This is a genomic window from Actinotalea endophytica (assembly GCF_025717005.1).
GTDB lineage: Bacteria > Actinomycetota > Actinomycetes > Actinomycetales > Cellulomonadaceae > Actinotalea.
In genome coordinates this window covers 1-56,660 of record NZ_JAOVZU010000003.1, presented here as the reverse complement: position 1 = coordinate 56,660, position 56,660 = coordinate 1, and the positions used below count along the sequence as shown (strand labels likewise).

The 56,660-nt window shown below is 73.3% G+C and carries 55 protein-coding genes, 1 tRNA gene and 1 other RNA gene (1 of these 57 running past the window's edge); 24 read left to right on the top strand and 33 right to left on the bottom strand.

Annotated elements, in window-relative coordinates:
* On the top strand, positions 1-100 hold the 3' end of the coding sequence (locus OEB99_RS05805; protein WP_263508949.1) for a hypothetical protein. The gene continues 578 nt to the left of window position 1, outside the view; the window shows 100 of its 678 coding nt (coding positions 579-678); its start codon lies off the left edge, out of view; its stop codon occupies positions 98-100.
* A 90-nt stretch (positions 101-190) separates the two neighbouring features.
* Here OEB99_RS05805 and aceE read toward each other — a convergent pair whose 3' ends face one another.
* Positions 191-2,914, bottom strand: coding sequence for a pyruvate dehydrogenase (acetyl-transferring), homodimeric type (gene aceE, locus OEB99_RS05800; protein WP_411910670.1), 2,724 nt, complete (start codon positions 2,912-2,914; stop codon positions 191-193).
* Positions 2,915-3,184: 270 nt separating this feature from the next.
* Here aceE and OEB99_RS05795 point away from each other — a divergent pair, with 270 nt between their 5' ends.
* The 8 genes from OEB99_RS05795 to OEB99_RS05760 all read left to right on the top strand — a co-directional run bounded on the left by OEB99_RS05795 (position 3,185) and on the right by OEB99_RS05760 (position 9,667).
* On the top strand, positions 3,185-3,598 hold the full coding sequence (locus OEB99_RS05795; RefSeq protein WP_263508946.1) for a DUF3052 domain-containing protein: 414 nt from the start codon (positions 3,185-3,187) through the stop codon (positions 3,596-3,598).
* Positions 3,599-3,657: 59 nt separating this feature from the next.
* Positions 3,658-3,731: transfer RNA gene (locus tag OEB99_RS05790), tRNA-Val, on the top strand.
* Positions 3,732-3,775: 44 nt separating this feature from the next.
* Positions 3,776-4,756 carry an aldo/keto reductase gene (locus OEB99_RS05785; RefSeq protein ID WP_263508945.1) on the top strand — a complete coding sequence of 327 codons (981 nt, stop codon included), beginning with the start codon at positions 3,776-3,778 and terminating at the stop codon, positions 4,754-4,756.
* Between the two features lie 46 nt (positions 4,757-4,802).
* Complete coding sequence (locus tag OEB99_RS05780; RefSeq protein WP_263508944.1) at positions 4,803-5,993, top strand: Nif3-like dinuclear metal center hexameric protein; 1,191 nt, start codon at positions 4,803-4,805, stop codon at positions 5,991-5,993.
* Positions 5,990-6,724: a zinc ribbon domain-containing protein gene (locus OEB99_RS05775; protein ID WP_263508942.1), complete on the top strand. Its 735-nt coding sequence runs from the start codon at positions 5,990-5,992 to the stop codon at positions 6,722-6,724. The genes OEB99_RS05780 and OEB99_RS05775 overlap by 4 nt, the downstream gene beginning before the upstream one ends.
* Positions 6,721-7,422, top strand: a complete 702-nt coding sequence (locus tag OEB99_RS05770) for a histidine phosphatase family protein (RefSeq protein ID WP_263508941.1) — start codon at positions 6,721-6,723, stop codon at positions 7,420-7,422. Before OEB99_RS05775 ends, OEB99_RS05770 begins: the two co-directional genes overlap by 4 nt.
* A gap of 25 nt (positions 7,423-7,447) precedes the next feature.
* An RNA gene (gene rnpB / locus OEB99_RS05765) (RNase P RNA component class A) lies at positions 7,448-7,826 on the top strand.
* A gap of 107 nt (positions 7,827-7,933) precedes the next feature.
* Positions 7,934-9,667 carry an RHS repeat-associated core domain-containing protein gene (locus OEB99_RS05760; RefSeq protein WP_263508938.1) on the top strand — a complete coding sequence of 578 codons (1,734 nt, stop codon included), beginning with the start codon at positions 7,934-7,936 and terminating at the stop codon, positions 9,665-9,667.
* A gap of 529 nt (positions 9,668-10,196) precedes the next feature.
* Here the strand turns inward: OEB99_RS05760 and OEB99_RS05755 are convergent.
* The 5 genes from OEB99_RS05755 to map form a co-directional block, all read right to left on the bottom strand.
* Positions 10,197-10,622, bottom strand: a complete 426-nt coding sequence (locus OEB99_RS05755; RefSeq protein WP_263508937.1) for a hypothetical protein — start codon at positions 10,620-10,622, stop codon at positions 10,197-10,199.
* Between the two features lie 277 nt (positions 10,623-10,899).
* Positions 10,900-11,586: a hypothetical protein gene (locus OEB99_RS05750; RefSeq protein WP_263508935.1), complete on the bottom strand. Its 687-nt coding sequence runs from the start codon at positions 11,584-11,586 to the stop codon at positions 10,900-10,902.
* A 45-nt stretch (positions 11,587-11,631) separates the two neighbouring features.
* Positions 11,632-12,627 (bottom strand): hypothetical protein, encoded by a 996-nt coding sequence (locus tag OEB99_RS05745; protein WP_263508934.1) that lies wholly within the window; start codon positions 12,625-12,627, stop codon positions 11,632-11,634.
* 370 nt (positions 12,628-12,997) lie between these two features.
* Positions 12,998-13,771, bottom strand: coding sequence for a polyphosphate--glucose phosphotransferase (gene ppgK, locus OEB99_RS05740; RefSeq protein ID WP_263508933.1), 774 nt, complete (start codon positions 13,769-13,771; stop codon positions 12,998-13,000).
* The gene (gene map, locus OEB99_RS05735; RefSeq protein WP_263509429.1) at positions 13,768-14,661 is read right to left on the bottom strand and encodes a type I methionyl aminopeptidase; all 894 of its coding nucleotides are present in this window, start codon (positions 14,659-14,661) and stop codon (positions 13,768-13,770) included. Before map ends, ppgK begins: the two co-directional genes overlap by 4 nt.
* Positions 14,662-14,704: 43 nt before the next feature.
* On the opposite strand from map, the gene OEB99_RS05730 reads away from it, so the two are divergent.
* A complete protein-coding gene (locus tag OEB99_RS05730; RefSeq protein ID WP_263508931.1) occupies positions 14,705-14,881 on the top strand; it encodes an SPOR domain-containing protein in 177 nt (58 codons plus the stop codon).
* Positions 14,882-14,943: 62 nt separating this feature from the next.
* On the opposite strand, the gene OEB99_RS05725 is transcribed toward OEB99_RS05730, so the two are convergent.
* Positions 14,944-15,984 carry an endonuclease/exonuclease/phosphatase family protein gene (locus OEB99_RS05725; RefSeq protein WP_263508930.1) on the bottom strand — a complete coding sequence of 347 codons (1,041 nt, stop codon included), beginning with the start codon at positions 15,982-15,984 and terminating at the stop codon, positions 14,944-14,946.
* A complete protein-coding gene (gene panB, locus OEB99_RS05720; protein WP_263508929.1) occupies positions 15,981-16,802 on the bottom strand; it encodes a 3-methyl-2-oxobutanoate hydroxymethyltransferase in 822 nt (273 codons plus the stop codon). Before panB ends, OEB99_RS05725 begins: the two co-directional genes overlap by 4 nt.
* 109 nt (positions 16,803-16,911) lie before the next feature.
* Here panB and glnA (OEB99_RS05715) point away from each other — a divergent pair, with 109 nt between their 5' ends.
* Both glnA (OEB99_RS05715) and OEB99_RS05710 read left to right on the top strand, forming a co-directional pair.
* Positions 16,912-18,249, top strand: coding sequence for a type I glutamate--ammonia ligase (glnA, locus tag OEB99_RS05715; protein ID WP_263508928.1), 1,338 nt, complete (start codon positions 16,912-16,914; stop codon positions 18,247-18,249).
* A gap of 7 nt (positions 18,250-18,256) precedes the next feature.
* Positions 18,257-21,286: a bifunctional [glutamine synthetase] adenylyltransferase/[glutamine synthetase]-adenylyl-L-tyrosine phosphorylase gene (locus OEB99_RS05710; RefSeq protein ID WP_263508927.1), complete on the top strand. Its 3,030-nt coding sequence runs from the start codon at positions 18,257-18,259 to the stop codon at positions 21,284-21,286.
* Positions 21,287-21,288: 2 nt separating this feature from the next.
* Here the strand turns inward: OEB99_RS05710 and OEB99_RS05705 are convergent, their stop codons facing one another.
* Both OEB99_RS05705 and ligD read right to left on the bottom strand, forming a co-directional pair.
* The gene (locus OEB99_RS05705; RefSeq protein WP_263508926.1) at positions 21,289-21,708 is read right to left on the bottom strand and encodes a CoA-binding protein; all 420 of its coding nucleotides are present in this window, start codon (positions 21,706-21,708) and stop codon (positions 21,289-21,291) included.
* 46 nt (positions 21,709-21,754) lie between these two features.
* Positions 21,755-22,642, bottom strand: a complete 888-nt coding sequence (gene ligD / locus OEB99_RS05700) for a non-homologous end-joining DNA ligase (protein ID WP_263508924.1) — start codon at positions 22,640-22,642, stop codon at positions 21,755-21,757.
* Positions 22,643-22,809: 167 nt separating this feature from the next.
* On the opposite strand from ligD, the gene ku reads away from it, so the two are divergent.
* Positions 22,810-23,667, top strand: coding sequence for a non-homologous end joining protein Ku (ku, locus tag OEB99_RS05695; protein WP_263508923.1), 858 nt, complete (start codon positions 22,810-22,812; stop codon positions 23,665-23,667).
* 3 nt (positions 23,668-23,670) lie between these two features.
* Complete coding sequence (locus OEB99_RS05690; protein WP_263508922.1) at positions 23,671-24,723, top strand: PHP domain-containing protein; 1,053 nt, start codon at positions 23,671-23,673, stop codon at positions 24,721-24,723.
* Positions 24,724-25,128: 405 nt separating this feature from the next.
* Here the strand turns inward: OEB99_RS05690 and OEB99_RS05685 are convergent, their stop codons facing one another.
* From OEB99_RS05685 to modA, 9 genes are all read right to left on the bottom strand, one after another.
* A complete protein-coding gene (locus tag OEB99_RS05685) occupies positions 25,129-28,218 on the bottom strand; it encodes an efflux RND transporter permease subunit (RefSeq protein WP_263508921.1) in 3,090 nt (1,029 codons plus the stop codon).
* A 94-nt stretch (positions 28,219-28,312) separates the two neighbouring features.
* Positions 28,313-29,455, bottom strand: coding sequence for a sensor histidine kinase (locus OEB99_RS05680; RefSeq protein WP_263508920.1), 1,143 nt, complete (start codon positions 29,453-29,455; stop codon positions 28,313-28,315).
* Positions 29,452-30,156 carry a response regulator transcription factor gene (locus OEB99_RS05675; RefSeq protein ID WP_263508919.1) on the bottom strand — a complete coding sequence of 235 codons (705 nt, stop codon included), beginning with the start codon at positions 30,154-30,156 and terminating at the stop codon, positions 29,452-29,454. Before OEB99_RS05675 ends, OEB99_RS05680 begins: the two co-directional genes overlap by 4 nt.
* A gap of 70 nt (positions 30,157-30,226) precedes the next feature.
* Positions 30,227-30,592: a hypothetical protein gene (locus OEB99_RS05670; protein WP_263508918.1), complete on the bottom strand. Its 366-nt coding sequence runs from the start codon at positions 30,590-30,592 to the stop codon at positions 30,227-30,229.
* A gap of 143 nt (positions 30,593-30,735) precedes the next feature.
* Complete coding sequence (locus tag OEB99_RS05665; protein ID WP_263508917.1) at positions 30,736-31,977, bottom strand: metal-dependent hydrolase family protein; 1,242 nt, start codon at positions 31,975-31,977, stop codon at positions 30,736-30,738.
* 82 nt (positions 31,978-32,059) lie between these two features.
* Positions 32,060-32,320: a hypothetical protein gene (locus tag OEB99_RS05660; protein WP_263508916.1), complete on the bottom strand. Its 261-nt coding sequence runs from the start codon at positions 32,318-32,320 to the stop codon at positions 32,060-32,062.
* A gap of 57 nt (positions 32,321-32,377) precedes the next feature.
* Positions 32,378-33,430 (bottom strand): sulfate/molybdate ABC transporter ATP-binding protein, encoded by a 1,053-nt coding sequence (locus OEB99_RS05655; RefSeq protein WP_263508914.1) that lies wholly within the window; start codon positions 33,428-33,430, stop codon positions 32,378-32,380.
* Entirely contained in the window at positions 33,427-34,218 is a 792-nt protein-coding gene (locus OEB99_RS05650; RefSeq protein WP_263508913.1) for an ABC transporter permease, read from the bottom strand. Before OEB99_RS05650 ends, OEB99_RS05655 begins: the two co-directional genes overlap by 4 nt.
* On the bottom strand, positions 34,215-34,961 hold the full coding sequence (modA, locus tag OEB99_RS05645) for a molybdate ABC transporter substrate-binding protein (protein ID WP_263508912.1): 747 nt from the start codon (positions 34,959-34,961) through the stop codon (positions 34,215-34,217). The genes OEB99_RS05650 and modA overlap by 4 nt, the downstream gene beginning before the upstream one ends.
* Before the next feature lie 102 nt (positions 34,962-35,063).
* Between modA and OEB99_RS05640 the strand changes: the two genes are divergently transcribed.
* The 4 genes from OEB99_RS05640 to OEB99_RS05625 are packed head-to-tail and all read left to right on the top strand — an operon-like array spanning position 35,064 to position 38,221.
* Positions 35,064-36,251: a ThiF family adenylyltransferase gene (locus OEB99_RS05640; protein WP_263508910.1), complete on the top strand. Its 1,188-nt coding sequence runs from the start codon at positions 35,064-35,066 to the stop codon at positions 36,249-36,251.
* A gap of 46 nt (positions 36,252-36,297) precedes the next feature.
* On the top strand, positions 36,298-37,509 hold the full coding sequence (locus OEB99_RS05635; protein WP_263508909.1) for a molybdopterin molybdotransferase MoeA: 1,212 nt from the start codon (positions 36,298-36,300) through the stop codon (positions 37,507-37,509).
* Entirely contained in the window at positions 37,506-37,985 is a 480-nt protein-coding gene (gene moaC / locus OEB99_RS05630) for a cyclic pyranopterin monophosphate synthase MoaC (protein WP_263508908.1), read from the top strand. Before OEB99_RS05635 ends, moaC begins: the two co-directional genes overlap by 4 nt.
* Complete coding sequence (locus OEB99_RS05625) at positions 37,982-38,221, top strand: MoaD/ThiS family protein (protein ID WP_263508907.1); 240 nt, start codon at positions 37,982-37,984, stop codon at positions 38,219-38,221. Before moaC ends, OEB99_RS05625 begins: the two co-directional genes overlap by 4 nt.
* On the opposite strand, the gene moaA is transcribed toward OEB99_RS05625, so the two are convergent.
* The 6 genes from moaA to OEB99_RS05595 form a co-directional block, all read right to left on the bottom strand.
* The gene (moaA, locus tag OEB99_RS05620) at positions 38,222-39,217 is read right to left on the bottom strand and encodes a GTP 3',8-cyclase MoaA (RefSeq protein ID WP_318011390.1); all 996 of its coding nucleotides are present in this window, start codon (positions 39,215-39,217) and stop codon (positions 38,222-38,224) included.
* Positions 39,214-39,633: a molybdenum cofactor biosynthesis protein MoaE gene (locus OEB99_RS05615; RefSeq protein WP_263508905.1), complete on the bottom strand. Its 420-nt coding sequence runs from the start codon at positions 39,631-39,633 to the stop codon at positions 39,214-39,216. The genes moaA and OEB99_RS05615 overlap by 4 nt, the downstream gene beginning before the upstream one ends.
* Entirely contained in the window at positions 39,630-40,088 is a 459-nt protein-coding gene (locus tag OEB99_RS05610) for a MogA/MoaB family molybdenum cofactor biosynthesis protein (RefSeq protein WP_263509428.1), read from the bottom strand. Before OEB99_RS05610 ends, OEB99_RS05615 begins: the two co-directional genes overlap by 4 nt.
* Positions 40,089-40,188: 100 nt before the next feature.
* Entirely contained in the window at positions 40,189-41,748 is a 1,560-nt protein-coding gene (locus OEB99_RS05605) for a molybdopterin-dependent oxidoreductase (RefSeq protein ID WP_263508904.1), read from the bottom strand.
* 122 nt (positions 41,749-41,870) lie between these two features.
* Positions 41,871-42,266 carry a hypothetical protein gene (locus tag OEB99_RS05600; RefSeq protein WP_263508903.1) on the bottom strand — a complete coding sequence of 132 codons (396 nt, stop codon included), beginning with the start codon at positions 42,264-42,266 and terminating at the stop codon, positions 41,871-41,873.
* Positions 42,263-43,105 (bottom strand): VanW family protein, encoded by an 843-nt coding sequence (locus OEB99_RS05595; protein ID WP_263508902.1) that lies wholly within the window; start codon positions 43,103-43,105, stop codon positions 42,263-42,265. Before OEB99_RS05595 ends, OEB99_RS05600 begins: the two co-directional genes overlap by 4 nt.
* A 257-nt stretch (positions 43,106-43,362) precedes the next feature.
* Between OEB99_RS05595 and OEB99_RS05590 the strand changes: the two genes are divergently transcribed.
* On the top strand, positions 43,363-44,658 hold the full coding sequence (locus tag OEB99_RS05590; protein WP_263508901.1) for a 1-acyl-sn-glycerol-3-phosphate acyltransferase: 1,296 nt from the start codon (positions 43,363-43,365) through the stop codon (positions 44,656-44,658).
* Positions 44,659-44,677: 19 nt separating this feature from the next.
* Complete coding sequence (locus OEB99_RS05585) at positions 44,678-44,992, top strand: hypothetical protein (protein WP_263508900.1); 315 nt, start codon at positions 44,678-44,680, stop codon at positions 44,990-44,992.
* Positions 44,993-45,019: 27 nt separating this feature from the next.
* Here OEB99_RS05585 and OEB99_RS05580 read toward each other — a convergent pair whose 3' ends face one another.
* From OEB99_RS05580 to OEB99_RS05570, 3 genes are all read right to left on the bottom strand, one after another.
* Entirely contained in the window at positions 45,020-45,607 is a 588-nt protein-coding gene (locus OEB99_RS05580; protein ID WP_263508899.1) for a hypothetical protein, read from the bottom strand.
* Between the two features lie 87 nt (positions 45,608-45,694).
* Complete coding sequence (locus OEB99_RS05575) at positions 45,695-46,480, bottom strand: SDR family oxidoreductase (RefSeq protein WP_263508898.1); 786 nt, start codon at positions 46,478-46,480, stop codon at positions 45,695-45,697.
* Between the two features lie 4 nt (positions 46,481-46,484).
* Positions 46,485-47,285, bottom strand: a complete 801-nt coding sequence (locus tag OEB99_RS05570; protein WP_263508897.1) for an alpha/beta hydrolase — start codon at positions 47,283-47,285, stop codon at positions 46,485-46,487.
* Between the two features lie 205 nt (positions 47,286-47,490).
* Between OEB99_RS05570 and OEB99_RS19720 the strand changes: the two genes are divergently transcribed.
* Positions 47,491-48,474 (top strand): LysR family transcriptional regulator, encoded by a 984-nt coding sequence (locus OEB99_RS19720; RefSeq protein WP_318011389.1) that lies wholly within the window; start codon positions 47,491-47,493, stop codon positions 48,472-48,474.
* A gap of 103 nt (positions 48,475-48,577) precedes the next feature.
* Here the strand turns inward: OEB99_RS19720 and glnA (OEB99_RS05560) are convergent, their stop codons facing one another.
* The gene (glnA, locus tag OEB99_RS05560; protein ID WP_263508896.1) at positions 48,578-50,002 is read right to left on the bottom strand and encodes a type I glutamate--ammonia ligase; all 1,425 of its coding nucleotides are present in this window, start codon (positions 50,000-50,002) and stop codon (positions 48,578-48,580) included.
* A 141-nt stretch (positions 50,003-50,143) separates the two neighbouring features.
* Here glnA (OEB99_RS05560) and OEB99_RS05555 point away from each other — a divergent pair, with 141 nt between their 5' ends.
* Positions 50,144-50,638 (top strand): RDD family protein, encoded by a 495-nt coding sequence (locus OEB99_RS05555; protein WP_263508895.1) that lies wholly within the window; start codon positions 50,144-50,146, stop codon positions 50,636-50,638.
* Positions 50,639-50,663: 25 nt separating this feature from the next.
* On the opposite strand, the gene OEB99_RS05550 is transcribed toward OEB99_RS05555, so the two are convergent.
* Genes OEB99_RS05550 through OEB99_RS05535 form a run of 4 tightly spaced genes read right to left on the bottom strand, consistent with a single transcriptional unit; the run spans position 50,664 to position 53,656 of the window.
* Entirely contained in the window at positions 50,664-51,365 is a 702-nt protein-coding gene (locus OEB99_RS05550; RefSeq protein WP_263508893.1) for a DUF4191 domain-containing protein, read from the bottom strand.
* Positions 51,366-51,417: 52 nt separating this feature from the next.
* Positions 51,418-52,419 (bottom strand): lipoyl synthase, encoded by a 1,002-nt coding sequence (lipA, locus tag OEB99_RS05545; protein ID WP_263508892.1) that lies wholly within the window; start codon positions 52,417-52,419, stop codon positions 51,418-51,420.
* A 9-nt stretch (positions 52,420-52,428) separates the two neighbouring features.
* On the bottom strand, positions 52,429-53,115 hold the full coding sequence (gene lipB / locus OEB99_RS05540) for a lipoyl(octanoyl) transferase LipB (RefSeq protein WP_263508891.1): 687 nt from the start codon (positions 53,113-53,115) through the stop codon (positions 52,429-52,431).
* Positions 53,108-53,656 (bottom strand): MarR family winged helix-turn-helix transcriptional regulator, encoded by a 549-nt coding sequence (locus OEB99_RS05535; RefSeq protein ID WP_263508890.1) that lies wholly within the window; start codon positions 53,654-53,656, stop codon positions 53,108-53,110. Before OEB99_RS05535 ends, lipB begins: the two co-directional genes overlap by 8 nt.
* 59 nt (positions 53,657-53,715) lie before the next feature.
* Here OEB99_RS05535 and OEB99_RS05530 point away from each other — a divergent pair, with 59 nt between their 5' ends.
* Complete coding sequence (locus OEB99_RS05530; protein ID WP_263508889.1) at positions 53,716-55,917, top strand: MMPL family transporter; 2,202 nt, start codon at positions 53,716-53,718, stop codon at positions 55,915-55,917.
* A gap of 93 nt (positions 55,918-56,010) precedes the next feature.
* A partial coding sequence (locus OEB99_RS05525; RefSeq protein ID WP_489667139.1) for a protein kinase family protein occupies positions 56,011-56,660 on the top strand: 650 nt, incomplete at its 3' end.

Here is a 56,660-nt window from a genome sequence, read left to right as displayed (position 1 = left end):
CCTCGAGGCGTTGCGTCTGCACCCCAACGAGGCCGCGGTGGCCGCGCTCCAGGACGAGCTCGGTCCCGCCGTCGAGCGCGCCGAGCGACGGGCCGAGTAGCCGCTCGCCCCCGGCCGTCGCACGCCGGGAGACAACGCCGCGGGGCGGCCACCCCGCAGGATGACCGCCCCGTCGGGGTCGTTCAGCGACTCACGCGTCGCCGCCGGCCGCGCCGGAGCGACCCGCCCGGACGTCGTGCAGCTCGTACTTCGCGATCGCCTGCGCCGGGACGTCGCCGCCGACCTCGCCGCGCGCGGCCAGCATCTCGAGCGTCCGGACCACCATCGAGGGCCCGTCGATCTTGAAGAAGCGACGCGCCGCGGCCCGCGTGTCGGAGAAGCCGAAGCCGTCGGCGCCGAGCACCTCGAAGTCGCCCGGGACCCACTTGCGCACCTGGTCGGCGACCAGGTGGTTGTAGTCCGAGGTCGCGACGAACGGACCCTGCGCGTCGCGCAGCTTCTGGGTCAGGTACGCCGTGCGGGACTCGGCCTCGGGGTGCAGGAAGTTGTGCTGGTCGGTCGCGACGCCGTCGCGGCGCAGCTCGTTCCAGGACGTCACCGACCACACGTCGGCCTGCACGCCCCAGTCGGCCGCGAGCAGCTCGGCGGCCTCCAGGGCCCACGGCACACCGACGCCCGAGGCGAGCAGCTGCGCCTTCGGGCCTTCGCCCTGGGCGCGGTGGACCCGGTGAAGGCCGCGCAGGATGCCCTCCACGTCCACGTCCGCGGGCTCGGCCGGCTGGAGCATCGGCTCGTTGTAGACCGTGAGGTAGTACATGACGTTCGGGTCGCGCCCGTCGTCGCCGTACATCCGGTTGAGCCCGTCGCGCACGATGTGCCGGATCTCGTAGCCGTAGGCCGGGTCGTAGTGGACGACGGCGGGGTTGGTCTGCGCGATCAGCGGGGAGTGCCCGTCGGCGTGCTGCAGGCCCTCGCCGGTCAGCGTGGTGCGGCCGGCGGTCGCGCCGACGATGAAGCCGCGGGTCATCTGGTCGCCGGCCGCCCAGAACTGGTCGCCGGTCCGCTGGAAGCCGAACATCGAGTAGAAGATGTAGAACGGCACCATCGGCTCGCCGTGCGTGGCGTAGGAGGTGCCGACGGCCTGGAACGCCGCGGCCGAGCCCGCCTCGTTGATGCCGGTGTGCAGCACCTGACCCTGCTGGGACTCCTTGTAGGAGAGCATCAGGTCCGCGTCGACCGAGACGTAGTTCTGGCCGAGCGTGTTGAAGATCTTCGCGGTGGGGAAGATCGAGTCCAGGCCGAACGTGCGGGCCTCGTCCGGGATGATCGGCACGATCCGGTGGCCGAACTCCTTGTCCTTCATCAGGTCCTTGAGGAGCCGGACGAAGGCCATGGTCGTGGCGACCGCCTGGTTCCCCGAGCCCTTCGCGAGCACGTCGTACGAGCTCGCCGGGGGCAGCGTGACGGCCTTCACGGGCACTCTCCGCTCGGGCACGAAGCCGCCGAGGACCTTGCGCCGGGCGAGCATGTACTGGATCTCGGGGGAGTCCATGCCCGGGTGGTAGTACGGCGCGTTGAACGGGTCGGCGAGCTGCTCGTCGCTGATCGGCAGGTGCAGGAAGTCGCGCAGCTGCTTGAGGTCGTCCTGCTTGAGCTTCTTCATCTGGTGGGTCGCGTTGCGGCCCGCGAACGACTCACCCAGGCCGTAGCCCTTCACCGTGTGCGCGAGCACGACGGTGGGCTGTCCGGTGTGCTCCACGGCCGCGGCGTACGCGGCGTACATCTTCCGGTAGTCGTGACCACCGCGCTTGAGCGCCCAGATCTCGTCGTCGGTCATCTTCTCCACGAGCGCCTTGGTGCGCGGGTCGCGCCCGAAGAAGTGCTCGCGGATGTAGGCGCCGTCGTTGGCCCGGAACGTCTGGTAGTCCCCGTCCAGGGTCTCGTTCATGATGTTGACCAGCGCGCGGTCCTTGTCGGCGTTGAGCAGCACGTCCCAGCCGCGCCCCCAGACCACCTTGATGACGTTCCAGCCGGCGCCACGGAAGTAGGCCTCGAGCTCCTGGATGATCTTCCCGTTGCCACGCACCGGGCCGTCCAGCCGCTGCAGGTTGGCGTTCACGACGAAGGTCAGGTTGTCCAGGCCCTGCTGCGCCGCGAGCTGCAGCATGCCGCGGCTCTCCGGCTCGTCCATCTCGCCATCGCCCAGGAAGGCCCAGACGCGCTGCTGAGAGGTGTCCTTGATGCCGCGCATCTGCAGGTACTTGTTGAACCACGCCTGGTAGACGGCGGACGCCGGGCCGAGACCCATCGACACCGTCGGGAACTCCCACAGGTCCGGCATCAGCCGCGGGTGCGGGTACGACGACAGCCCACCGTGCGGCGAGGAGACCTCCTGGCGGAACGAGTCGAGCTGGTCGGCGGTGAGCCGCCCCTCGAGGAAGGCCCGGGCGTACACACCCGGGGCGGCGTGGCCCTGGAAGTAGACGTGGTCACCACCGCCGGGGTGGTCCTTGCCGCGGAAGAAGTGGTTGAGACCGACCTCGTACAGCGTCGACACCGACGCATAGGACGAGATGTGGCCACCGACCGCGATGTCCGGGCGCTGCGCGCGGGTCACCATCACGGCGGCGTTCCAGCGGATCAGCCGGCGGTAGAGCCGCTCGGTCTGCTCGTCCCCGGGGAAGTAGGGCTCCTCGTGCACGCCGATCGTGTTGACGTACGGCGTGGTCAGCGAGGTCGGGATCGCGACGTTGCGCGTCCGCGCCTGCCGCAGCAGCGACAGCAGCACGTAGCGGGCTCGCGGACCACCCCGCTCGTCGATCAGGGAGTCGAGGGCCTCGAGCCACTCGTTGGTCTCTTCGGGATCGAAGTCCGGGACCTGGCTGAGCAGTCCATTGATCAGCGGCCCGGTCATCTCGTTCCTCGCCACCAGGGCACCTCACCTCTCATGCGTCCCGCGCGCTGCCGGTCGGCCCCGCGGTCTCTGTGCCCCGCGGGACGCGTTCGGCGCCCTCGCGGTCGTCCGACCATTCTCGTCATGCGGGCGGGTCGTGTCACACCGAACGCGTCGGCATGGACACAGCGTGGCACTTGCCAGGCCGACGGGGGATGCTGTGGGCTTGGCCCAGGAACGGTGCACCACCAGGGAGCGCCGCGGCCCGGAGACCGAGAGGAACGCGCACCCGTGGGAACGACCCCGCCGAACGGCGAGTCGCACAAGCAGCTGGGCTTCGAGCCCGGCCAGGTGGTCCAGGAGTTCGGCTACGGCGAGGACGTGGACGAGGAGGTGCGCGCGACCATCGCGGGCGCCACCGGCCAGGCCCTCGAGGACGAGGACTTCGACGAGGTCGTCGACGGCGTGGTGCTGTGGTGGCGCGACGACGACGGCGACCTGACCGACATGCTGCTGGACGTGCTCACGGCACTGGACGACGGCGGGCTGGTGTGGCTGTTCACGCCCAAGGCCGGCCGCCCGGGTGCCGTGCCGCACGCCGAGATCGAGGAGGCGGCCACCACGGCCGGCCTGCACGCGATGAGCACGGTTGCCGTCGGAGCGGAGTGGTCCGGCACGCGCCTGGGGACCCGCAAGGGCCGCTGACCTGGCCTGACCTGCTGGTCGGCACCGGTCGGCGTGGCCCGCGACGGTAGGCTCCGCACGGGCCTGTAGCTCAGTTGGTCAGAGCGCCGCGCTTACACCGCGGAGGTCGTCGGTTCGAGACCGGCCGGGCCCACCCGAGCCCTCGCGGGCAGCCCCGACGCGGGGTTGACTGGGGCGGTGCGCTACGCGACCGGCCCCGGCGACCCGACTCCTGTCCCGATCTCCGTGATCGGCCTCGGCACCTGGCAGTTCGGCTCGTCCGAGTGGGGCTACGGCGTGGACTACGAACGGCGCACCGCTGCGCTGGTGCATCGGGCGATCGACCTGGGCGTCACCCTGATCGACACGGCCGAGATCTACGGCCGTGGTCGCAGCGAGCACCTGGTCGGCGCGGCGATCGTTGAACGACGCGACGAGGTCGTCCTCGCCACCAAGATCTTCCCGGTGATGCCGATCGCGCCGGTCGTCGAGCAACGCGGTGTCGCGAGCGCGCAGCGTCTGGGTGTCCGGCGACTCGACCTCTACCAGGTCCACCAGCCGAACCCGCTGGTCGGGGACCACCGCACCATGCCCGGGATGCGCGCGCTGCAGGACGTCGGCCTGGTCGACCAGGTCGGCGTCAGCAACTACTCGCTCGAGCGGTGGAAGGCCGCCGAGGCGGCCCTCGGGCGGCCCGTGCTGTCCAACCAGGTCCAGTACTCGCTCGCCCAGCGGGCGCCCGAGGAGGACCTCCTGCCGTACGCCGTGGAACGCGGGCGGCTGGTGATCGCCTACAGCCCGCTCGCCCAGGGACTGCTCTCCGGCCGCTACTCCGCCCAGGACCCGCCCCCGGGACGGGTCCGCCGGATCAACCCGCTGTTCCTGCCGGAGAACCTCGAGCGTGCTGCGGCCCTGCTGGCCGTGCTGCGCGAGGTGGCGGACGCGCACCAGGTGACGATGTCGCAGGCCGCGCTCGCCTACCTGGTCGCCCACCCCGGCGTGGTCGCGATCCCGGGGGCGTCGAGCGAGGCTCAGGTGGAGGCGAACGCTGCGGCCGGCGACATCGTGCTCGCCCCGGACGAGGTCGGCGCGCTCGCCGACGCCGCGCGCGACTTCGTCCCGGTGCGCGGCGCACGGGCCATGGTCCCGTTGATCCGGGCCGGCCGGGCCCGTCGCTGAACCGGGCCGGGAGAGCGAGGGCTCGCCGATGGGTAGCGTTGCGGCCGTGAGCCCGACCCTCGCCGACGTCGTCGGCCTGCTCGAGTCCTGGTTCCCGCCCGCCACCGCGGAGTCGTGGGACGCGCCCGGGACGGTCTGCGGGGACCCGTCGGCCCCGGTGCGCAAGGTGATGCTCGCCGTCGACCCCACCGCGGCCGTGGTCGAGGAGGCACTCGACTGGGGTGCGGACCTGCTCTTCACCCACCACCCGCTGTTCCTGCGGCCGGTGCACTCGGTCGCCGCGACCACGTACAAGGGTGCGCTCGTGCACCGCCTCGTGCGCGGCGGCTGCGCGCTGCACGCGGCGCACACCAACGCGGACGCCGCCGAGGGCGGCGTGGCCGACGCGCTCGCGGACCTGATGGGTCTGGTCGGTACCCGCCCGCTGGTCCCGCTGCCGGGAGCGGCGGTGGACAAGATCGTGGTCTTCGTCCCGGTCTCGCACTCCGAGGCGGTGCTGGACGCGATGGCCGCCGCCGGGGCCGGCAACCAGGGGGCGTACTCCCGTGCGGCGTTTCGGGTCGAGGGCACCGGCACGTTCCTGCCGGGGGCGGACGCCCGGCCGGCGATCGGCACGCCCGGGACGATCGAGTCCGTCGCCGAGCACCGGCTGGAGATGATCGCGCCGCGCTCGGCGCGGGCCGCCGTCCTGCGGGCCATGCTCGCCGCGCACCCCTACGAGGAGGTCGCGTTCGACGTGATCGAGCTCGCCGTGCCACCCGCGGGGATCGGAACGGGGCGGGTCGGCGAGCTCGCCGGGCCGACGACCCTGCGCGCGTTCGCCCAGAAGGTCGTCGACGGCCTGCCGCACACGGAGCACGGTGTCCGGGTCGCCGGCGACCCCGACGCGACGGTGCGGACCGTCGCCGTCGTCGGAGGCGCAGGTGACTCGCTGTTCGACGCGGTGCGCGCCAGCGGCGCGGACGTCTACGTGACGGCCGACCTGCGCCACCACCCGGCGTCGGAGCTGCGCGAGCGCGCCGCGCTCGAGGCGGGCAGCTCCGACCCCGCGACCGGCACGCCGTACCTCGTCGACGTCTCGCACGCGGCCAGCGAGTGGCCCTGGCTCACCGGCACGGCGAGCCGGCTCGAGGCCGCCGTGACCGAGCGGTGGGGCACTACGGTGGAGACCCGGGTCAGCACGCTGCGCACCGACCCCTGGACGTTCCGCCTCGACCCTTCCGGAGAACCCCAGTGACGACTGCACCCGTGGCCGACCAGCACCGCCTCCTGGAGGTGCAGGCGCTCGACACCCGACTCCAGCAGCTCGACCACGCGCGTCGCACGCACCCGACGCGCGCCAGGATCGCGGAGCTCGAGCAGCAGGTCGGTGAGGCGGCCGAGGCGCTCGCGGCCGGCCGCACCACGGTGGGCGACGTGCGTCGTGAGCTGGCGAAGGCCGAGGCGGACGTCGAGCAGGTCCGCACCCGGGCCGAGCGCGACCAGGCCCGCATGCAGGCCGGCGGCAGCATGAAGGACGTCCAGGCGCTGTCCGCCGAGCTCGACGCCCTGGCGAAGCGCACCGAGGCGCTCGAGGAGATCGAGCTCGAGGTCATGGAGCGGCTCGAGGCCGAGGAGGCGACGCTCGCCGAGCGCGGCGCCACCCACGAGCGGCTCGCCGCCGAGCTGGCGTCGGCCCAGCGTGAGCTCGACGCCGCGATCGCGGTGCTCGACGACGAGGCCCAGCAGGTCACCGCGCAGCGCGCGCAGAAGGCCGACGGCCTGGACAGCGGCCTCGTGGCGCTCTACGACCGGCTCCGCGGACAGCTCGGTGGCCTCGGCGTGGCGGCGCTGCGGGGCAGGACCTGTGAAGGGTGCCGGCTGGAGCTCAACCCGAGCGACGTCGCCCGGATCACGGCCGCGCCGGACGACCAGGTGCTGCGGTGCGAGGAGTGCGGCCGGATCCTCGTGCGCGGCGCGGCACGGTGACCCTGCCACCTCTGCGTGAACGCCGGCCGTCCGGCTCGGCCATGCGGTTCGACGACGCGGAACCGGCGACCGTCGTCCTGGTCCGGCACGGCGAGACCGAGGCGACCGTGGCACGGACCATGTCGGGCTCGGCGGCACCGGGACCGTCGCTGAGCTCTGCCGGGCGGGTTCAGGCGGCGCGCGCGGCCGACCTGGTGTTCCGGATCGGCCGCGAGCACTGGACGGACCTGCCGCACCCGGACTCCGTCGTGTGCTCGCCGCTGGCCAGGACCCGGCAGACCGCGACCGCGATCGGGCGACGGCTCGGCGCGAACCTGCGCGACGACCCGCGAGCGCGGGAGTGCGACTTCGGCGACTGGGAGGGCCGGACGCCGGGTGAGATCGAGGCCGCGACCCCCGGGGCGATGCGCGCCTGGTTCGCCGACCCGGTGTTGCGGGCCCCGGGCGGCGAGTCGCTCGTGGATGTCGGCGACCGGATGACCGACCTGCTCGACGAGCTCGGTGCGGCTAACCGCGGCCGCAGCGTGGTGCTGGTGGCCCACGTCATGGCGATCCGGGCAGGTGTCGGGCGTGCTCTGGCGATGCCCGCGCCGGCATGGGGCGGCCTGCGGATACCTGCGGCCTCGGTGACGATCCTCCGGCTCTGGGCCGACGGCGACCGTGAGCTCGTCTGCCTCGGGGTGCCGCCGGACCTGTGACCGGTGGGTACGCTTGACCCGCGGATGAGTCGGCCAGGCGGTCGCGTCGGAGGTAACTCCGCCGAGGAACGTCCGGGCTCCGCAGAGCAGGGTGGTGGGTAACGCCCACCCGGGGTGACCCGCGGGACAGTGCCACAGAGAACAGACCGCCCCCGACGCCTCGGCGTCGGGAGCAAGGGTGAAACGGTGGTGTAAGAGACCACCAGCGTGCCGGGTGACCGGTGCGGCTCGGTAAACCCCACCCGGAGCAAGGCCAGACAGGGAGCGTTCGAGGGCTGCTCGCCCGAGCTCCCGGGTAGGCCGCTGGAGGCGTGCGGCAACGTACGTCGTAGAGGGATGGCCGCCACCTGAGCGGGGGCAACCCCGCGCAGGGACAGAACCCGGCGTATCGGCCGACTCATCCGCCCTCCGGGTGTTGGCCTGCGTTCAGGCGGCGAGGTGCGGTCGGCAGTCTGCAGTCCCCACCACGGTCAACCGGCAGACCGAGGGCGGGTACTCCACCGATCTGACGATGGCCTACGCCTATGACGAGTTCGGCAACCCGACGTCGGCGACCGACACGGTCAGCGGGGACCGGCAGTGCTACGCCTATGACGCGTTGGGCCGGTTGACCTCGGCGTGGACCGCGGCCGGGTCGGAGTGCACTGCGCCGGGGTCGTGGTCGGATGTGGGCGGTCCGGCGCCGTACTGGCAGGACTACACCTACACCGCGTCCGGTGATCGTTCCACGGTCGTGGACCACGCCGCCGCGGGTGTGGCCACCTCGACGTACACCTACCCCGCCGCCGGTGGAGAGACCACCGGGGACCCGACCACCAGCGGCGAGCCGCTGCACGGGGTCGCGGGCGTGGCCACGACCGGCGCCGCCACGGCCAGCGCCGCGTTCAGCTACGACCAGGCCGGCAACCTCACGGTCCGCACGATCGACGGGACGACCCAGAACCTCACCTGGGACGCGGAAGGCAAGCTCACCGAGATCTCCGAGCTCGCGGCGGTGGGCGGCGGGGTGGATGCGTCGTTCGTGTACACCGCGGGCGGGGACCGGTTGGTGCGTACCCAGGGCGGGGCGACCATGGTGTACCTGCCCGGTGGGCAGGAGATCACCGCGAGCGACGGTGTGGTCAGTGTCCAGCGCAGGTACACGTTCAACGGGGTCGCGGTCGCGGTGCGTACCGGGGGCTCACCGGCGCAGGTGTGGTCGTTGGTGTCCGACCCCCATCAGAGCGCGACGATGGCGATCAACAACGCGGCCACCCCGTCCGAGCCGGTGGTGGTGCGCCGGCTGGACCCGTGGGGCAACGAGCGCGGCACCACCACCGGGGGGATCTGGCCCACGGACAAGGGGTTCTTGGGCAAGCCGGTCGACGCCTCGGGGCTGGTGTCGGTCGGCGCCCGCTACTACGACCCGCTCTTCGCCCGGTTCATCTCGGTCGACCCCGTGATGAACCTGGCCGACCCGAACCAGTGGGCCGCGTACGCGTACGCCAACAACAACCCCGTCACCAACTGGGACCCGTCCGGGCTGCTGAACATGCGCTTCGACGGGGGCGGGTACTCCAAGGGATACACCGGGCCAGAGACGACTGGCGGGGCGCAGGCGGATGACGCGCCGCGGCCGTCCAAGCGGGCAGACTTCCGATCGTTCCGGAGCGGCGAGCGGGCGATCTCCGCTTCCTACGCGCTCCTCCAGAGGTGGGCCCGAACGCCAGACGCGCGACGCTTCGTCAACTTCGGTCAAGAGAGCCCAGTGGCCTGGAACTACACCGCAGAGCTCTCCATCAAAGCTGCTGGCGGCGACGTCGGCGACATCGCAGAACTCGATTGGTGGGCCTCATCCAGCTGGGACGGCGCACAGATGACGATTGGCCTCGCCAAGATGGGTGTCAACTTCCGACCGGGCGGTCCCTGGGATGCCAAGGTGCCACTCGGCGAAACTTTCGATGTCACCGATGAGGCGTCGTCCTGGTTGGCGTTGGAGGATGGGTCCGAGGTCAACTACGACGTCTTCGGCAATGTCACCCACGGATTTCTCTGCGACAGTTTTGGACTTTCCGAGGACAACGCGATCGCCGCTTCGCACGCGAGAGGGGCCGGTGATGACACGAGCAGCATCGACGATCCCGCTATTGTGTTGGGCTACTCCATGTTCGAGAGCCTCGGAGCCGACATGACACTCGAGGACTACAGGGCCGCTATTCATGAGGCCGCGAACGCCGGAGCGCTTGGTGAGCGGTGGAGAGGATGAGCCACGTGAATGCCAATACAAATCATAGGAAGTTGCTTCATGAACCCTGACCGACCGCCATGGATGGTGCGAGCGTGCGGCTCGTGGCTTTTGCGCGCGATTGTAGTTTGTGGCACGGTCGCGGTGCTGGCCCTGCATCAGTCGATGGTGGCGAGCCCACACAACCTGTGGCTGGCCGTCGCGTACCCTGTAGTGGCGTTTCTCAGCGCTCCTCTCGGGGTGTGGTTGATCCTGTTCTGCGAGAAGTCGTGGCAGATGCGACTACTTGGGGCCGTCGCCGTTGCGGTGGGATCCGTTGGCAGCCTGCTCGGAGTGGGTCACCTCCTAGGTCTCCTCTTTGTGCTGTAGGAGGAACGCTCTCGGCTACTTGCCGCGGGGAGGGTGGTTCGTCGACGTCGGGGGACATGCCGGCGCGGGCAGGGACCGGTTGGTGCGCACCCAGGGCGGGGCGATCACGGTGCACCTGCTCGGTGGGCAGAAGATCACCGCGACCGTCGGTGTGGTCAGTGGCGGCCGTGGTGTATCCCACCTACCCGTTGGGACCCGGTTCTCCGGAAGACTGCAACGTCGACGGACACGCTCTGTCAGCCGCCACGTACTCGAGATACTCCTCCACGCTCATCTGCTGTCCGTCAACGAGGAAGGCGTCGGCAGGCAACGCTTCAAGATCGTCGCGGGACGCGTAGAACTCGCCGCCGACGCCCGAGCCATACGAGCGAGCATTTGTCCGCACCGCGAGCCCATACTCCGCCGCTTCGCGGTAGTCGCCCGTGGCGATGCCCCAGTCGCGCTCATCGAATCTGACGATGGCGAGGTTCCCTGGCGTGCCCGTATATCCGTAGCCACTCCAGAGCGGCTCCCCGTGCGACCCGTCGGAAAGGCTGTACACCTCTGCCGACTCGGGCTTCTCGGCCGAGAACGTGGCCACGATCATCACGGCGACACCGGACTCCATCCGCAGTCCTACCGGCATGGCCCTGGGATCGGACGGCACACAAGCACTCAGGGCCAGAGACGCGGCAACGGCCGCGAGTGCGACGTGTCGTCTCCTCAGCACGCGTACGCGCCTCTCCGTAGGCCGGCCTGGATCTCAACGCCCGGCCAACGCTGTACGTCGCTCAGGGTCTGGGTACTCACGTGACAGAACTACGACGTGCATCCGATGTGTCAGAGCGACTCGGCGACGTCGATGCCAGCAGTCACGGCCGCTCCGGGCTTGGCCCCGCTGCGCCTCAGTTCTTCTCGTCCTCGTCGGTCCGCAGGTGGTCGGACCACTCGCAGAACCCCTCGACCCCGAGCCGGTAGAGGATGAGAACGAGGGCCACGATCACGGGGACCCCGACAATACCCAGGATCGGAACGCTCGCGACGAGGAAGGTGGCGAGCGCGGCGCCGCCACTCGCCACGACGATCTCGGGACTGAGCTCGGCGACGGCGACACCTCCCTTGCGGGCGGACGACATCGCCTCCTCGACCTTCGCGCGGATCGCGGGCTCACCGCAGATGTAGCGGCGGACCGCCCGAGCGAAGTACCCGAAGAAGCCGGTCTCCCACCCCGCGTCGGCCGCGAACTCGTACGTGGACCACGCCCGCACGTGGGGCTCCTCGGCGGCCACCTCGGCCTTGATCGCCTCGAGTGCTGCGTACTGCCAGGTGGCGGCTCGCTCGGGCTCGTCGAACTCCTGCTCGCTGGCGACGAGGTCCCAACGTCGGTACGCCCCTGTCCGGGCCGACGGCGTGTCCACGACGGTGGACTCTGCGAACGGATCCTTGAGCGACACGCCCACGAGGCGCCCGAGACGGGTCGCCGCGTGGACCGCGTCGGGGGCGTCCGCGACGTCGGCCAGGCTCTGGCGATACTCGACCGTCGCCAGGGAGCCGAGCGATTCCAGCCCTGCACGGAACTCTGAGTCGTCCACGATGCACACCACCAGTCGTCCGTCCCGGGCCCTGCCGGCCCGGGCTCACGTCGAAGGGTCGAAGCCCCAGAGGCCGCCGAGCAGGTCGTCGAACTCCCGCGGCGTCCAGATGCACGTCGCGAGGTCGAAGTCGCACCGGGCGACGCTCAACGGTTCACCCGGAACCCAGACGATCGCGCTGGGGCCGGTCCGGGTGGTCGAGGCCCACGCGATCGAGTACGCCCCCGCGTCGTCGACGGCGATGCCGAGCGCGTCCTCGGGAAGCAGGTAGTACCCACCGTCGCCCGCTGCCATCCAGCGCACGGTGTACCCGGTCAGCAGGGTGGGGTCGTGCTGGTCCAGCGCCGCGGCGTTCTCGTCCTTGAAGAAGACCGCGAGGAGTGCGGGGCGGTCGGCGAAGTCGCTGTACGTCTGGGCTGCGGCCAGGCCGATCGGCGCGACCAGCGTGAGCACGAGCGCTGCGCGGGACCCTGCGCGCACGAAGCGGAACAGGGCCACGGTGATCGGGCGGGCGGTACCTCGCCGCACCACGGTGGCGAGCCGCAGGAAGACGAGTGCTGCGCCGGCACCGATGACGGCGAACAGCAGCAGGGTGCCCGCGTAGGCGGCGGAGAGCAGGAACTCGCGGTCGCCCGCGGCGTGCGCCTCGTAGTTGTAGACGTAGTTGACGAAGTAGAGCGCGATCCACGCGACGGAGACGCCGACGATGTCGAGTGCGCGGCGGAAGTCCGCCTGGCGCAGGGCCTCGATGGAGTCGGGCTCGAGCTCGACGTCCTTCGGCGCGAACAGCCGCGGAGACATCACGAGCAGGATGTAGAGGCCGACCGGGACGATCGCGGTGAGCGCGGCGAGAGCGATGTTGAGCGGCTGGGAGTGCAGCACGATGAACGTCGCCGCGGGAAGGTCGAACCGCGCCATCAGGAGGATCAGGCCGATCGCGAGCAGAGCCGTCCCGCCGCCGATGAACGCCAGGATCCCCTGGACGAGCGACTTCGCGCGGGGCCAGTCGGGCCGGAGCGGGGGCCACGGCGGGAGGTCCACGGGCGGCGGGGTCGGGCGCCCAGGTGGCGCCGTCGGGGGTGGCGCGGCTGTCCCTGACGGCACCCCGGGAGGACGGGGCGGCAACCCCGGCGGGAGCGGTGGTCCGCCCGGCGGCCGGGGCGGTCCGGCACCCGGCTCGGGCTGCGCTGCGCCGGGCGTCGGGGTCGAGGGGGACGCGTGGGCGGGAGTCCGGTTGCTCGGTTGCGGGAGGGCGTCGTTGCGTTCTGGCATCGCCGAACACCTCCGGTGTAAACCCGGTTGCGGCCAGCGTAATCCGTTGCAGGTGCGGGGAACAGGCTCCCGACCCCCGTTGTGGGGGCGCGCTACCTCGGGCCGGACGTCCGCGGCGTGGGTGTGGACCGGCGGAGCGTCAGACCTTCGCGGCGTGCGCGGCCAGCGCGGCCGCGCCGATGATGCCGGCATCGTTGCGGAGCTCGGCCGGGACGATCGGCGTGCGCAGGTCGAGCAGCGGCAGGAACTTCGCGTGCTTCTTGCTCACCCCGCCGCCGACCACGATGAGGTCCGGCCAGAGCAGGTCCTCCAGGTGCCGGAAGTAGCGCTGCAGGCGTTCCGCCCAGCCCTCCCAGGACAGCTCGTCGCGCTCGCGCGCGCTCTCCGCGGCGCGGGACTCGGCGTCGAACCCGTCGAGCTCGAGGTGGCCCAGCTCGAGGTTCGGGACCAGCGTGCCGTCGACCACCATGCACGTGCCGATCCCCGTGCCGAGCGTGGCGATCAGCACGGTGCCTGCCTCGCCGCGCGCCGCGCCGTACAGCGTCTCGGCGTAGCCGGCGGCGTCTGCGTCGTTGACCGCGTGCACCGAACGGCCGGTCGTCTTGGCCACGACCTTCTCGACGTTCGTGCCGATCCACGAGTCGTCCACGTTCGCCGCGCTGCGGGCCACCCCGTGCTGGATGACCGCCGGGAACGTCACGCCCACCGGGATGTCCTTGGGCAGGTCGAACGAGTCGACGACCTCGGCGACCGCGGTGGCGACCTGCTCGGGGGTCGAGGGCTGCGGCGTCGGTACCCGGACCCGGTCCGCCGCGAACTCGCCGGCCTTGAGGTTGACCGGCGCCCCCTTGATGCCGCTGCCGCCGATGTCGATGCCGAACGCGCCGGTGTGGTGCTTCTTCGAGGTGCTCATGGCAGGGTCAGGATCTCCGCTCCGGTCTCGGTCACCACCAGGGTGTGCTCGAACTGCGCGCTGTACGCCCCGTCCGCGGTCACGACGGTCCAGCCGTCGTCCCACATCTGCCAGTCCGGCGTACCCAGGTTGAGCATCGGCTCGATGGTGAACACCATCCCGGGCTCCATCACCCGGTCGTGGTAGGGCGCCGCGTCGTAGTGCGGCACGACGAGCCCGGAGTGGAACGCCTCGCCCACGCCGTGCCCGGTGAAGTCACGCACCACGCCGTACCCGAAGCGCTTCGCGTACTTCTCGATCACCCGGCCGATCACGTTGATCTCCCGGCCCGGTGCGACCGCCTTGACACCGCGCATCAGCGCCTCGTGGGTGCGTTCGGTCAGCAGCCGCGCCTCCTGCGACGGCTCCCCGGCGAAGAACGTCACGCACGAGTCGCCGTGCACGCCGTCGAGGTAGGCGGTGACGTCGATCTTGACGAGGTCGCCGTCGGCGAGCACCGTCGAGTCCGGCACGCCGTGGCAGATCACCTCGTTGATCGAGGTGCATGACGACTTCAGGTACGGGACCTGGTTCGGGTGCGGCTGGTAGTGCAGCGTCGACGGGTACGCGCCGTGGTCGCAGAGGAACTCGTGCGCGACCCGGTCCAGCTCGTCGGTGGTCACGCCGGGCGCGACGTGCCGGCCCGCCTCGGCGATCGCCTGCGCCGCGATCCGCCCTGCGGCGCGGATCCGCTCCACGGTCTCGGCGTCCTTGACGTCGGACGCGGTGATCGTCTCGTGGTCGCGACCCACGTACTCCGGGCGGGGGATGCGCGCGGGAACGGAACGGACGGGGGAGACCGTCCCCGGCTGGAGCGCGCCCCGGGATGCGTGCGCTGGCATGGCTGGCAGTCTACGGATACGGGGTGGACGCACGACGGGACGGGAGGTCCGCGTGGCGGAGTACTGGTTCAACATCGAGACGCGGCAGGTCGAGGTCGGCCACCGGAGTCCCTGGGACAAGCTCATGGGCCCGTACCCGACCCGTGAGGCGGCCGAGCGGGCTCTCAGCACGGCCCACGAGCGCAGCGACGCGTGGGACGAGGCCGACCGGGAGTGGCGCGAGGAGTGAGTGCGCCGCGTGCAGATCGGCGCTGATCGGCGCTCACCCTGCCGGCCCCTGCCGGCCCGCGCTCACCGTCGGTCCAGGACCGCCTCCAGCGCGCGGTGGTCGGTGCCCGGCGGCGGTTCGAGCACCGCGGCGCGGACCACGTCCCAGGTGTCCGGGTCGACGAGGATGTGATCGATCGGGCTCGCCAGGGACCTGGGGAGCTGCGCCGGCCACGTGCCGACACCCGCGACGCCGGCCTGCGCCGCGACGTCCACGCAGCCGCCCAGGTCGGCGAGCATCGGGTGGTCGAGCGTGCTGTTCAGGTCGCCGGCCGCGATGCCGCCCGGCGCGGCCGAGCACGCGTCGACGACCCACGACGTCGACGCGCGCCACACGGTCAGGGCGGGGTTCACCGGGGCGAGGGTGTGCGCCGCGGTGATGGTCGGACCGCTGCCCGTCGCGGTGAAGCTCGACGCCGGCCCCGCCTCCGTCACCTGATAGGCACCGAGGCTCGCTGCGACGAGCAGGGACGTGGTGCCGTTCCGGCTGCCGGTCCCGGTGGTCGCGAGCACCTGGTACTCGCGGCCGTCGGCGTCGAGCAGGGCCGCGGCGCCGCGCGCCGTCTGCTCGTCGGTCTCGGGCAGGGAGACCACGTCCGCGCCGCGCGCGGCGACGAACGCGGCGAGCTGCTCGGGCGAGAGCGAACCCTGCGTGTTGAGCACGAGCACGACGAGGTCGCCGTCCAGCGGCGCCGGGTCGGCGCCGAGCATCCCGGTCGTGCCGCGAGCGGTGAGCACGGTGGCCTCGGTGGCCGCGAACACCGTGAGCCCGGTCGCCAGGACGGCGAACGCCCGAGCCGCGGCGCGGCTGCGCCGGCGCAGACGGAGCGACACGACGGCGCCTACCACGGCGCCGAGCAGCCCGACCGCCGCCAGCAGCCCGCGCAGCGCGACGAGCTGCGCCACCGGCGTGACCCCGGACCAGGGCCCCGGCACCACGAGCGCGAGCCCCGCGAGCGTGACCGCCAGCGCTGCCAGCGCCGCGACGAGGTTCAGCCCGGCTCTGCTCCCTGCGCCGGCCTCGGTCCCGGGCCCGCGACCGGCGGGTTCGTCAGCGGCCGTCACGCGTCGAACGAGTGCTCCGCGTCCGGGAACGTCCCGGCGCGCACCTCGTCGCCGTAGGCCCGGGCCGCGTCACCGAGCACGCCACGCAGGTCCGCGAAGCGCTTCGCGAAGCGGGGCGACCAGGATCCGAGCCCCGCCATGTCCTGCCACACCAGCACCTGGCCGTCGCACGCGGCGCCGGCACCGATCCCGATCGTCGGGATCTCGAGGATCTCGGTCACCCGCTCGGCCAGCGGAGCCGGAACCATCTCGAGGACCACGGCGAACGCCCCGGCCTCCTGCAGGGCGAGCGCGTCGTCGCACAGCGCGTCGGCGGCCGCGTCACCCCGACCCTGGACCCGCTTGCCGCCGAACGCGTGCTCGGACTGCGGCGTGAAGCCCAGGTGCCCCATCACCGGGACGCCCGACGAGGTGAGCAGGTGGACCTGCTCGGCGACACGCCGGCCGCCCTCGAGCTTGACCGCCTGCGAGCCGGACTCCTTCATCACCCGCGTCGCCGAGGCGAACGCCTGCTCGGGCGAGGCCTCGTACGACCCGAACGGCAGGTCGGTCACGACCAGCGCGTGCTGCGCGGCGCCGGCCACGGCACGCGCGTGGTGGATCATCTCGTCGAGCGTGACGCTCAGCGTGTCGGGGCGGCCGAGCACCACGTTGGCGAGCGAGTCGCCGACCAGCAGCACGTCGATCCCCGCCTCGTCGAAGAGCGCGGCGACCATCGCGTCGTACGCCGTGAGCATGGTGATCCGCTCACCGCGCTCCTTCGCCTGGCGCAGGTGGTGCACCCGTACGCGACGGGGGCGGTCGGCGGTCGTGGGCATGGTCGCTCCAGCTCGCGGGAGGTGCTCGGAACGACGTCACCCTAGCCGGGCCCGTCCCGTGCGCGCGTCCGGGTGCCGAGCGGGCCCCGACGTGCGGCAGGATGAGTCCATGGACAGGCAGCAGGACTTCGTGCTCCGCACCGTCGAGGAACGGGACATCCGCTTCATCCGGTTGTGGTTCACCGACGTGCTCGGCATCCTCAAGTCGGTCGCGATCGCCCCCGCCGAGCTCGAGGCGGCGTTCGGCGAGGGCATCGGCTTCGACGGCAGCGCGATCGAGGGACTCACCCGGGTCGTCGAGTCGGACATGCTCGCCAAGCCCGACCCGTCGACGTTCCAGGTGCTTCCCTGGCGCGGTGACCGGCACGGCACGGCGCGCATGTTCTGCGACATCCAGACCCCCGACGGCGAGCCGTCGCCGGCCGACCCGCGCTGGGTGCTCAAGCGGACGCTCGCCAAGGCCAGCGACCAGGGCTTCACCTTCTACGTGCACCCGGAGATCGAGTTCTACCTGTTCGAGAGCCCGGCGGAGCCGGACCTGCCGCTGGTCCCGGTGGACTCGGGCGGCTACTTCGACCACGTCCCGCGCGGCACCGGCCACGACTTCCGCCGCGCCGCGATCTCGATGCTCGAGTCGATGGGCATCTCGGTCGAGTTCTCCCACCACGAGGCGGGGCCCGGCCAGAACGAGATCGACCTGCGCTACGCCGACGCCCTGACCACAGCGGACAACGTCATGACGTTCCGGACCGTGGTCAAGGAGGTCGCGCTGGAGCAGGGGCTGTACGCGTCGTTCATGCCGAAGCCGATGGCCGACCAGCCGGGGTCGGGCATGCACAGCCACCTGTCGCTGTTCGAGGGCGACCGCAACGCGTTCCACGAGCCGGGCGCGGACATGGAGCTGTCCGCCACGGCCCGCAAGTTCATCGCCGGCCTGCTGCGCCACTCGGCGGAGATCACCGCGATCACCAACCAGTTCGTGAACTCCTACAAGCGGCTGTGGGGCGGTGCGGAGGCGCCCAGCTACATCTGCTGGGGGCACAACAACCGGTCGGCCCTGGTCCGGGTCCCGCTGTACAAGCCGGGCAAGGGCAACTCGAGCCGCGTCGAGTACCGCGCGGTCGACTCCGCGGCGAACCCGTACCTGTCCTACGCGATGCTGCTCGCGGCCGGGCTCAAGGGGGTCGAGGAGAACTACGAGCTGCCCGACGGTGCCGAGGACGACGTGTGGGAGCTGACCGACGCGGAGCGCCGTGCGCTCGGCATCGACCCGTTGCCCGCGTCCCTCGACCAGGCGATCGCGGTGATGGAGAAGTCGGAGCTGGTCGCCGAGACCCTCGGCGAGCACGTCTTCGACTTCGTGCTCCGCAACAAGCGGGCCGAGTGGGACGCCTACCGATCGCAGGTCACGCCGTTCGAGCTGAAGCGGTACCTGCCGATCCTGTGAGGGCGGCGTGACCGACGCAGGGCCCGACACCCGACCCCCGGCGAGCCGCCGTGCGCTGCTCACCCGGGCCGGGTTCGTCGACCCCGACCGCGCGATCCAGCTCCTGGCGGATCGCGACCTCGTCGCGCTGCTCGGCGAGGTCGCCGGGGACCACCCGGTGGTGGACGTGCTCTCCGTGGCCGCGTCGCCGGACGACGCGCTGCTCGCGCTGACCCGTCTCGCCGCGGTGAACGAGCCGTACCGCACCGTGCTGCACGGGATGCTCGACGAGGACGGTGACGCGCGGGACCGGCTGGTCGCGGTGCTCGGCCTCTCGACCGCCCTCGCGGACCACCTGGTGCGGCACCCCGAGGACCTGCCTGCGCTCGCCGAGCCGACCCCGATCGGCGCGGACGGCGCCGACGTCCGAGCCGAGCTGCTCGGCGCCGTGGGGGCCGACCCGGCCGACCCGGCACCGGTCGCGACGCTCGGCGGTGGCGAGGGCGTCGACGCCATGCGCCGCGCCTACCGCCGCCGCCTGCTCCGGATCGCCGCGGCCGACCTCACCTCACCCCAGCCGCTGTCCTTGCTGCCCGCGGTCGGGTCGGCGCTCGCGGACCTGGCCGCGGCCGCCCTGGAGACCGGGCTGGCGCTGGCCCGGGCGGACGTGCCCGGCCACGCCGCGGCCCGGCTCGCGGTGCTCGGCATGGGCAAGACCGGCGGGCGTGAGCTCAACTACGTCTCGGACGTGGACGTCATCTACGTCGCCGAGCCGGGTGAGGGCGCATCCGAGCAGGAGGCGCTCGCGACCGCGGCGGCGCTCGCGGCCGGCATGACCAAGGCGTGCTCGGCCCCGTCCGGAGAACCCGCGCTCTGGCCGGTCGACGCTGCGCTGCGACCCGAGGGCAAGCAGGGTCCGCTGGTGCGGACGGTGGCCAGCCACCTCGCGTACTACGAGCGCTGGGCCAAGACCTGGGAGTTCCAGGCGCTGCTCAAGGCGCGGGTCGTCGCGGGCGACCGCGAGGTCGGCCAGGCGTACACCGACGTGATCTCACCGCTGGTCTGGAAGGCCGTCGAACGGGAGAACTTCGTCGAGGACTCCCAGGCGATGCGTCGCCGGGTCGAGGACCACGTCCCGGCGGCCGAGGCCGACCGGCAGATCAAGCTCGGCCGCGGCGGGCTGCGCGACGTCGAGTTCACCGTCCAGCTGCTGCAGCTCGTGCACGGACGCGGCGACCCGACGATCCGCAGCCCGCACACCCTGTCCGCGCTGCAGGCGCTGTCGGCCGGCGGGTACGTCGGCCGCGACCACGCCGCACGGCTCGCGGTCTGCTACCGCCAGCTGCGCGTGCTCGAGCACCGGGTGCAGCTGACCCGGCTGCGCCGCACCCACCTGATGCCGACCGCGGAGCAGGACCTGCGCCGGCTGGCGCGCGCGTCCGGGATGGCCACGGCCGCCGAGGTCGACGAGCGTTGGCGCACGGTCCGCCGCGACGTCCGGCACCTGCACGAGGAGCTCTTCTACCGCCCGCTGCTGCCGGCCACGGCCAAGCTGTCGGTCGAGGACGTCTCGTTGTCGCCCGAGGCGGCCAAGGCCCGGCTCTCGGCGATCGGCTACCGCGACCCGGTCGGTGCGATGCGGCACATCCAGGCGCTCACCGAGGGCGTCAGCCGTCGGGCGGCGATCCAGCGCCAGCTGCTGCCCGTGCTGCTCGGCTGGTTCGCGGACGGGGCCGACCCGGACGCCGGGCTGCTCGCCTTCCGGACCCTGTCCGACGTGCTCGGCACGACGCACTGGTACCTCAAGCTGCTGCGCGACTCGGGCATCGCCGCCCGGCGGCTCGCCCACCTGATGTCCACGTCGCGCTTCGTGGCCGACGTCATCGCACGGTCGCCCGAGTCGGTCACCTGGCTCGCCGACGACGGCGAGCTCGCCCCGCGGGACGCCGAACGGCTGTGGTCCGAGGTCGACAAGGTGCTGACCCGCCAGCACGACCCCGAGGCCGCCGCCACGCTGCTCCGGGCGCTGCGCCGCCGTGAGATCGCGCGCACGGCGGTGGGCGAGGTGCTCGGGTCCACCGACGTGGTGGCCGCGTTCGACGCCCTGACCGCGAGCGCCGACGTCGTGGTGCGCGGGGCACTGCGGATCGCCGAGTACGAGGCCGAGCACTCCGACGAGGGCAGGCTCACCCGGATGGCGATCATCGGCATGGGCCGGTTCGGCGGGCGGGAGATGGGCTACGGCTCGGACGCGGACGTGCTGTTCGTGCACGACCCGCTGCCCGACGTGCCCGAGGAGCGCGCGCAGGCTCAGGCGAACGTGCTCGCCCAGCGGGTCAGGGCGCTGCTCGGCCAGGTCGGCGACGAGCCCCTGCTCGAGGTCGACGCGGACCTGCGTCCCGAGGGACGCAACGGCCCGCTCGTGCGCACCCTGGGCTCCTACGCGGAGTACTACGGGCGCTGGTCCTCGCCGTGGGAGAGCCAGGCGCTGCTGCGTGCCCGGCCGGTGGCGGGGGACGGGGACCTGGGTCAGCGGTTCGAGGCGCTGGTGGACCCGCTGCGGTATCCGGCAGGGGGCGCCGACCCGGCGGTCGTCCGCGAGGTCCGTCGGCTCAAGGCGCGGATGGAGGCCGAGCGGCTGCCGCGAGGCATCGACCCGGCCCGGCACCTCAAGCTCGGCCGCGGCGGGCTGTCCGACGTCGAGTGGACCGCGCAGCTGCTGGCCTTGCAGCACGCGCACGAGGTGCCGGCCCTGCGGACCACGTCGACGCTGCTCACGCTCGCGGCCGCGGCACGGGCCGAGCTGCTCTCGCCGGACGACTACCGGCAGCTGCGCGAGGCGTGGCTGCTCGCATCGAGGCTGCGGAACGCGATCGTGCTGTGGACCGGGCGGGTCGGCGGGCGGCAGGCCGACGTGCTGCCGCACGACCGGCCGTCGCTCGCGGGGCTGTCGCGGGTGCTGGGCTACCCGCCGGGCTCGGGTGGCGAGCTCGAGGAGACCTACCTGCGGGTCGGCCGCCGGGCGCGCGCCGTGGTGGACCGGGTGTTCTACGCCTGACGTCAGCTGCGCGGCCGGGCGCCGACCCGGGGGCCTTCGATGCGGGGGCACGCGTTGACGACCACGCCGAGCCCCGCCTCCCGCGCGCGCTGCTCGGCGTCGGGGTCCGCGACGCCGAGCTGCAGCCACACGGCCTTCGCGCCGACGGCGATCGCCTCGTCGATCACGGCGCCGGCGTGCGAGGAGTTCACGAACACGTCCACGACGTCGATCGGCCCCGGCACCGAGGCGAGGTCGGGGTAGCCGACCTGACCGTGCACGGTCTCCGCCTTCGGGTGCACCGGGACCGCGGTGTGGCCGAGCTCGGCGAGGTACGCGGCGACGCCGTAGGCCGCACGAGACCTGTTGGTCGACAGTCCGACGACCGCCCAGCGGCCCGGCGTGGTGAGCAGGTCGGCGATCAGGCTGCGGTCGTTCTCCATGGGCACAGCCAAGCACGCCCACGGTGCCGGTCCCAGCCCCGCCACCTCACGGCATGAGGTCGCCGACGTCGGCCAGGCGGTCGAGCACCTCGTCCCACTCCAGCTGGCGCAGCCCGGGGCCGACCTCGTCCCAGGTGCGCGGTGCTGCGACCGTCGGGTGCTCGCGGCCGCGCATCGAGTACGGCGTGATCGTGGTCTTCGCCGGGTGGTTCTGCGACCAGTCGAGCAGCACCTTGCCGGGACGCAGGGTGCGCTTCTGGTCGGCGACCAGCAGGTCCGGATGGGCGCGAGCCAGCTCGCGGGCGAGGTCCTTGGCGTAGCCGTGCACGTCGGCGGCCGAGCGCCGACCGTCGAGCGTCGCGTACAGCTGCATGCCCTTGCTGCCGCTGGTGACCGGCACGGTCTGGTCGAGCCCGTCCGTGGCGAGCCGGTCGGCGATCAGGTGCGCCGCTCGCGCGCAGTCCGCGAGGCCGGCACCAGGACCGGGGTCGAGGTCGACGACCAGGCGGTCCGGTGGGTGCACGCCGCCGCGCGGGCCGACCCGCCACTGCGGGGTGTGCAGCTCGACGGCGCCGAGGTTGGCGACCCAGATCAGCGCGGGCAGGCCGTCGAGCACCGGCAGGTCGACGACGGTGCCCTCGGTCCCGGGGTCGTCGGGCGCGCCCGGACTGGCCGGCAGGGCGTGGTGGCGTACCCAGTCCGGCGTGCCGGCCGGGACGTTCTTCTCGAAGAACCGCTCGGCCTCGACCCCGTCGGGGTAGCGCACCCGGGTCACCGGCCGGTCGGCGAGCTGACGCAGGATCGCCGGGGCGACCTGGCTGTAGTAGTGCAGCATCTCGCCCTTGGTGGTGCCGGTCGCCGGCCAGAGCACCTTGCTGAGGTTGCTGAGCCGCACCCGACGCCCCTCGACGTCGACCCACTGCTCCTCAGCCACGGGTCGCCCAGGCCGGGCAGCGGTGCGGTGCGGCAGGTCGGCGAGCGGCCTTCGTGCAGGTCATCGGGCCTCCAGGGGTGGCGCGGACGGCTCGTGTGCACCATCCTGCCCAGCAAGGGGCCGGGTGGCACCTCGCCGCTCGGAGTGGTCAGCGAGGAGGCGACGCGATGCGCGCGATCTGGAAGGGCGCGGTGGCGTTCGGCCTGGTCAACGTGCCGGTCCGGTTGTACGCGGCGACCGGGGAGCACAGCGTCGCGCTGCACCAGGTGCACGAGACGGACGGCGGCCGGATCCGCTACCGCAAGGTGTGCGCGATCGACGGCGAGGAGGTCCCGGCCGACCAGATCGTCAAGGGCTACGAGACCGACGACGGGCGGATGGTCGTCCTCACCGACGACGATCTCGCGCACCTGCCGCTGTCCACCGACCGGGAGATCGCGGTCGAGGGTTTCGTGCCCGAGGACCAGGTGGACCCGATCATGCTCGGGCGCACGTACTACCTCGAGCCGGACGCGGCGGCGATCAAGCCGTACACCCTGCTGCGGGAGGCGCTGGAGACCACCGAGCGGGTCGCGTTGGTCACGGTGGCGCTGCGCCAGCGCGAGTCGATGGCGGTGCTGCGGGTGCGCGGCGACGTGATCTGCCTGCAGACCCTGCTGTGGCCCGACGAGGTCCGGGCCGCCGAGTTCGACGTGCTCGACGCCGACGTCCAGCTCAAGACCCAGGAGCAGACCATGGCGGCCTCGCTCGTGGAGTCGATGGCGATGGACCTCGACCCGTCGCAGTTCACCGACCACTACGCCGAGGCACTCGAGGCCGTGATCGCCGAGAAGGTCTCGACCGGGGCGGTGGTCGAGCACGCCGCGACCGAGGGCGACGAGGAGGGCGGCGACGTCGTCGACCTGCTCTCCGCCCTGCAGCGCAGCGTCGAGAAGGCCCGCCAGGCCCGCGGCGAGTCGCCCGAGGAACCTGACGAGTCCGAGGCGAAGCCCGCGAAGAAGGCCGGCAAGCGCCGGGCGTCCTGACCGGTGGGCGGACCCGCTCGGGACGACGTCGTCGCGGCGCTGCACCGCATCGCCTTCCTGCTCGAGCGCTCCCAGGCGTCCGAGTACCGGTCGGCCGCGTACCGCAGGGCCGGTGACCTCATCCGCGACCTCGACGACGACTCCTGGCGCGGGCACCGCCGGGCCGGGGACTGGACCGCGCTGAGCGGCGTCGGACGGAGCACCGCGGCCGTGGTCGAGGAGGTGCTCGGCGGAGAGCGACCGGGCGCCCTGACCGAGCTCGAGGACGACCTCGCGGCGCGCGTCGCGACCGCGAGTGTCGCCGGCCGCGCGTTGCGGGACCGCGTTCGCGGGGACCTGCACGCCCACACGGACGCCAGCGACGGCGCGACACCGATCCAGGACATGGCGCTCGCCGGGTTCACGATCGGGCACGACTACCTGGCGATCACCGACCACTCGCCGCGGCTCACCGTGGCCAACGGGCTCTCGGCCCAGCGACTGCGGACCCAGGTACGGCGCATCGCGGCGATGAACACGGTCCTCGACACGGGTGACCGGCCGCTCCGCCTGCTCACCGGGATCGAGGTGGACGTGCTCGACGACGGCACGCTCGACCAGGAGCCCGGCCTGCTCGCCGAGCTCGACGTGGTGGTCGCCTCGGTGCACTCCAAGCTCCGGATGGAGCGCGAAGCGATGACCCGGCGGATGGTCGCGGCCGTGCGGGACCCGGCCACCGACGTGCTCGGGCACTGCACCGGCCGACGCGTCCGCGGGCGGATCCGCCCACCCAGCGAGTTCGACGCCGAGGCCGTGTTCGCGGCCTGCGCCGAGCGTCGCGTCGCGGTCGAGGTCAACGCCCGCCCGGACCGCCAGGACCCGCCGGACGACCTCCTCGCGCTGGCGGACGAGGCCGGGTGCCTCTTCGCGATCGACTCCGACGCGCACGCACCCGGACAGCTCGACTGGCTCCTCGAGGCGTGCGACCGGCTCGCGGCGCGCGGCATCGACCCGGAGCGTGTGGTGACCACCTGGCCGGTGGATCGTCTCCTGGAGTGGACGCACCGGCACGCGTGACCGCGTTCGGCGCCGGCGCGACGAGCGGCGCTGTCATGCTGGGCGCTCCTGGCAGCGTCCGGACGGAGCCGGTGTGCGCGACGGGGCGGGGCTCGTGCTCCGGCGTCTGGAGCGGCTCGTCCCGGACGACCTTCGCGCCTTCGAACGCTCGGAGTCCGTGGACGCGATCGTCGAGGCGCGCGACGGCGAGCTCGTCGAGCGGGCCGTGTCCTGGACCGAACCCGACTGGGACGACGCGCACGGCCCGCACGGTCGCCGTCTACCGCCGGTTCGGAGCGGTCCCGGCGGACCCGCCCGACCCCACGTGGTTCGCCCGCGAGCCGGCCGACGTGCACCTCGTGCTTCCGCTCCCGTTGCCTTCCCGACGCGCACCGGCGTGAGTCGGCCCCGCGGGCCCGCGCCTGCTCAGGCGGTGTGAGCGCCGCCGAGGTGCTCGGGCTCCCGCCCGCGGCGGAACCGCCCGGCCAGCCGCTCCACGAGCGTGTACAGCACCGGGACGATCACCAGGGTCAGCAGCGTCGAGGTGATCAGGCCACCGATCACGACCAGCGCGAGCGGGCGGGAGATGAACACACCGCCGCCGGTCAGGCCGAGGGCCATCGGCGTGAGCGCGAGGATCGTCGCGGCCGCGGTCATCAGGATCGGGCGCAGCCGCTTGCGCGCACCCTCGGTGACCGCCTCGGCCAGACCACGCCCTTGCTCGCGGTACTGGTTGACCAGGTCGATCAGCACGATCGCGTTGGTGACCACGATGCCGACCAGCATGAGCAGCCCGATCAGCGCGGCGACGCCCAGCGGCGTGCCGGTGCCGAGCAGCATCAGCAGCGCGCCGGTCGCGGCGAACGGCACCGAGACGAGCAGCACGAGCGGCTGCACCAGGCTCCGGAAGGTCGCCACCATCACGAGGTAGACGATCCCGATCGCGGCGAGCAGCGCCAGCCCGAGGTCGGCGAAGGCGTCCTGCTGGTCGGCCGCGACGCCGCCCACGGTGACGTCGACGCCCGCGGGCAGGTCGATCGCGTCGATCGCGTCGGAGATCTCGCGCGTCACCGCGCCGAGGTCCTGCCCGACGGGCGTCGCCGACACGGTCGCCGCGCGTGAGCCGTCCACCCGGGACAGCGACGTGGGGGAGTCCACCGAGCTGACCTCGGCGACCTGACCCAGCGGGACCGCACCGGCCGCGGTGGGCAGCGGGAAGGCCTGGAGCTCCGCGACGCTCTGCGGTGGGGTGATGGCGTCCACCCGCACGTCCATCGTGGTCCCGTCGACCGTCACCTGGCCGATGGGCTGGGGGTTGGTCAGCGCCGCGACCGTGCCGGCGAGCTGGGCCTCGCTCAGGCCCGCGGCGGCAGCGCTCGCGCCGTCGATCGCGACCTCGACGGTCGGCTGGTCGGCGGACAGGTTGTTCGTGACGTCGGTGACCGAGCTCAGCCCGGCGACCGCTGCGGTCACCTGGTCCGCGGCGGTCGTGAGCGCGGTGTCGTCGGCGGCGGTGACGAGCACGTCGACCGTGGAGCTGCCGAACCCGCTGTCGCCGCCGGCCAGCGCGACCTCGCCGAGCACGTCGAGGTCGGCGAGCGCCGCCCGGACGTCGGTGTCCGCCTGCTCGACGTCCGTCCCGTCGGCGAGGGTGACCGCGAACGTGGCGGTCGGGGTGCTGCCGCCGAACGCCGCCTGAAGGCCGCTCGCGCTGCCGACCGTGGACTGCACGGTCGCGACGCCCGCCGTGTCCATCAGCGCCTGCTCGACGACCCGGGCGTCGGCGTCCTGGGCGGCCAGCGAGGTGCCGGGGGCGAAGGTCTCGGTCACCGTCAGGGTGTCCTGACCCGAGTCGCCGATGAAGGTGGTCTCCAGGCGCGGCACGAGGGCGAGCGTGCCGGCGAACACGCCGAGCGCGAGGACCAGCGTGATCACCGGGTGGGCGACCGACCAGCGCAGCGTCGGCAGGTAGGCGCGCGCGAGCAGCGAGCGGCGCTCCTTCGCCTCGGCGGCCGCGCGGGTCGCCGCCGGGTCGGGATCCGGCGGGGCCTTGAGGAACCAGGACGCGAGCACCGGGACGAGGGTGAGCGCGACCAGCAGCGAAGCGCCCATCGCGATCGCCACGGTGAACGCGAACGGCCGGAACAGCTCGCCGACCATGCCACCCACCAGGCCGATCGGCAGGAACACCGCGACCGTCGCGACCGTCGACGACGTGATCGCACCGGCCACCTCGCGCACGGCGCCCAGGATCGCCTTGGTCTTCGGCTCGCCGTAGGACAGGTGCCGCTTGATGTTCTCGATCACCACGATCGAGTCGTCGACCACGCGGCCGATCGCGATGGTCATGGCGCCGAGCGTGAGGATGTTCAGCGAGTAGCCGCCGACCCGCAGCGCGATGAACGTGACCAGCAACGACATCGGGATCGAGATCGCGGACACCAGCGTCGAGCGCAGCGAGGCGAGGAACAGCAGGATCACCAGCACCGCGAACGCGAGGCCGAGCCCGCCCTCGGTCGCCAGGCCGTTGATCGACTCCTCGATGTACGGCGCCTGGTCGAAGACCACAGCGACCTCGACGTCCCCGCCGAGCCTGGCGCTGACCTCGTCGAGAACGTCCGTCACGCCGTGGGAGATCTCGACCGTGTTCCCGTCCGGGGTCTTGGTCACCGAGATCGCCAGCGAGGGCTGGCCGTTGAGGCGCGAGTAGGACGTCAGCGTCGTCGGCTGGATCTGGACGTCGGCCACCGCTCCGACGGTGGTCACGCCGCCGTCGGTGGTCGTCAGAGGCAGCGCGGCCAGCTCGTCGAGCGACGTGATCCGGCTGCCGACCTGGACCGGCTTGCTGACGTCGCCCTCGGTGATCGTGCCGCCGGGCAGCACGAGCCCGTTGTCCTGCAGGAGGGTGGACAGGGACGCGAGCGAGACGCCTGCGGCGGCGAGCCGCAACGGATCGGTCTCGAGCACCACCTGGTCGGCCTGCGTGCCGGTCACCTCGACGTCCCGGACACCGGGGATCTCGGCGAGGCGGGGCACGACCTGCTCGTCGAGCAGCGCCGACAGCGCGGCCTCGTCCTCGCCGCCGCTGACCGCGAGCTGGATCACCGGGAACTGGTCGATCGAGCCGGTGAAGACGGTCGGGGACACCGACGACGGCAGCGTGGCCGCCGAGCGTGTGACGGCCTGCTGGAGCGCCTGCGCGGTCTGGTCGAGGTCCACCCCGTACCGCAGCTGGACCGTGACGACCGACAGGCCGGTGCTCGACGTGGCGGACACCGTCTCGACGTCGGTCACGGTGCCGACGGCGTCCTCGACGGGCACGGTGACCTGCTGCTCGACGATCTGCGGCGACGCACCCGGGTAGATCGAGAGCACGACCGCGGTGGGGATCTGCAGGGACGGGATCAGCTCCTGCTTGAGCGCGCCGGCGCTCAGCACCCCGAACACGGCGATGCCGAGCGCGAGCAGGGTGACGACCGACCGGTTGGCGAGTGAGCCGCGCGCGAGCCAGGACATGGGGGACTCCTCGGACAGGGCGCCGGACGCGCCCTCACGATCATCCCAGACGTCCGGACGGCCCCCCGGGTTCCCGGCGCAGGCGGGAGCCGGGTCAGCCGGCCGCCGGAAGGGTCAGGGTGAAGGTGGCCCCGTGACCGGGACCGGGCGACGTCGCGACCAGGTCGCCGCCGTGCGCGCGGGCGATGCTGCGGCTGATCGTCAGGCCGATGCCCGAGCCTTCGCCGCGCTCGGCGCCAGGCACCCGGTAGAAGCGTTCGAAGACGCGCTCCAGGTCCTCGTGCGTGAGGCCGACACCCTGGTCGGTCACGCTGACCCGGGCGATGCCGCCGGAGCCGCCCGGGCCGCCCCTCGAGGTCGTCCCGGTCGCGGCGCCGGGCACCCGGTCAACGACCACCCGGATCTCGTGCCCGGGTCCGTTGCGCACGGCGCGGGCCGCGTTGCCGACCAGGTTGGTGAGCACCTGCTGGACGCGGTCGGCGTCGCAGACGACCGGCACCGGGTGCGGTGCCACCACCGTCAGACGCACAGGTGTCCCGGCCAACCCGTCCGAGAGGCGCGCGCACGTGCGAGCGGTCAGGTCCGCGAGGTCGCACGGTGCGGTCCGGAGCTCGGTGCGCCCCTCCTCGCTGCGGGACAGCGCGGACAGGTCGTCCGCGAGCCGGCGAAGCCGCCGCAGGTCCTCGTCCATCGCGCCGAGGGTCGCCTCGTCCGGCGCGAAGACACCGTCCTCGAGGCCCTCGACGTACCCGCTCAGGCCGGTCAGCGGGGTGCGCATCTCGTGCGCGACCTCACCGAGCAGCCGCAGGCGTCGGGTCTCGGTGTCCGCGAGCGCGCCGGCCAGGGTGTTGACGTCGGCGGCGAGCGCGTCGACGTCCGGCTCCCCGGAACGGGGCACCCGGACGTCGTACCGGCCCGCCGCGATGGTCCGGGTCGCGCCACGCACCGCGTCGAGCGGCCGGAGCATGCTGCGGGCCAGGAGCACGGCCGCGACGCCCGCGAGGAGGGCCGAGACGAGCGCGCCGAGCAGCAGCGACTGGTCCAGCGCCGCGACGAAGGCGTCCTGGGTCGCGCTCACGCCCTGGCCGCCGCCCATCCCGCGGCCGTTGGTCATGCCCATCCGGCGCTCGAAGATGCCCGGCGCGATCAGGCGCACCGTGACGAGCGAGACCAGCGTGCCGATGGCGAGGACCGACAGGAAGGCCGCGACCAGCCGGGTCGGCAGTCGCAGCCTCACCGTGCACCGCCCGCGGCGCCGACGAACTTGTAGCCGACACCGCGCACGGTCGCGACGAACCTCGGGGCGGAGACGTCGTCACCGAGTCGCGCGCGGATCGACCGGATGTGCACGTCGACGACGCGCTCGTCGCCGTACCAGTCGGAACCCCACACCTGGCGCAGGAGCTGCCCGCGGGAGAACACCCGGCCCGGTGCTGCCGCGAGCACCGCGAGCAGGTCGAACTCGAGGCTGGACAGCTCGACGGGGGCGTCGTCCACCTGCACCTCGTGCCGGGCGAGGTCCAGCACGAAGCCCGGGAAGCGGATCACCTCGGACTCGTCGGGTGGCGCCGCGGCGCCGCGGTCCCGGCGGAGCACGGCGGCGACGCGGGCGGCCACCTCACGCGGGCTGAACGGCTTGGTGACGTAGTCGTCGGCACCGACCGCGAGGCCGACGAGCGTGTCGACCTCCTCGGCCCGCGCCGTGACCAGGATCACGAAGACGTCGCTCGTGGTGCGCAGCCGTCGCAAGGTCTCGATGCCGTCGATCCCCGGCAGCATGACGTCCAGCAGCACGAGGTCGACCTGGTCGCTGCCCAGGACCTCCAGCGCGCGTTCGCCGCTGTCCGCCTCGAGCACGCGGTGGCCGGCGGACTCGAGGTAGCCGCGCAGGACCTGGCGGATGTGCGGCTCGTCGTCCACGACGAGAACGGTGCGCATGGCGGCTCCTTCCGCGGGCAGCGTAGCGGCGCGGGCAGCTCGGCCCGCGCCGCTCGAGGGGTGCACGGCGTCAGACGGCGAGGTTGACGCAGTCGTGCAGACGCTGCTGGACACGGTCGTACGTCCGGTCCGGTGTGCCGTCGCCGTCGGCGTCGCGCAGGCGGTCACGCACCTGGTCGCGGTCCGCGTCGGCATCCTCGAGGTAGGGGCAGTCGGCCGGGTCACCCAGGCCGTCACCGGCCTGGTAACCGCCCGCCCAGTCCTCGTCGGCTGTCATCCCGCCGCCGGTCCAGTCGCCGTCGCCGCCGTGGAACCCCGCGCCGGCCATGGTGCGGGCAGCGGTGTCGTCGATGGTCGCGGCGCTCGCGGCGGTGGCTCCGGTGAGCGCGAGCCCAAGGGTGGTCGCGCCGATCATGAGCATCGTCCGGGTCTTCATCGTTCGTCCTCTCTGGTCGAGCATCGCTGCTCAGGTTGACGCCTCCAGCGTCTCGGGCCCGGATGAGGGCTCCAGAGCGAGGACCGTGAAGAGTTGATGAAGCGGGCCGCTCCGCGGGAGCGGTCGGCGCGGAGCGAGGCGGGTCAGCCGACCGGCGCCTTGGCGACCCGGCCGCCCTTCCAGACGTGGGTGACGTGCGTGGGCCCGGCGAGCAGCGAGACGTCGGTCAGCGGGTCGACGTCGAGCGCGATGACGTCCGCGTCGAAGCCCTCGGCGAGCAGACCGGAGCGCGGTGCCTGGGGCCCCAGGGTCGCAGGCGCCGCGGCGGTCGCTGCCTCGATCGCCTCGAGCGGGCTGTACCCGGCCGCGACGAGGTGCCCCAGCTCCTCGCCGTTCCGGCCGAAGGGAACCATCGTGCCGGGCCCTGCGGTCGCGAAGTCGGTCCCGGCGGCGATCGCGACGCCGGCCTCCCGAGCGAGGTGCATCGCCTCGAGGTGCGCGTCCGCGATCTCGCGGGCCTTGCGGGCCGTGGACTCCGGGAGCCGGTCGAGCATCGCCAGGAGGCGGGCCACGATCGACCGCGTCGCCACCAGGATCACGCCGTTCTCGACCATCGCGGCGGCCGACTCCTCGTCCAGGAAGCTGCCGTGCTCGATCGTCCGCACGCCGGCCTCGATCGCGGCCATGATGCCCGGCTTGCCGTGACAGTGCGCCGCGACGACCCGGTCCGCCCGGTCCGCCTCCTCGACGATCGCGCGCAGCTCGGGTCCGGAGAACTGCTGGTGGACCGGGTGGTCCAGGTCGCTGAGCACCCCGCCCGACGCGTGCACCTTGATCACCCGGGCGTTCTTGCGCAGCTGGAGTCGGACGGCCTTGAGGCACTCGGGAACGCCGTCGCACAGCTGGAGCGGGCCGTGGTGCGCCGAGAGCTCGGTGACGGTCTCCAGCGGCATGTCGTGCAGGTCGCCGTGGCCGCCGGTCTGGCTGAGCATCGCGCCGGCGCCGTAGATCGTCGGCCCGGGGATCGTGCCCTCGTCGATCGCCCGCGCGAGGTAGACGCCGTAGCCGCCGACCTCGCGGATGCTGGTGAACCCCGCGCCCAGCGCGTCCGCGGCCTGGCGCACGCCGCGTGCGGCGCGCAGCGCGTCGGGTTCGCGGACGAGCATGCTGAAGTCGGTCGAGAGCATCCCGAGAAGGTGCGCGTGGCAGTCCCACAGGCCCGGCATGACGGTGCGGACGACGGTCGGTGCGGTCTCGGTCGCGGGTGCCGACGCGCGCGGCCCCGCGTAGGTGATGGTGCTCCCGTCGAGGACCACGGTCGCGTCGCGCACCGGCGCGCCTCGGCCCGGGATCAGCAGGTCTGCGTCGATCCGCTGCACGGACATGCGTGGCTCTCCTCACCTCGACGCCCCGAACCTAGGGCGCGGCTGCGGCCGTGTCGACAGAGCGCGCGGGGGACCCGGACGGTCAGCGGCGTCGGCGTGGCGGACGCTGCAGGTTCCATGGGATGAGGAAGAGCAACCACAGCACCAGGGTCATGAACGTCACGAAGCCGAGGGCGGTCAGCGCGATGGACATCTCCTCGCCGGTGTAGCCGGAGAACTCCGTGACGAACCTGACCACGACGTAGCCCAGGAACAGGGTCGCGGCACCGGTGAGGATGCCGAACACCCAGGCCAGGACGCGAGCGACCGGGTGATGGTCCGTTCCGCCGGTCTGCGGGTCCATGCCACGCCCTCTCTGTTCTGCCGTCGATGTCGACCGTAGGGGAACGGCGGCCGGAGGTCAGCCCGGCTCGGCGTGCACCTCGTTGGCCTTCACCGAGGCCCACACCTGCGAGCCGGGCGCGAGACCCAGCTCGGCGACGGCGCCCGGCGTGAGGTCGGCCAGTGCGTCCGGCGGTCCGGTGAGCCGGACGCGGACCACGGGCCCGAGCCGGGTGAGCTCGGCGACCTGGGCGCGCCACACGTTGCGTGGCGACCCCTCCGGATGCTCCCGGTGCAGTGCGACGGCCTGGGGTGGCACCGTGACGACCACCCGCCCGACCGGGCAGACCGCCGGACGCAGCAGCCCCCCGCCGTCGAGGGTCGCGACTGCGCCGTCGGCCTCGCCCGGGTAGACGTTCAGCCCGAGCAGCGTCGCAGCCCACGACGTGCGCGGGGCGCGGGCGAGCACGGCCGCGGGGCCGTCCTGGGCGACCGTCCCGTCCTCGAGCACCAGGATCCGGTCGGCCAGCACGGTCGCATCGACCGGGTCGTGCGTGACCACCAGGCACACGCCCGACCAGTCGGCCAGGTGCTCGGCGAGCACCTGCCGGATCTCGAGGCGCGTCGCGGCGTCGAGGGCCGCGAGCGGCTCGTCGAGCAGCAGCACCGCGGGCTCGGTGATCAGCGCCCGCGCGAGGGCGACCCGCTGGGACTGGCCACCGGAGAGCCCGGCCGGGCTGCGGTCGGCGTGGCCGGCCAGCCCGAGCCGCTCGAGCCACTCCGCGGCCCGCCGACGTGCCTCCGCCCGGGACGTCCCCCGCGCGCGCAGCCCGAACGCGACGTTCTCGAGCGCCGACATGCGCGGGAAGAGCACGTGGTCGGAGACCACCAGCCCGACCGAACGCCGCTCGGGGGGCAGCAGGACCCCGGTGGCCGGACGGTCCCACGCGACACCGTCCACCACGACGTGCCCGGAGTCGAGGGGCTCCAGCCCCGCGAGGGTGCGCAGCAGCGTCGTCTTGCCGGCGCCGTTCGGGCCCACCACGGCGAGCGTCTCGCCCGGAGCGGCGTGCACCGCGACGGCGAGCCGGAACTCGCCCCGGGTCACGTGGAGGTCGGCGTCGAGCGTCATGGGCGCACCAGCCAGGGGTCGCGAAGGAGCCCGAGCACGGCCACCGAGACCGCGAGCAGCACCACCGAGAGTGCGACGGCGGTCGCCGGGTCCTGCTGCATCGCGAGGTAGATCGCCAGCGGCATGGTCCGGGTCGTGCCCGGGAAGCTGCCCGCGAACGTGATCGTGGCACCGAACTCGCCGAGCGCCCGGGCGAAGGCCAGAGCGGCGCCCGCGGCGACGGCGGGAGCGATCGTGGGCAGCGTGATGCGCCGCGCGACCAGGAACGGGCCCGCGCCGAGGGTCGCCGCGAGCTCCTCGGCCCGCCGGTCGGCCGCACGCAGGGCACCGTCGACGGAGACCACGAGGAACGGCATGGCGACGAACGCCTCGGCGAGCACCACGGCGGCGGTGGTGAACGGCACCTGGATGCCGAGCGCCTCGAGGTGCTGGCCGACCAGCCCGCGCCGGCCGAGCAGGAGGAGCAGTGCGACCCCGCCGACGACCGGTGGCAGCACGAGCGGCACCGTCACAGCCGCCCGCAGGGCGCGCATCCCGGGCAGCCCCGAGCGGGCGAGCACCCAGGCGAGCGGGACGCCCAGGACGAGGCTGATGGCCGTGGCGGCGCCGGCCGAGACCAACGACAGGCGCAGCGCGTCGAGCGCGGCCGGGTCGGTCAGCAGCGCACCCATCGAGCCCCATGGCGCCCGGACCAGGAGCGCGACCAGCGGCAGGACGAGGAACGCGGCACCGACCAGGGCCGGGACCACCAGGCCGACCGGGGCGCGACGGCGCGGTCGGCGGGTCACGGCGCCAGGAAGCCGGCGCGGGCGAGCGCGTCGGCGCCGGTGGGGGACAGGACGAGCGCGACGAACTGCGCGCCGAGCTCGGGGTGCGGCGCCTCGGTCAGCACCGCGAGGTCGTAGTCGGTCGACACGGCACCCGGGAGCGCGACGCCCTCCACCCGGTCACCGGCCGCCCGGACGTCGGTGCGGTAGACGACGCCGGCGTCCACCTCGCCGAGCTCGACCTTGGTCAGGACCGCCCGGACGTCCGGCTCGAGGGTGTCCGGCGCGGGGTCGACGCCGATCGCCTCGAACGTGTCGAGTGCCGCGGCACCGCAGGGCACCTCGGGTGCGCACAGGGCGATCGAGAGGCCGGGGTCGGCGAGGTCGGCCGGGCCCCGGACGTGGCCGGGGTTGCCCGGTGGCACCGCGATCATCAGCGTGTTGCGGGCGAACACGGTGGACGCCGTGGCCGCGTCGGCGTCGAGCACGGTCTGCATGGTGGCGGCGCTGGCCGTGGCGAGCACGTCCGCGGGTGCTCCGGCGACGACCTGGGCGGCGAGGGTCGAGCTGCCGGCGAGGCTGAGCTGCACGTCGACGCCCGGATGACCGGCCTCGAAGTCCTCGGCGAGCTCGGTGAAGACGTCGGTGAGCGAGGCGGCGGCGAGCACCGTGACGGTGTCGTTCGGCCCGGCCGGGCTGCACGCCGCGAGGGCCGCGATCGCCGCGAGGCCCAGCGCCGCGGGGATCGTCGAGCGGCGCGTCACGGGGCCGAGACTACGGTCTGCACCCGCCGATCCCAACGGTGCGGCCCAGCGGGTGGCGGCCGGCCGTTCGCCCGCGGGCCCGACCGGGCTAGCCTCGGACGCATGACCGAAGCGGCGGGGACCGGTGCCGTGCGCCTGCCTGCGCTCGTCGAGCCGGGACCGCCGCTCGACGGTGAGCAGGTGCGGCGCTGGTCGCGGCACCTGCTGATGCCGGAGCTCGGCGAGATCGGGCAGCGGCGACTGCGCGCGGCGCGGGTCTGCGTCGTGGGTGCGGGTGGCCTCGGCGCGCCGGTGCTGCAGTACCTCGCCGCGGCCGGTGTGGGCCGGCTGGGCGTCGTCGACGGGGACGAGGTCGAGCTGTCCAACCTCCAGCGACAGGTCCTGTTCACGACGGCCGACGTGGGCCGGCCGAAGGCCGAGGTCGCGGCGCAGCGGATCGCCGCGCTGGACCCCGGGATCGGCATCGACGTCCACCCGGTGCGCCTGGTCGACGACCCGTCCGACCTGTTCGCGGACTACGACCTGGTGGTCGACGCGACGGACGGGTTCGTCAGCCGCTACCTGGTGAACGACGCGTGCGTTCGGGCCGGGGTGCCCGAGGTCTGGGGCACCGTGCTGCGGTTCGACGCCCAGGTCTCGGACTTCTGGGGCCGGCCACCCGACGGGGTGCCGCCGGTCCAGCTGCGCGACGTGTTCCCCGAGCCGCCCCCGGCCGGCGACGTGCCGTCGTGCGCGGAGGCCGGTGTGCTCGGCGCCCTGTGCGGGCAGGTCGGCTCACTGATGGCGGTCGAGGTCGTGAAGCTCGTCACCGGGATCCCGACGCCGCTGTACGGCAGGGTGCTCGTGGTCGATGCGCTGAGCGGACGCACCACGCAGGTGCCGGTCGCGCCGTGGGCCGGCATGGGGCCGCCCGGTGGCTCTGCGGGTGGCGCGGACCCGGCGCGCCCCACGCGGGTGGGTCCCACGGCGTCGCTGGGCGAGGTCCGGCCGCGCGAGCTGGCCGATCTGCTCGCCGCCGGGTCGGTGACGCTCGTCGACGTGCGTGAGCCGTACGAGCGAGCCACGGCGTCCATCGAGGGAGCGATCGCGGTGCCGCTGCGCGACGTCCTCGACCCACGTGGGCGAGGTGCGATCCCGACCGACCTCCCGGTCGTGGTCTTCTGCCATCTCGGTGTGCGGTCGCGCCAGGCGGGCCTCGCGCTCGCCGCGGCCGGTTGGGACGCGTCGCACCTGGTCGGTGGCATCGACGCCTGGAGCACCGAGGTCGACCCATCCGTTCCGCGGTACTGAGCGAAGGAGACGCGTGAGCCGAGCCGTGCGACGGGTGGGGGTCTGAGTGCGTTCCGTCACCGACCACCGCGCCGTCGTGCTCTCTCTCGTCGCGGGCACGCCGGTGGTCGACGTGCCCGTCTCGGACGCCGCCGGGCTCGTGCTCGCCGCGGACGTGACGGCGGGGGAGCCGCGGCCTGCGTGGGACTCGAGCTCGATGGACGGCTACGCGGTGCGCAGCGCCGACCTGGCGGCGGCGAGTGCCGCGGCACCGGTGTCGCTGCGGGTCGTCGCCGAGGTCGCCGCGGGGAGTGCGCGGACGCCGGTGGTCGACCCCGGGACCGCCGTGCGCATCATGACCGGCGCGCCGTTGCCGCCCGGCGCGGACAGCGTGGTGCGCCAGGAGGACACCGACCGCGGTGCGCCGGTCGTGGGGATCCGGCACGCCGCCGTGGCCGGAGACTTCGTCCGGCACCGCGGCGACGACGTCGCGGCCGGTGACATGGTCCTCGAGCGCGGCCTCGAGCTCGGCGCGCGGCACCTGGCCGCGGCGGTCGCAGCCGGCGTCGGCACGCTCCGGGCGCATCGGCGGCCCCGCCTGGCCGTGGTGTCGACCGGCGCGGAGCTCGTGCCGCCGGGCGAGCCGTTGCGCCGCGGGCAGATCCACGACTCGAACTCGGTGCTGCTCGCCGCGCAGCTGCGCTCCGCGGGAGCGGACGTGCCGCACGTCGCCGTCGTCCCGGACGACGTCGAGGCCCTGCGCGCGGTGCTGGACCGGCTCGACGGCGAGGTGGACCTGGTGGTCACGACCGGCGGGGCGAGCGTCGGCGACCACGACGTGGTGAAGCTGGCGCTCGCACCGGGGGTGGAGTTCGTCGAGGTCGCGATGCAGCCGGGCAAGCCGCAGGGCGCCGGGCGGCTGCCGGGCGGGACGCCCGTGCTCTGCCTGCCCGGCAACCCGGTCAGCGCCTTCGTCGGCGTCGAGGTGCTGGTGCGCCCCGTGGTCCGCCGACTGCGCGGCCTGACCGACCGCGACCGGCCGACCGAACCGGCGGTGGTGCTCGACGGTTGGCGGACGCCGCCCGGCCGGGCCCAGTACATGCCGGTGGCGCTCGGCACGGAGGCCGGTCGCACGACGGCTCGCCGCGCCTCGGCCGGTGGTTCGGCCTCGCACCTGGTGGCCGGGCTCGCGCGCGCCGACGGGCTCGCGGTGGTGCCGGCGGACGTGGCCGAGGTGCGTGCGGGGCAGACTGTCCCGGTGATGAGGACCGACGGATGAGCGAGCAGCCCTTCGGCCACCTGGACTCCGCCGGGCAGGCCCGGATGGTGGATGTCACGGGCAAGCAGCCGAGCGTGCGGGAGGCGTCCGCGAGCGGGGTCGTGGTCTGTGCACCGCACGTGGTCGCGGCGCTCCGGGCGGGTGACGTGCCGAAGGGTGACGTGCTCGCGGTCGCCCGGGTGGCGGGGATCGCGGCCGCGAAGCGTGTCCCGGACCTGCTGCCGCTGGCCCACGTGATCGGCGTGCACGGCGCGGTGGTGGACCTGGAGGTCACGGACAGCGGGGTGCAGATCCGGTCGACCGTGCGCACCGCGGACCGGACCGGCGTCGAGATGGAGGCCCTGACCGCGGTCGCGGTCGCGGCCCTGGCGGTCGTCGACATGGTCAAGGGGCTGGACCGGGACGCACGGATCGAGCACGTGCGGCTCGAGTCGAAGTCCGGTGGCCGCTCGGGCGACTGGCGGCGTGAGCCGTGACCCGGGTGCGCTACTTCGCGGCCGCCCAGGAGGCGGCGGGCGTCGCCGAGGAGACGGTCGAGGCCGCGACGCGGGACCTCCTGGTCGCCGAGCTCGTCGCCCGGCACGGTGGCGGGCTGGCGCGGGTGCTCGACCGGTGCGCCCTGCTCGCCGACGGCCGCCGCCTCGACGCGGCCGACGACCCGGTCGCGCCCGCCGCCGTGGTCGACGTGCTGCCGCCCTTCGCGGGGGGCTGATCAGCCGCCGATCGCGCTCATCGGGCGCTCCGGCTGGACGAACCCGGGCTCGCCGATCCCGTGGCCGGCCCGCTTGCCGGCCAGGCAGGCGGCCACCGCCCCGGCGATGGCGTCGTCGTCGGCCCCCGCCCGGACCGCCGAGCGCAGGTCGGTCTCGGTGCGCGCGAACAGGCAGGAGCGCAGCTGTCCGTCGGCGGTGAGCCGGAGCCGGTCGCAGGCCGCGCAGAACGGCGCGGTCACCGAGGCGATGACCCCGACGGTCCCGGGCCCGTCGTCGACCTGCCACAGCCGCGCGGGGGCGGCGCCGCGGCCGTCGAGCGGCGTGAGCCGGAAGGCCGACCGCAGGCGCCCGAGGATCTCCGCCTGGGTCACCATCGCGGCACCGTCCCACCGGTGGTCGGGGTCCAGTGGCATCTGCTCGATGAACCGCATCTGGTACCCGTGCCGCAGTGCGAACCGCACCAGGTCGACGACCTCGTCGTCGTTGACCTCGCGCATCACGACCGCGTTGACCTTGACCGGTGCGAAGCCGGCCTCGGTGGCGGCGGCCAGCCCGGTCAGCACGTCGGGCAGGCGGTCGCGTCGGGTGAGCCGTGCGAACCGGTCCGGGTCGAGCGTGTCGAGGCTGACGTTCACCCGGCTCAGCCCGGCCGCGCGCAAGGGAGCGGCCAGCTCCGCGAGGCGCAGGCCGTTCGTGGTCATCGAGAGCTCGGGGCGCCCGTGCGGACCCTCGAGCGCCGCGAGCCGCGCGACGACGTCCACCACGTCGGCGCGGAGCAGCGGCTCGCCGCCGGTCAGCCGGATCTCCGAGACCCCCATGCCGACCAGGACGGCGGCGACCCGGACCAGCTCGTCGGTGCTGAGCATGCTCGGGCGGGGGAGCCAGGGCAGCCCCTGCTCGGGCATGCAGTAGGTGCAGCGCAGCGAGCAGCGGTCGGTGAGCGAGATCCGCAGGTCGCGGTGCGCCCGCCCGAAGCCGTCGACGAGGGCGCTCACAGGCCCACCCACACGGCACGACCGTCGACCAGCACCTCGCGCTTCCACGCGGGCAGCTCGGCCTTGAGGCGCTCGACGAGGTCCGCGCAGACCTCGAACGCGAGCTGCCGGTGCGCGGTCGCCACGGCGGCGACCACCGCGAGCTCGCCGACCGCGAGGCGCCCGACCCGGTGGCTGACCGCGATCCCCAGCACGCCGTCGCGGGCGGACTCGGTCGCGATCCGGGTCAGGACCGCCTCGGCGTCGGGGTGAGCCGAGTACTCCAGCGCCACCACCTCACCGTCGACGGCCGGGTCGTGGTCACGGACCTGACCGACGAAGGTCGCGACGGCACCGGCAGCGGGATGCGAGACCGCCGCCACGTGCTCGGCGACGTCCAGCGGCGCCGGGTCGATCCGGGCACGGACGCAGCTCAATGGTCACCTCCGGCCAGCTGGTCCAGCAGGTGCGGCAGCAGTGGCAGGACGATCTCCAGCCCCTGCTGCACGGCGCGCGGGCTGCCCGGCAGGTTCACCACGACCGCGCCGGACGCGGTCACCCCTGCGACCCCGCGGCTGAGCACCGCCGCGGGGGTCTGCTCGGCGCCCGCGCGGCGCAGCGCCTCGGCGATGCCCGGCAGCTGGCGCTCGAGCAGCGCGGCGGTGGCCTCGGGCGTTCGGTCGCGCGGCCCCACGCCGGTGCCCCCGGAGGTGAGCACGACGCGCGCTCCGGCGCTCACCGCGTCCTCGATCGCGCCGCGCACGCTGGGCACACCGTCGGGCACGACGGTCGCGTCCGCGACGTCGAAACCCGCGGCGCGCAGCCCAGCGACGGCCACCGGTCCGGAGGCGTCGACCGCCTCGCCGGCTGCGCACCGGTCCGAGGCGACCACGACGGCGGCGTGCACGGACCCCGCCTGCGCCGGCTCCGCGGCCGAACCGGCCGCGGAGTGGCCTCCCGGGTGATGGTGGTCTGTCACGCGCCCCACCCTGTCACGCGACGAAGACCGAGATCTCGTGCCACCCCGTCGCGCCGTCCGGGATGGCCGGACTCCGTTCTCCGGTCTGCGTCATGCCGTCGTTGTCGATGGCGCGGACCCGCAGCAGGTGACGACCGGACGTGGCGTCCGCCCACCGCCAGGACCACTGCCGCCAGGCGTCCACCGAGATCTCGCCGGCGAGCGTCGCGGGCTGCCACGGTCCGTCGTCGACCTGGACCTCGACGCCGGAGATTCCGGTGTGCTGGGCCCATGCGGTGCCACCGACGTCCACCGGGCCGGCGTCCACGGTCGAACCGCTGCGCGGCACCTCGATCCGGGAGGCCAGCTTGACCGGGCCCCGCTCGGACCAGCCCCGCACGGTCCAGTAGGCGGTCGCGTCGGCGAAGCGCGTGACCTCGAGGTCGCTCACCCACTTGGTGGCGGACACGTAGCCGTAGAGGCCGGGGACGACCATGCGCACCGGGAAACCGTGCTCGGCGGGCAACGGCTGACCGTTCATCCCGACCGCCAGCAGCGCGTCGCGGTCGTCGGTGAGCACCTCGAGCGGGGTGGACGCGGTGAACCCGTCGACGCTGCGGGACAGGACCATGTCCGCGTCGGCCTGCGGACCCGCCATCGCAAGGACCTCCCGGACCGGCAGGCCGAGCCACTTCGCGTTGCCCGCGAGGTCGCCGCCGACGCTGTTCGACACGCACGTGAGCGTGACGTACGCCTCGACCAGGTCGCTCGCGAGCAGGTCGTCGAAGGTCAGCGTCACCTCGCGGTCGACCAGGCCGTGCACCCGCAGCCGCCACGTGTCGGGATCGACCTGGGGGACGGTGAAGGCGGTGTCGATCCGGTAGAACGTCGAGTTCGGGGTGACGACGTCGACGACGCCGGCGACGGGGGACTGGGCGTCCGCCGGGACCGGCGGCGCGGGCCGCGCGGCGGCCGGCAGCACCAGCGCCTTGACGGCGGCGGCGGTGCTGCGCGCCCCGGCGATCACGGTCCCGCCGATCGCGCTGAGCACGCCCACCACGCCCACGGCGGCGGCCGCCCCGAGGAACGCGCGTCGTCCGGTGTCCCGGACGTCGGCGGGCTCGGTCCCGGGTCCGGTGAGCCGCAGGATCAGCCACCGCAGCGCGAACGCGCCGGCGGCCGCCCCGACGAGGCTCGGGAAGAGCGCGAGCTGGCCGGTCTGCGGGCGGGTCTGCGCGGCGATGCCGGCGACCGCCCCGAGGACCACGACGATCCCCTGCGCCACCCCCAGGTGTCGCAGCGCGAGGACCCCGACGAGCGCCGCCGCGATCCCGACGACCACCACCATGCCGACCAGGAGCGCGAGCTTGTCGTGCGTGCCGAACGCCGCGATCGCGGCTTCCTTGAGCCACTCCGGCGTCAGGTCGATGAACGTGTCGCCCAGTGAGGCCAACGGGCTGGCGGGCGGGTCGACGATGCCCGCGACCAGGTGGCCGACGCCGAACGTGACGACCGCGGCGAGCAGGCCGGCGAGAGCCGCGGCAGCCCGCCGCCGGGGTGCCGGGTCGGAACCGGGGGACAGGTCCTGCTCCATGGGCCACACCTCCGTCGCATCGAGCGTGCCGCCGGGCGTGCTCGTTGTCGACCGGAGCGACGTCGGCGTACCCGTGGTTCGCAGCCGAGCCCACGGCGGATGGGTCCACCCGGCCCGTCCCCCTAGGTCGTCGCGGTCCCGCCGCTCCGCGTTGCACGCGCCCGCGCCGAGTACCCGAGCCAGCACGCAGCCGATGCCGCGAGCACCAGGACGGCCACGACCGCGACGCGCAGGAGCCCGGCGCCCAAGCACGGGTCCGCGGTGGTGAGCTCGTTCATCGCGTCGGGGTAGAACGCCGCGAGCGGCGGAAGCGTGCACACGGCGCCGCCTCGCACAGTCGCCGGGACGAGGAGCCACCAGGCGCCGGTGAGCACGACGGCGATCAGTGCGACGCCGGAGGCCCGGCCGACGGTCGAGCGCTGTCCGCGGGCTTCCGCGCGAACGGCACGCGTCAGGACGAGTGCCGTCATCGCCAGGGCGGTGACGGCGAGCAGGAGGCCCGCGATGAGATTGGTCATGCGCGGCCCACATCCTCCGGTGTGCCCGGTCCCGCCTCGGCGCGGCTCGGCAGGTAGGGCCGGTATCGCATCAGCGCCTCGTTGGCGGCCACGACCTCGTCGGCGAGCTCCGAGCCGTGCGCGTCGAAGGTCCGGCGTCGCAGCAGGTTGCGGCGCACGAAGGCGCCGTCGGGGCGCGGCTCGATGACGTGGGCCGCCTCGTAGACCTGGTAGCTCAGGCCGGTCGGCCGGTCCGACCACCACTGGCCGACCAGCTCGGTCTCGGTGACCCGGAGCGCGAGGCGGAACCGTGCGCTCGTCGGGTTGACCACCTGCAGGTCCAGGGTCGGCCAGGCGCAGGTGGCACCGCTGCCGAACGGCTGGGTGCGGTTCGAGTCGGGGAAGACGTCGTAGCTGTGCCGCCATCGCTCGGCGATCTCGAGCGGTGTGTGCAGGGTCAGCCAGTACAGCAGGTTGGTGGCCTGGCACAGGCCTCCGCCGGTGCCGGCCGTCAGGCGGCCGTGGTCGAGCACCAGGCCGTCGACGAAGCCGCGACGCCGCGTGGGCCGGCGGACCTGGTACCAGAAGGACAGCCGCTGCCCGGGCTCGAGCACCAGCCCGTCCAGCCGGGCGGTGGCCAGACGCAGGTTGACCACCTTGCCGCGCTGCAGGTCGTCGTCCAGGCCGGACAGCGTGCGGAAGAGCGGGGTCGCGTGCTCCGCGACGAGGTGGCCGAAGCCATCCGGTTCTGCTCGCCGCAGCTGCAGCCCACCGGCGCGCCACCACTGCCACTCCCGGCGCGCCCGGCGTACCCCCGAGCCCAGCACCGCCCGCGCCCGCACAGGCACACCGATCGCCATCGTTCCCCCCTGCCACCGGGGACCATCGACCCCGGGACTGCACGGAGCATACGGCGAGCCACAGGGGCTCGGGCGCACGCCGGTCGTGGGTGCGGTGGATGCGTGGCGGGCGTCGCCTCGGCCCGGGGTCCGGTCTCACGGCGCCCACGGCCCGACCGACCGCCGGCGGTAGGTCGGGAGGTGGCAGGATGACCCGCGATGGGCACGTTCGCCGCCGGCGCCGGGAGCGCCTCGTGAAGCCGGGCTGGGGTCCCCGCGTGGCACGGCGGATCGCCGCGATCGTCGCGCGGCTCGTGTACCGCGACGTCGAGGTCTCGGGCTGGTCGGCTCCGCCCTCCGGTCCGGTGATCACGGTCGCCAACCACTTCGGCGGCTTCGCCGACGCGATCCTGCTGATCTACCTCGCCGAGCGCTTCCCGAGGATCGTCGCCCGGGACGTGATCTGGACGTTCCCGGTGGTCGGGTCGCTGATGCGGTGGATCGGCGCGATCCCGGTGCACCGCAAGGTCGACAAGGGCGGCGGGCGCACGTCGAACGACGACATGTTCCGCTCGTGCTACGACGCGCTCGGCGAGGGCGGCTCGGTGCTGATCTTCCCCGAGGGCGTCACGCAGGACGACCCCTTCATCGCCCCGGTCAAGACGGGTGCGGCTCGGATCGCGCTGGGCGCGCGGGCTGCGGGGGCCGAGGGACTGGTCATCCAGCCGGTCGGGATCCACTACGCGGACAAGGCGGCGTTCCGCAGCCGCGTGCTCGTCGTGTGGGGCGAGCCGATCGACCTCGACGACGTGGGAGGAGACCTGGAGTCGGCGGGTGAGCCGCTCGGCGCCGACAACCGTGCAGCGGTCGGAGACCTGACCGAGCGGATCTCGGCGCACCTACGTGCCGCCGCGCCCGACTACGGCTCGTGGGAGCAGGCCCGTGCGCTGCAGCTGGGCGCCGAGGTCGCGCTGCGCCGCGCCGCGAGCCCGGCCGACCCCGTTGACGACGTCCCGCTCGCCCTGGTCGACGAGCTGGGATCACGCCTCGCGGGACGACCCGACCCGGTGCGGTCGCACCTGCAGGAGCAGGCGGAGCTGTACCGCGCGGCCCTGAGCCGTCTGCGCACGGACGACTACGCCTTGACCGGTCCGCAGCACACCGGCCGGGACACCGTGGCCGATCTGGTGATCGCGCTCCTCCTGCTGCCCTACGCGCTCGTCGGTGCGGCGCTCGGGCTCGTGCCCTACGCCCTCACACAGGCGACGCGGCTGATCCCGGCCGCACCGGCGATGCGGGCGACGATCATGCCGCTGGTCGCGTTCGTCGTCTTCGTCGCCGAATGGGTGTGGGTCTCGGTCGCCACCTGGACCAGCTGGGGCCGGTGGGAGGGCGCTGTCGTCGCCTTGCTCGCGCCGGCGTTCCTGGCTGCGACGGTCGCGCTCGCGGAGCGCGCGATCACGGTCTGGCGCACGTGGCGTCGCTGGTGGTTCTCCCGGCGCCGCGGCGGACCGGTGGACGAGGCGAGGGCGCTGCGTGACGGTGTGCTCGCGGCCGTGCGGGCTGCCCTGTGAGGCCGCCATGCTGATGGGCGTGCCCGCCGACACGATCTTCTGGATCGTCGTGCCGACCGCGCTCGTGTGGCTCTACGTCCTCGTCGACGTGGTGCGACGCCCCGGGCTGCGGGCGCCGGTTCGGGTCCTCTGGCTCGTGGCGGTGACGGTGTGGCTCCCCGCAGCCTCACTGTGGCTCCTGGCACGCCCCGTCGGCGACCCGGCGGCCGCAGCCGCGAGGCGGGTCGACCCCGGGGATCCGCAGGTGCGGCTGGCACGACTGGTCGCCGCGCACGACGACGGCGACCTGGACGACGACGCGTTCGCGCGCGAGCGCGACCTGCTGCTCGGCTGAGCGGTCCGGCGTCGCCCCGGCATGCGGTCAGGTCCGCTCGGGTGCGTCCTCGCTCACGGCGGCACCCGCGCCCTGCGGCGCGTCCTGCGGCGCCGGCCAGAGCAGCGTCCCCCACAGGGCCAGGACCGCGGCCCCCGTGACGTGCCAGAGCCCGTGCGCCTGGAGCAGCGACTCGGGATCGCACACCGGGCTGCCGGTCCGTCCTGCTGCGTACGCCGCCACGGCGAGCCCGGTCAGCCCGGTCAGCGCGACGCGCGTCGCAGGTGACGCCGGCCGCAGGACCCGACGGCGGGCCGCGAGCCTGACGAGCGGCACCGCGGCGGCCTCGGTGAGCAGCAGGGCGATCGGCAGGTCGTGCGCGAGCTTCGACCCGGGGCCTTGCGGTCCGTGGAACGCGAAGCTCCCGGCACCCACCGCGGCGAGCAGCCCCGCGTAGGTCACGGCCGCCGTGCGCTGCCGAGCCGGCAGGGTCCGCCAGCGCCACAGCAGGAAGCCACCGCCGGCGACGTAGCCCAGGCTCGTGAGGGCACCGACGGGCTGGGCCAGCACTGCGTCCCGAAGCTGCTCGCAGTCGGTGGTGCCCAGATCGCCCGGATCGGGCAGCGGCAGCCTCACGGCGCCAGGGTACGCCGCGGCCTCCGCCCGGCCGGCCCCGCGCCGCACCCGGCCGGGTCGGTGACGTCAGCGGACGACGGTCGACGCTCAGGTCGTGGTGATCAACCCGCCGTCGATCGTCACATCGGCACCGGTGATGTTCTGCGCGCGCCGGCTCGCGAGGAAGAGCACGAGGTCGGCCACCTCGTCGGGCCGGGTGAACCGTCCGGTGGGGCTCTCGGCCGCGGCACGAGCCGCGATGGCTTCGGGCTCGTCGCCGGTGGCGTGCGCGACGGCGGCCGCGACGCCGCCGTCGCCGAGCCACAGGTCGGTCGCGACGGGGCCGGGACTGACCGTGTTCACCCGGATCCCGAGCGGTGACACCTCCTTCGACAGGGCCTTGAAGGCGTTGGTCAGCGCCGCCTTGGCGGCGCCGTAGTCGATCACCGAGGGGTCGGGCAGGACCGCGTTCACCGAGCTGATCGTCAGGACCACTCCGTCACCGGCCGCGATCATGGCCGGCAGCGCGGCCCGGGTCACCCGCACGGCGGCCATCAGGTTCGCGGTCAGCGAGGCGAGCCACTGGTCGTCGGTGACGGCGAGGAAGCCGGCCAACCGCGGTGTGACCGCGCCGACGTTGTTGACCAGGACGTCCAGCCTCCCGTGACGCAGCGCCGCCTCGACCAGCGCCGCGGCCCCGGCCGCCGTGGCCAGGTCGACCGTGACGTGCTCGACGGCACCGTCCCGAACGAGAGCGCGGAGCTCGTCGCTCGTGCCGCGCGAGCCCGCGATCACGCGGACACCCTCCTGGACGAGCGCCCTCGTGACCGCAAGGCCGATGCCCTTGCTCGCGCCCGTGACCACCGCGACGGCTCCTGCGAGACCGAGGTCCATGACCTCAGAGCCCCTGGGACGACAGCCACGACAGCACGCCCTGGGCGACGGTCTGCCAGCCGTGGTCGATCGTGAGGGAGTGGCCCCGTCCTTCGAACTGGGTGAGCTCGGTGACGGCGGTGCTGTCGCGGTACTGCTTGAGGGTCGACCTGGTGACGACGTCGGGAACGGTGTGATCGGCGGTGCCCGAGATCAGCAGGAGCGGTCCGCGCGCGGTGTTGTCGGTGTCGACCTGCGCCTGCGAGTGCAGCGCGAAGTTGGCCACGGCGGCCTGGAACAGCGGCCGGGCCGGCGAGGGGATCGTCCACCGCTCGTGCAGGGCGTCCGACTCCTCCTCGCTCAGTGCGTTCCCGAACCCGAACCGGAACTCGGCCCGCGTCAACGACACGGCACGGTGCAGGTTCGCGGGGTTGCCCAGACCCGGCAGGCCCGCCCGCAGCTGGGCGAGCGGGAGCGGGAGCACACCCTTGATCTGGGCAGGGTCGATCGCGACGCCGGCGGCGCCACGCCCCTGGCCGAGAAGCTTCTCCACGATGAGCCCGCCGAACGAGTGGCCGACGAGCACCGGGGCGGCGGGGAGCTCGTCGACGATCGCGGCGAAGTGCCCGGTCACGTCATCGATGCTCAGGTCGGCGACTGCGTCGGGCTGCTCGCGTGCCTCCTGCACCGTCGCGGGCTCGCCCGGCCAGCCGGGTGCCACGGGGTCGTAGCCCGCGTCGCGGAACAGGGCCAGCCACGGTTCCCAGCTGGTGGCATGGAGCCAGAGGCCGTGGATGAACACCACCGGCCTTCCAGGTGCGTCCATCGTCGTTCCTTCCGGTCGTGGCGAGCGTGCCGCGGCGACAGCCTCGGCGGTGCTTCAGCCAACCGGCGCGCGGAGCGCGGTGTCCAAGACCTGTTCGGTCGTGATCGATAACCGCAGCGCCCTGTCGGCGTCGTCACGCGCGGAGTTACCGTGAGCCGCGTCGGGCACCGTGCCCATCGCCCAGGGGACCGTGCCGGAGGCCCGGATGGACGACTTGGACCTGCGGCTGGTCCGCTACTTCGTCGCGGTGGCCGACGAGCTCCACTTCGGGCGCGCCGCCGCGCGGCTGTACATCAGCCAGCCTGCGCTCTCCAAGCAGGTCCGCAAGCTCGAGGACCAGGTCGGCGCACCGCTCTTCGTGCGCGACAGCCGCCACGTCCGGCTCACCCCCCGCGGCGAGAGCTTCCTGGGGGACGCCCGCCGCCTGCTCGCGATCGCCCAGGGCATGCAGCGATCCGGGCAGCCCGACGTCGTGCGCATGGCGCACATCTTCGAGCTCGGGACGAGTCGTGCGGTCGCGGACGCATATCTGCGCGCGCATCCGCACGCCGAGCTGCGCGAGCACGCCCTGGACAGCGCCGCCCAGCTCGACGCCCTGCTCCAGCGTCGTCTCGACGTCGCGATCCTGCGTGTCACCTCCCGCATGGTTGCGATGCATCCGGTCGGCTGGTCCCACTGCCTCCTGCGACTGGAGCCGCTCGTCCTGGTCGGTCGCCCCGATGACGAGCGGGAAGGCAGTGCGTCGCTGCGCGCCCGTCCGCTCGACGTCTTCGGCGACCCGCCCGAGTCGGGCAGCTACAACGTGCACGGCGACTACCTCACCGCGCTCGAGAGCGATCTCGACATCTCACTGCGGTGGCTCGGCACGCCCGGGGCGTTCAGCCACTGCCTCGCGCGGCTCACGCGGGACACCGACCGGTCGCGATGTCTCGAGTTCCTGAGCTACGCCGAGCGCTACGCGGCGGTCGGGCTCCCCGTCTACTGGCCGGAGGAGGCGCAGCCGTACTACCCCTGGTCCCTTGCCTGGCGCGACGAGGAGCCGTCCCAGGAGACGGCCGACCTGATCAGCACGGCGCGAGCCCTGGCGGCGGACAACGCCTGGCTCGAACCAGCCGCCGCGGCCCGGGCCCCGATGTGGCTGCCGCCGGACGACCCGGCGACGCTCGAGCTGCGCCGGATGGGAGCCTGATCGGCTCGGGGCACACGTGCGGCGCCCCGGTCACCGCAAGGGTGGCCGGGGCGCCGTTCGTCCGGGTCAGCGGGCCAGCACGCGGCCCGCTGAGCGGAGGTGCTCAGACGTCGTAGTACAGCTCGAACTCGTGCGGGTGCGGCCGCAGGCGCAGCGCGTCGATCTCGTGGGCCCGCTTGTAGTCGATCCACGTCTCGATGAGGTCCTCGGTGAAGACACCGCCCTCGGTCAGCCAGTCGTGGTCCTTCTCCAGGTTGTCCAGCACCTCGTTGAGCGAGCCGGGGACCTGGGCGATGTTGGCGTGCTCCTCCGGGGGCAGCTCGTACAGGTCCTTGTCGACCGGCTCCGGCGGCTCGATCTTGTTCTTGATGCCGTCGATGCCGGCCATCAGCATCGCCGCGAACGCCAGGTACGGGTTCGACGACGGGTCCGGCACGCGGAACTCGATGCGCTTGGCCTTCGGGTTCGACCCGGTGACGGGGACGCGGATGCACGCGGACCGGTTGCGGGCCGAGTAGACCAGGTTGACCGGGGCCTCGAAGCCCGGCACCAGGCGGTGGTACGAGTTCACGGTCGGGTTGGTGAACGCCAGCAGCGACGGGGCGTGCTTCAGCAGACCGCCGATGTACCAGCGCGCGATGTCGGACAGGCCGCCGTAGCCCTTCTCGTCGTAGAACAGCGGCTCGCCGTCCTTCCACAGCGACTGGTGGCAGTGCATGCCCGAGCCGTTGTCACCGAAGAGCGGCTTCGGCATGAAGGTCGCAGTGCGGCCCGCACGGTCGGCGACGCCCTTGACGAGGTACTTGAACAGCATGACCTTGTCCGCGGACTTGGCCAGCGTGTCGAAGCGGTAGTTGATCTCGGCCTGGCCGGCGGTGCCGACCTCGTGGTGCGAGCGCTCGACGTCGAGGCCGACCTTGTTCAGCTCGAGCACGATCTCGTCGCGCAGGTCGGCGAAGTGGTCGACCGGCGGGACGGGGAAGTAGCCACCCTTGTAGGGCGTCTTGTGGCCGAGGTTGCCGCCCTCCTCCTTGCGGCCGGTGTTCCACGCGGCCTCGATGGAGTCGATGTAGTAGAAGCTCTGCGACTGGCTCGTGTAGAAGCGGATGTCGTCGAAGATGTAGAACTCGGCCTCGGGGGCGAAGAAGGCCGTGTCGGCGATGCCGGTCGACTTCAGGTAGGCCTCGGCCTTGGCCGCGATCTGGCGCGGGTCACGGCTGTAGGGCTCGTCCGTGTAGGGGTCGACGATCGACATGTTCACGACGAGCGTCTTCTCGACGCGGAACGGGTCGACGTAGGCGGTGGTCAGGTCGGGCAGGAGCTTCATGTCCGACTCGTGGATCGCCTGGAAGCCGCGGATCGACGAGCCGTCGAACATCTGGCCCTCGGAGAAGAACGTGGCGTCCACGGACTCCGCGGGGACGTTGAAGTGCTGCATGACGCCAGGCAGGTCGCAGAAGCGGACGTCGACGAACTTGACGTCCTCCTCCTTGATGAATGCCATGACTTCGTCGGCGGAACTGAACATCCGGTTCTCTCCCTTGGCAAGACGATGGGGACCGCGTCGGCCACGACGCTAGGGGCACGGGGTTACCCCACGGTGTGGCACCTGTTTCGGCGAGGTTTCCGTCGAACACCGGCCGCCCCAGCCTGTCACTAGGCTGGCCGGATGGCACCGAGACGCGAGGACTTCGGCTCCTGGCTGGAGGGTACTCCCGGCACCCGTGAGCCTCGGGAGAGTTCAACCCTCGGACTCCCGTCCCAAGGGTCGGGATCGCTCGCTCCGGTCGGGCGCCGGGTCGTCGCGCTCGTCGTGGACTGGGCGCTGTCGATGGCGGTGGCGTCGATCTTCTGGCCCGAACCCGGTCAGTCGGGCGTGCTCGCCGCGCAGAGCTGGGCGACGCTCGCGGTCTTCGCCGGGAGCACCGCGGTGTTCGTCTCGTTGCTCGGCCACACGCTCGGCCACCGGCTGCTCGGACTGCGGGTCGTGCGCCTGGCGGTCGACCCGGAGGGTGTCCGCCGCCCGCTGCCCGGTCCGCCCGGGCTGCTCGCCGGTGCGGTGCGCACCGCGCTGCTGTGCCTGGTGATCCCGCCCGTGGTGTGGAACCGCGACGGCCGCGGCCTGCACGACCTGGCGGCCTCGACCGCGATCGTGCGGCGCTGACCCGGCGCCGCGCCCGGGGCCCGCCTCAGCGGCCCTTGATGCCCTTGCGGTCCGGGCGGGCGCGCATCGGGTCGATCCCCTTCGGCACCGGCATCCGCATGCCGCCGAGGGCCTTGAGCCGCTTGGTGACCTCGGCGGTCTCCGCCTTGGTCAGCGTCGCCTTGAGCTTGCGCACGCGCGTCGGCAGCTTGCGCAGCGGGACCTGGCCCTCGCCGTTGCCCGCCTCGAGGAGGTGGATCGGCACGTTCGGCAGGACCCGGGCGACCTTCTTGCGCTCGTTCTCCAGCAGCTTGCCGACCCGTCCGCTGGGACCCTCGCCGACGAGCACGACGCCGGCGCGACCCACACCGCGGAACACCATGTCCTGCGTGCGCGGGTCGATGGCGACGGGCTCCTCCGGGAACTCCCACCCGCTGCGGATCGAGCGGAGCGCGGCCAGGGCGGCGCCGGGCTGACCCTCGATCGAGCGGTAGCTCGCCGTCTCGGCGCGCCGCGCGAGCAGGTACATCGCGCCGAGCAGCGCGAACGGGAACCCGACGATGAGCAGGTAGACGACCTGGTGCACGAGCACGCCGATGAGCAGTGCGAGCGCCATGACGCCGGCGAACGTGGCCAGCATCCACCAGACGACGGCGGGGTCAACCCGCCGCGTGAACTGGAAGACCTGCCAGAGCTGGTTGTACCAGCGCTGCTTGCGGGGCTTGGGGGTCGACTCGCCACGTGCCATGGGGCGCAAGTCTAGTGGCGTACGGACCGGGACCTCGACGCGGCGCGGGCCTTCATCGGGCGAGCAGGCTCGCGGCCTCCTGGCGGGCGGTCGACGGAGCCGCCAGGTGGGCCAGGTGGGCCGGGATCGGCCGCCCGGACCGTGCCATGGCCTGGGCCCACAGCCGGCCTGCGCGGTAGGACGAGCGCACCAGCGGTCCGGACATCACACCCGCGAAGCCGAGCCGCTCGGCCTCGTCCGCGAGGGCGACGAAGACCTCGGGTCGCACCCAGCGGTCGATCGGGTGGTGGCGCACCGACGGGCGCAGGTACTGCGTGATGGTGACCAGGTCGCAGCCCGCGGCGCGCAGTGCGGCGAGCGCCTCGACCACCTCGGCGTCGGTCTCGCCCATGCCGAGGATGAGGTTCGACTTGGTGACCAGGCCCGCGTCACGCGCGGCGGTGAGCACCGAGAGCGACCGCTCGTACCGGAAGCCCGGGCGGATCTGCTTGAAGATCCGCGGCACGGTCTCGAGGTTGTGCGCGAGCACCTCCGGCCGCGACGAGAACACCTCGGCCAGGGCGTCCGGCTCCGCGTTGAAGTCGGGGATGAGCAGCTCGACGCCGGTGCCCGGGTTGAGCGTGTGGATCTGGCGGACCGTCTCGGCGTAGAGCCACGCGCCACCGTCGGGCAGGTCGTCGCGTGCGACGCCCGTGACGGTCGAGTAGCGCAGGCCCATCGCCTGGACCGACTCGGCCACCCTGCGCGGCTCGTCGCGGTCGAACGCCGCGGGCTTGCCTGTGTCGATCTGGCAGAAGTCGCACCGCCTGGTGCACTGGTCCCCGCCGATGAGGAAGGTCGCCTCGCGGTCCTCCCAGCACTCGAAGATGTTCGGGCAGCCGGCCTCCTCGCAGACCGTGTGCAGACCCTCGCGGCGGACCAGGCCCTTGAGCTCGGAGTACTCCGGGCCCATGGTCGCCCGGGTCTTGATCCACTCGGGCTTCTTCTCGATCGGCGTCTCGGCGTTGCGGGCCTCGACCCGCAGCATCCGGCGTCCCTCGGGTGCGACAGTCACCGGCCAAGCCTACGTGAGCGCCGCGACGCCGCCCGTCGGCCGAGCGGCCGCCCGCACGCCGTCCAGCGCGGCGAGCAGCCGGCCGGTGAGGACGGGCTCGACCTCGGCGATCGTGACGTCGCGGCCGAGCTCGGCGCTGAGCGACGTGACGTCCGCGTCGCTGATGCCGCACGGCACGATCCGGTCGAACGCCGCGAGGTCGGGGTCGCAGTTGAGCGCCAGGCCGTGCATCGTCACGCCTCGGGCGACCCGGACGCCGATCGCGGCGACCTTCCGCTCGAGGCGGTCCGCGGTCGCCGGGCACCACACGCCGGACCGTCCCTCGACCCGGACGGTCGGCACCCCGAGGTCCGAGCACGTGTCCATGACGGCCTGTTCGAGCGCACGGACGTAGCCCACGACGTCCACCGGCTCGGCCAGGCGCACGATCGGGTAGGCGACCAGCTGGCCGGGTCCGTGCCAGGTGATCCGTCCGCCCCGGTCGACGTCCACCACCGGGGTGCCGTCGATCGGCCGGTCCGACCGCGCGGTGCGTTTGCCCGCCGTGTAGACGCTGGTGTGCTCGACGAGCAGCACGGTGTCCGGCTCGGCACCGCGGGCGACGAGCTCGTGCACCTCGCGCTGCAGGTCCCAGGCCGCCCGGTAGTCGACCGGGCGGTCCGGCAGCGCGAGGACGCGGACGTGGTGCTCAGCCATCGGCGTCGTCGTCCTCGCAGTCCGCGGCGTGCTGGTCCTCGCCGGGCGCTCCGGGCCGCGGCCGCTCGGCGAGCATCGTCAGGAGCACGCCGCGCAGCGTCTGGATCTGTGCCGCGTCCAGGCCGCGGACGGTCATCGCCTCGGCCACGTCCGCGTCGCCCGCGTCGAGCAGCGCGGCGAAGCCGGACTCGGTGAGGTGGACCTCGTGCCGCCTGCGATCGGTCTCGTGCGCGTGCCGCTCGACGTAGCCCTGCCGTTCCAGGCGGGCGAGCACGCGGCTCATGGTCTGCTCGGTGACCCCCGAGGCGAGCGCGAGCTGACGCTGGGAGAGCGGGCCTCCGGACAGCAGTGCGAGCACGGGGAACGACGCGTGGTTCAGGTCCCAGTGCGCGAGGTGGTTGTTCCACTCGCGCTCGATGCGCCGGGCCACGGCAGAGAAGAGCCGCCCGGTCGGCCACTGCTCGGGCGGGCGGTGCGCTTCCGTCGCACTGGACGGCAGGGCGGTCGCGGTGCCCGAGGACGGCTGCTCGTGAGGGGTCACGGCCACCTTCCCTGCGGTTCCGGTTGTGCGGCTCACGCTAGTCCCCGATCATACTCAGCATGCTTAGCAATGAAACCCGACGCGGCCTGCTGCGCGGCCTCGCCATCGTGATCGTCATCGCCGCCTGGCTCGGGATCGGGGCGGTCGGAGGGATGTCGATCGGGCGCCTGTCCGACGTCCAGCAGAACGACGCGGCGTCGTTCCTGCCCTCCGGTGCCGAGTCGACCCGCGCCGCCGAGGCCGCCGCAGCCTTCTCCGACTCCGAGACCCTGCCCGCACTCGTCGTGGCCGAGGCGGACGGCGCGATGTCCGCCGACCAGCTGGCCGCCATGCAGACCTACGCCGACGGGGTCGGGGCGCTCCCGCTCGGCGACGGCACGGTGTCCGACGTGCTCGCCGCGCCCGTGGTCGTGGTGCCCTCCCAGGACGGCGAGGCGGCGCTCGTCACGGTCGTGCTCGACGCTGCCAGCGCGTCCGAGCAGATCGGCGAGGAACGCGTGGTCAACCTCGTGGTCGCCGAGCTCCGGGACGCCGCGACGCCGCTCGCCGACGCCGGGCTCACCGTGCACGTGACCGGCCCGGCCGGAGCGGTCGCCGACCTGGTCTCCGCGTTCGGCGGGATCGACTCGCTGCTGCTGCTCGTCGCCCTCGGCGTGGTGTTCGTGATCCTCGTGCTCGTCTACCGCTCACCGAGCCTGCCGTTCACGGTCCTCTTCACCTCGCTGTTCGCCCTGGCCGGTGCCGCACTCGTGGTCTACCAGCTCGCCGCCAACGACGTGCTGGTCCTGAACGGGCAGAGCCAGGGGATCCTGTTCATCCTCGTGGTGGGTGCCGCCACGGACTACTCGCTGCTCATCGTCGCGCGGTACCGCGAGGAGCTCCGCTGGATCGCCGCACCGCACCGGGCGATGGGTCGTGCGATCCGTGCCTCGATCGAGCCGATCGCGGCGAGCGCCGGGACCGTGATCGCCGGCCTGCTGTGCCTGCTGCTGTCGGACCTGCGGTCGAACTCCAGCCTCGGGCCGGTCGCCGCGATCGGCATCGCCGCATCGTTCGTCGCGTCCCTCACGCTGCTTCCCGCGCTGCTGCTGGTCGGCGGACGCTACGCGCGGTGGATCTTCTGGCCCCGCATGCCGCACCCCGCGGACACCGCTGACCCGGACGACGTCGAGGGCGCCGAACCGCTCGAGCACCTCGAGGCCCGCTCAGGCGTGTGGGGTCGGGTCGCCGGGCTGATCGGGCGTCACCCGCGCCGGGTCTGGGTGGTCACAGCAGGCGCGCTGCTGCTCGCCTCCGCGTTCGTCCCCACCTTCAAGGCGCAGGGCACCGGGGAGTCGGACGTGTTCCTCACCGCGGTGGACTCGGTGGCCGGCGAGAAGGTCCTCGCGCAGCACTTCGACGCCGGTGTCGTGCAGCCCGCGACGGTCATCGTGCCCGAGGGCGAGGTCGACGCCGTGGTCGCGGCGGCGGCGTCGGTGCCCGGCGTCATCTCGGCCACGCCCTACACCGGTGCGCAGTCGGGTCCGCCGGGCGCGGGTGGGGGAGAGACGGCCGACCCCGTGGTCGTCGACGGTCGCGTGCTCGTTCAGGTCGTCACGCAGGCGGCCGCGGAGACCCAGGAGGCGTCCGACGTCGTCGCCGAGGTGCGGACCGCGGTGCACGAGGTCGCACCCGACGCCTTGGTCGGCGGCGCGGCGGCGCAGCGGCTGGACACCCAGCAGACCAGCGCGCGCGACCTGCGGGTGATCGTGCCGTCGGTCCTCGCGGTGATCCTGGTCGTGCTGATCTTCCTGCTCCGCGCCGTGCTCGCGCCGGTGCTCATCGTGGTGGCCAACCTGCTGTCGTTCGGCGCCACGCTGGGGGTCAGCGCGCTCGTGTTCAACCACGTGCTCGGCTTCCCCGGAGCGGACGCGACCGTTCCGCTCTACGGCTTCGTGTTCCTCGTCGCGCTCGGCATCGACTACTCGATCTTCCTGATGACCCGGGTCCGGGAGGAGTCGTTGCGGCACGGCACCCGCGAGGGGGTCCGGCGGGGGCTTGCCGTGACCGGCGGCGTGATCACCAGCGCCGGGCTCGTGCTCGCCTCGACGTTCGGTGCGCTCGCCGTCATCCCGTTGCTCTTTCTCGCGCAGATCGCGTTCATCGTCGCGTTCGGCGTGCTGCTGGACACGTTGGTGGTGCGCACGCTCCTGGTTCCCGGGGTGGTCCACGACCTGGGCCGGGTGGTCTGGTGGCCGTGGCACCGCAGGATCGCCGACTGACGGGCCCGGGACGGGCGGCGCCGTGATGTGGCGTCGTCCGACCGGGCCTGTGGACGACGGCCCTGCGCTCGGCCGCGCTGCTGTGATGGCGCGGTGGACCACCTCGTGCCGCCCCGCGTCGCCGCCGCCCTGCGGGAGGCCGGGCTGCGCCCCGCCGGACCGCTCGGACGAGGCACGGGAGCACCCCGCTGGACCGCGCTGGCCCCGGACGGGAGCCGGTGGGCGGTCACCGAGGTCCCGGCCGTGCGTGCCGAGGCGGCCCGGCAGCGCGCGACCCGACTGAGCCGGATCGACCACCCGTACCTCGCGCAGGCCGGGCCCGTGCTGGACCTGGCGGACGGCGACGTCGCCGTCCTCGTCTCCGCCGAACCGGGGACCGACCTCGACGTCCTGCTCGCTGCACGGGAACCGCTCGACCCGGAGGAGGCCGTCGGTGTGCTCGAGCCTCTCGCGGGCGCCCTCGCGGCCCTGCACGACGCAGGACTGGTGCACGGTGCTCTCGACACCGGCGCCGTGGTCCTCACCGAGCACGGGCCGGTGCTGGTGGACCTGGGTGAGCCCGGTCGGCGGGACCCCACGCCCTCGGCGCGGGCCGACGACGTGGCGGCGCTCGCCGCCCTGGGTACGGCCCTGATCGGCGACCCGGGCGCTGCGGTCGCGGCGGTCTGCCGGCAGCCCGGCGGCGACGCGGCGTCCTTCGGCGGCCGCGTCGCCGCATGCGGACCCGGTCGGTCGGTGACCAT

Bases quoted from the DNA above. Each gene is read 5' to 3' on its own strand.
- aceE (WP_411910670.1), bottom strand. From the start codon at position 2,914: ATGACCGGGCCGCTGATCAATGGACTGCTCAGCCAGGTCCCGGACTTC.
- OEB99_RS05760 (WP_263508938.1), top strand. From the start codon at position 7,934: ATGGCCTACGCCTATGACGAGTTCGGCAACCCGACGTCGGCGACCGAC.
- OEB99_RS05755 (WP_263508937.1), bottom strand. From the start codon at position 10,622: ATGGAGTCCGGTGTCGCCGTGATGATCGTGGCCACGTTCTCGGCCGAG.
- ppgK (WP_263508933.1), bottom strand. From the start codon at position 13,771: ATGAGCACCTCGAAGAAGCACCACACCGGCGCGTTCGGCATCGACATC.
- panB (WP_263508929.1), bottom strand. From the start codon at position 16,802: ATGCCCACGACCGCCGACCGCCCCCGTCGCGTACGGGTGCACCACCTG.
- glnA (WP_263508928.1), top strand. From the start codon at position 16,912: ATGGACAGGCAGCAGGACTTCGTGCTCCGCACCGTCGAGGAACGGGAC.
- OEB99_RS05705 (WP_263508926.1), bottom strand. From the start codon at position 21,708: ATGGAGAACGACCGCAGCCTGATCGCCGACCTGCTCACCACGCCGGGC.
- ku (WP_263508923.1), top strand. From the start codon at position 22,810: ATGCGCGCGATCTGGAAGGGCGCGGTGGCGTTCGGCCTGGTCAACGTG.
- OEB99_RS05685 (WP_263508921.1), bottom strand. From the start codon at position 28,218: ATGTCCTGGCTCGCGCGCGGCTCACTCGCCAACCGGTCGGTCGTCACC.
- OEB99_RS05675 (WP_263508919.1), bottom strand. From the start codon at position 30,156: ATGCGCACCGTTCTCGTCGTGGACGACGAGCCGCACATCCGCCAGGTC.
- OEB99_RS05670 (WP_263508918.1), bottom strand. From the start codon at position 30,592: ATGAAGACCCGGACGATGCTCATGATCGGCGCGACCACCCTTGGGCTC.
- OEB99_RS05665 (WP_263508917.1), bottom strand. From the start codon at position 31,977: ATGTCCGTGCAGCGGATCGACGCAGACCTGCTGATCCCGGGCCGAGGC.
- OEB99_RS05660 (WP_263508916.1), bottom strand. From the start codon at position 32,320: ATGGACCCGCAGACCGGCGGAACGGACCATCACCCGGTCGCTCGCGTC.
- OEB99_RS05655 (WP_263508914.1), bottom strand. From the start codon at position 33,430: ATGACGCTCGACGCCGACCTCCACGTGACCCGGGGCGAGTTCCGGCTC.
- OEB99_RS05640 (WP_263508910.1), top strand. From the start codon at position 35,064: ATGACCGAAGCGGCGGGGACCGGTGCCGTGCGCCTGCCTGCGCTCGTC.
- moaC (WP_263508908.1), top strand. From the start codon at position 37,506: ATGAGCGAGCAGCCCTTCGGCCACCTGGACTCCGCCGGGCAGGCCCGG.
- OEB99_RS05605 (WP_263508904.1), bottom strand. From the start codon at position 41,748: ATGGAGCAGGACCTGTCCCCCGGTTCCGACCCGGCACCCCGGCGGCGG.
- OEB99_RS05600 (WP_263508903.1), bottom strand. From the start codon at position 42,266: ATGACCAATCTCATCGCGGGCCTCCTGCTCGCCGTCACCGCCCTGGCG.
- OEB99_RS05595 (WP_263508902.1), bottom strand. From the start codon at position 43,105: ATGGCGATCGGTGTGCCTGTGCGGGCGCGGGCGGTGCTGGGCTCGGGG.
- OEB99_RS05575 (WP_263508898.1), bottom strand. From the start codon at position 46,480: ATGGACCTCGGTCTCGCAGGAGCCGTCGCGGTGGTCACGGGCGCGAGC.
- OEB99_RS05570 (WP_263508897.1), bottom strand. From the start codon at position 47,285: ATGGACGCACCTGGAAGGCCGGTGGTGTTCATCCACGGCCTCTGGCTC.
- OEB99_RS19720 (WP_318011389.1), top strand. From the start codon at position 47,491: ATGGACGACTTGGACCTGCGGCTGGTCCGCTACTTCGTCGCGGTGGCC.
- glnA (WP_263508896.1), bottom strand. From the start codon at position 50,002: ATGTTCAGTTCCGCCGACGAAGTCATGGCATTCATCAAGGAGGAGGAC.
- OEB99_RS05555 (WP_263508895.1), top strand. From the start codon at position 50,144: ATGGCACCGAGACGCGAGGACTTCGGCTCCTGGCTGGAGGGTACTCCC.
- OEB99_RS05550 (WP_263508893.1), bottom strand. From the start codon at position 51,365: ATGGCACGTGGCGAGTCGACCCCCAAGCCCCGCAAGCAGCGCTGGTAC.
- lipB (WP_263508891.1), bottom strand. From the start codon at position 53,115: ATGGCTGAGCACCACGTCCGCGTCCTCGCGCTGCCGGACCGCCCGGTC.
- OEB99_RS05530 (WP_263508889.1), top strand. From the start codon at position 53,716: ATGCTTAGCAATGAAACCCGACGCGGCCTGCTGCGCGGCCTCGCCATC.